The organism is Homoserinibacter gongjuensis (assembly GCF_030161875.1).
In the GTDB taxonomy this organism is placed as follows: Bacteria; Actinomycetota; Actinomycetes; order Actinomycetales; family Microbacteriaceae; genus Homoserinibacter; species Homoserinibacter gongjuensis.
On the sequence record NZ_BSVA01000001.1, the window covers coordinates 1 to 55662 of the forward strand.

The 55662-nt window shown below is 71.4% G+C and carries 55 protein-coding genes, 1 tRNA gene and 11 pseudogenes (1 of these 67 only partly in view); 37 read left to right on the plus strand and 30 right to left on the minus strand.

The window, feature by feature from the left end; all coding sequences use genetic code 11:
* The 3 genes and pseudogenes from QQK29_RS00005 to QQK29_RS00015 form a co-directional block, all read left to right on the plus strand.
* Positions 1 to 243, plus strand: a pseudogene (locus QQK29_RS00005) (hypothetical protein); the annotation flags it as partial.
* Positions 240 to 1070, plus strand: a complete 831-nt coding sequence (locus QQK29_RS00010) for an acyltransferase family protein (protein WP_284296727.1) — start codon at positions 240 to 242, stop codon at positions 1068 to 1070. The pseudogene QQK29_RS00005 and the gene QQK29_RS00010, both read left to right, overlap by 4 nt.
* 36 nt (positions 1071 to 1106) lie before the next feature.
* Positions 1107 to 1955, plus strand: coding sequence for a hypothetical protein (locus QQK29_RS00015; RefSeq protein ID WP_284296729.1), 849 nt, complete (start codon positions 1107 to 1109; stop codon positions 1953 to 1955).
* Positions 1956 to 1993: 38 nt separating this feature from the next.
* Here QQK29_RS00015 and QQK29_RS00020 read toward each other — a convergent pair whose 3' ends face one another.
* Together QQK29_RS00020 and QQK29_RS00025 are read right to left on the minus strand one after the other, a co-directional pair.
* Positions 1994 to 3313, minus strand: coding sequence for a uracil-xanthine permease family protein (locus tag QQK29_RS00020; protein ID WP_284296744.1), 1320 nt, complete (start codon positions 3311 to 3313; stop codon positions 1994 to 1996).
* Positions 3310 to 4068, minus strand: a complete 759-nt coding sequence (locus QQK29_RS00025) for a MarR family winged helix-turn-helix transcriptional regulator (protein WP_284296746.1) — start codon at positions 4066 to 4068, stop codon at positions 3310 to 3312. Before QQK29_RS00025 ends, QQK29_RS00020 begins: the two co-directional genes overlap by 4 nt.
* Positions 4069 to 4155: 87 nt before the next feature.
* Here QQK29_RS00025 and idi point away from each other — a divergent pair, with 87 nt between their 5' ends.
* The 11 genes and pseudogenes from idi to QQK29_RS00080 all read left to right on the plus strand — a co-directional run bounded on the left by idi (position 4156) and on the right by QQK29_RS00080 (position 12287).
* A complete protein-coding gene (idi, locus tag QQK29_RS00030) occupies positions 4156 to 4686 on the plus strand; it encodes an isopentenyl-diphosphate Delta-isomerase (protein ID WP_284296748.1) in 531 nt (176 codons plus the stop codon).
* On the plus strand, positions 4683 to 5744 hold the full coding sequence (locus QQK29_RS00035) for a polyprenyl synthetase family protein (RefSeq protein ID WP_284296750.1): 1062 nt from the start codon (positions 4683 to 4685) through the stop codon (positions 5742 to 5744). Before idi ends, QQK29_RS00035 begins: the two co-directional genes overlap by 4 nt.
* Positions 5745 to 5799: 55 nt before the next feature.
* Entirely contained in the window at positions 5800 to 6618 is an 819-nt protein-coding gene (locus QQK29_RS00040; protein WP_284296752.1) for a phytoene/squalene synthase family protein, read from the plus strand.
* Positions 6615 to 8175: pseudogene (gene crtI / locus QQK29_RS18275) on the plus strand (phytoene desaturase family protein). The gene QQK29_RS00040 and the pseudogene crtI overlap by 4 nt, the downstream one beginning before the upstream one ends.
* Positions 8172 to 8492, plus strand: coding sequence for a lycopene cyclase domain-containing protein (locus QQK29_RS00050; protein WP_284296754.1), 321 nt, complete (start codon positions 8172 to 8174; stop codon positions 8490 to 8492). The pseudogene crtI and the gene QQK29_RS00050 overlap by 4 nt, the downstream one beginning before the upstream one ends.
* Positions 8489 to 8812 carry a lycopene cyclase domain-containing protein gene (locus QQK29_RS00055; protein WP_284296755.1) on the plus strand — a complete coding sequence of 108 codons (324 nt, stop codon included), beginning with the start codon at positions 8489 to 8491 and terminating at the stop codon, positions 8810 to 8812. Before QQK29_RS00050 ends, QQK29_RS00055 begins: the two co-directional genes overlap by 4 nt.
* A gap of 4 nt (positions 8813 to 8816) precedes the next feature.
* Positions 8817 to 9676 (plus strand): annotated as a pseudogene (locus tag QQK29_RS00060) (prenyltransferase).
* A 26-nt stretch (positions 9677 to 9702) separates the two neighbouring features.
* A pseudogene (locus QQK29_RS00065) lies at positions 9703 to 10760 on the plus strand (MMPL family transporter); the annotation flags it as partial.
* Between the two features lie 468 nt (positions 10761 to 11228).
* A complete protein-coding gene (locus QQK29_RS00070; protein ID WP_284301857.1) occupies positions 11229 to 11564 on the plus strand; it encodes an MMPL family transporter in 336 nt (111 codons plus the stop codon).
* Positions 11528 to 11842, plus strand: coding sequence for an MMPL family transporter (locus tag QQK29_RS00075; RefSeq protein ID WP_284296757.1), 315 nt, complete (start codon positions 11528 to 11530; stop codon positions 11840 to 11842). The genes QQK29_RS00070 and QQK29_RS00075 overlap by 37 nt, the downstream gene beginning before the upstream one ends.
* Positions 11843 to 11852: 10 nt before the next feature.
* Positions 11853 to 12287 (plus strand): pyrimidine dimer DNA glycosylase/endonuclease V, encoded by a 435-nt coding sequence (locus QQK29_RS00080; protein ID WP_284296759.1) that lies wholly within the window; start codon positions 11853 to 11855, stop codon positions 12285 to 12287.
* Here the strand turns inward: QQK29_RS00080 and QQK29_RS00085 are convergent.
* From QQK29_RS00085 to QQK29_RS00155, 15 genes and pseudogenes are all read right to left on the minus strand, one after another.
* Positions 12284 to 12448 (minus strand): hypothetical protein, encoded by a 165-nt coding sequence (locus QQK29_RS00085; RefSeq protein WP_284296761.1) that lies wholly within the window; start codon positions 12446 to 12448, stop codon positions 12284 to 12286. The two genes, QQK29_RS00080 and QQK29_RS00085, sit on opposite strands and share 4 nt — an antisense overlap.
* A complete protein-coding gene (locus QQK29_RS00090) occupies positions 12445 to 12690 on the minus strand; it encodes a hypothetical protein (protein WP_284296763.1) in 246 nt (81 codons plus the stop codon). Before QQK29_RS00090 ends, QQK29_RS00085 begins: the two co-directional genes overlap by 4 nt.
* Before the next feature lie 53 nt (positions 12691 to 12743).
* On the minus strand, positions 12744 to 12893 hold the full coding sequence (locus tag QQK29_RS00095; protein ID WP_284296764.1) for a hypothetical protein: 150 nt from the start codon (positions 12891 to 12893) through the stop codon (positions 12744 to 12746).
* 102 nt (positions 12894 to 12995) lie between these two features.
* Positions 12996 to 13071, minus strand: a tRNA-Ala gene (locus tag QQK29_RS00100).
* Between the two features lie 39 nt (positions 13072 to 13110).
* Entirely contained in the window at positions 13111 to 13503 is a 393-nt protein-coding gene (rsfS, locus tag QQK29_RS00105) for a ribosome silencing factor (protein WP_284296766.1), read from the minus strand.
* A 57-nt stretch (positions 13504 to 13560) separates the two neighbouring features.
* A complete protein-coding gene (locus QQK29_RS00110; protein WP_284296768.1) occupies positions 13561 to 13866 on the minus strand; it encodes a hypothetical protein in 306 nt (101 codons plus the stop codon).
* 313 nt (positions 13867 to 14179) lie between these two features.
* Positions 14180 to 14995, minus strand: a complete 816-nt coding sequence (locus tag QQK29_RS00115) for a hypothetical protein (protein WP_284296770.1) — start codon at positions 14993 to 14995, stop codon at positions 14180 to 14182.
* Positions 14992 to 15522, minus strand: a complete 531-nt coding sequence (locus tag QQK29_RS00120) for a hypothetical protein (RefSeq protein WP_284296772.1) — start codon at positions 15520 to 15522, stop codon at positions 14992 to 14994. The genes QQK29_RS00115 and QQK29_RS00120 overlap by 4 nt, the downstream gene beginning before the upstream one ends.
* Positions 15519 to 16352 (minus strand): nicotinate-nucleotide adenylyltransferase, encoded by an 834-nt coding sequence (nadD, locus tag QQK29_RS00125; protein WP_284301859.1) that lies wholly within the window; start codon positions 16350 to 16352, stop codon positions 15519 to 15521. The genes QQK29_RS00120 and nadD overlap by 4 nt, the downstream gene beginning before the upstream one ends.
* A 33-nt stretch (positions 16353 to 16385) precedes the next feature.
* A pseudogene (locus QQK29_RS00130) lies at positions 16386 to 17654 on the minus strand (glutamate-5-semialdehyde dehydrogenase); the annotation flags it as partial.
* A 316-nt stretch (positions 17655 to 17970) separates the two neighbouring features.
* Positions 17971 to 18762 (minus strand): glutamate 5-kinase, encoded by a 792-nt coding sequence (gene proB, locus QQK29_RS00135; protein WP_284296774.1) that lies wholly within the window; start codon positions 18760 to 18762, stop codon positions 17971 to 17973.
* Entirely contained in the window at positions 18759 to 20306 is a 1548-nt protein-coding gene (gene obgE / locus QQK29_RS00140) for a GTPase ObgE (RefSeq protein WP_284296776.1), read from the minus strand. Before obgE ends, proB begins: the two co-directional genes overlap by 4 nt.
* A 105-nt stretch (positions 20307 to 20411) precedes the next feature.
* Positions 20412 to 20666: a 50S ribosomal protein L27 gene (rpmA, locus tag QQK29_RS00145; RefSeq protein WP_284296778.1), complete on the minus strand. Its 255-nt coding sequence runs from the start codon at positions 20664 to 20666 to the stop codon at positions 20412 to 20414.
* A 15-nt stretch (positions 20667 to 20681) separates the two neighbouring features.
* A pseudogene (gene rplU, locus QQK29_RS00150) lies at positions 20682 to 20989 on the minus strand (50S ribosomal protein L21).
* 155 nt (positions 20990 to 21144) lie between these two features.
* On the minus strand, positions 21145 to 21633 hold the full coding sequence (locus QQK29_RS00155; RefSeq protein WP_284296780.1) for a hypothetical protein: 489 nt from the start codon (positions 21631 to 21633) through the stop codon (positions 21145 to 21147).
* A 30-nt stretch (positions 21634 to 21663) separates the two neighbouring features.
* Between QQK29_RS00155 and QQK29_RS00160 the strand changes: the two genes are divergently transcribed.
* Entirely contained in the window at positions 21664 to 21960 is a 297-nt protein-coding gene (locus QQK29_RS00160; protein WP_284296782.1) for a DUF4031 domain-containing protein, read from the plus strand.
* A 167-nt stretch (positions 21961 to 22127) separates the two neighbouring features.
* Here the strand turns inward: QQK29_RS00160 and QQK29_RS00165 are convergent, their stop codons facing one another.
* Positions 22128 to 24389, minus strand: coding sequence for an Rne/Rng family ribonuclease (locus QQK29_RS00165; protein ID WP_284296784.1), 2262 nt, complete (start codon positions 24387 to 24389; stop codon positions 22128 to 22130).
* A 338-nt stretch (positions 24390 to 24727) separates the two neighbouring features.
* Between QQK29_RS00165 and QQK29_RS00170 the strand changes: the two genes are divergently transcribed.
* Together QQK29_RS00170 and QQK29_RS00175 are read left to right on the plus strand one after the other, a co-directional pair.
* Positions 24728 to 25393, plus strand: coding sequence for a vitamin K epoxide reductase family protein (locus tag QQK29_RS00170; RefSeq protein ID WP_284296786.1), 666 nt, complete (start codon positions 24728 to 24730; stop codon positions 25391 to 25393).
* Between the two features lie 64 nt (positions 25394 to 25457).
* Positions 25458 to 26321: a DsbA family protein gene (locus tag QQK29_RS00175; protein WP_284296788.1), complete on the plus strand. Its 864-nt coding sequence runs from the start codon at positions 25458 to 25460 to the stop codon at positions 26319 to 26321.
* Between the two features lie 140 nt (positions 26322 to 26461).
* On the opposite strand, the gene QQK29_RS00180 is transcribed toward QQK29_RS00175, so the two are convergent.
* From QQK29_RS00180 to QQK29_RS00210, 7 genes and pseudogenes are all read right to left on the minus strand, one after another.
* Positions 26462 to 27265, minus strand: coding sequence for a tyrosine-protein phosphatase (locus tag QQK29_RS00180; protein ID WP_284296790.1), 804 nt, complete (start codon positions 27263 to 27265; stop codon positions 26462 to 26464).
* Positions 27265 to 27690, minus strand: coding sequence for a nucleoside-diphosphate kinase (gene ndk, locus QQK29_RS00185; RefSeq protein ID WP_284296792.1), 426 nt, complete (start codon positions 27688 to 27690; stop codon positions 27265 to 27267). The genes QQK29_RS00180 and ndk overlap by 1 nt, the downstream gene beginning before the upstream one ends.
* Complete coding sequence (locus QQK29_RS00190) at positions 27687 to 28028, minus strand: DUF4233 domain-containing protein (protein ID WP_284301860.1); 342 nt, start codon at positions 28026 to 28028, stop codon at positions 27687 to 27689. The genes ndk and QQK29_RS00190 overlap by 4 nt, the downstream gene beginning before the upstream one ends.
* Positions 28029 to 28114: 86 nt before the next feature.
* Positions 28115 to 29502 (minus strand): annotated as a pseudogene (locus tag QQK29_RS00195) (bifunctional folylpolyglutamate synthase/dihydrofolate synthase).
* Positions 29499 to 32760: pseudogene (gene ileS, locus QQK29_RS00200) on the minus strand (isoleucine--tRNA ligase). Before ileS ends, QQK29_RS00195 begins: the two co-directional pseudogenes overlap by 4 nt.
* A gap of 272 nt (positions 32761 to 33032) precedes the next feature.
* Complete coding sequence (locus QQK29_RS00205) at positions 33033 to 34082, minus strand: DUF1648 domain-containing protein (RefSeq protein WP_284296794.1); 1050 nt, start codon at positions 34080 to 34082, stop codon at positions 33033 to 33035.
* Positions 34079 to 34432, minus strand: coding sequence for a GntR family transcriptional regulator (locus QQK29_RS00210; RefSeq protein ID WP_284296796.1), 354 nt, complete (start codon positions 34430 to 34432; stop codon positions 34079 to 34081). The genes QQK29_RS00205 and QQK29_RS00210 overlap by 4 nt, the downstream gene beginning before the upstream one ends.
* 136 nt (positions 34433 to 34568) lie before the next feature.
* Here QQK29_RS00210 and QQK29_RS00215 point away from each other — a divergent pair, with 136 nt between their 5' ends.
* The 4 genes and pseudogenes from QQK29_RS00215 (at position 34569) to QQK29_RS00230 (ending at position 38715) form a co-directional block, all read left to right on the plus strand.
* On the plus strand, positions 34569 to 35375 hold the full coding sequence (locus QQK29_RS00215) for a hypothetical protein (RefSeq protein WP_284296799.1): 807 nt from the start codon (positions 34569 to 34571) through the stop codon (positions 35373 to 35375).
* Between the two features lie 82 nt (positions 35376 to 35457).
* Positions 35458 to 38081, plus strand: a pseudogene (gene valS / locus QQK29_RS00220) (valine--tRNA ligase).
* A 2-nt stretch (positions 38082 to 38083) separates the two neighbouring features.
* On the plus strand, positions 38084 to 38524 hold the full coding sequence (locus QQK29_RS00225; protein ID WP_284296801.1) for a GNAT family N-acetyltransferase: 441 nt from the start codon (positions 38084 to 38086) through the stop codon (positions 38522 to 38524).
* Complete coding sequence (locus QQK29_RS00230) at positions 38524 to 38715, plus strand: hypothetical protein (RefSeq protein ID WP_284296803.1); 192 nt, start codon at positions 38524 to 38526, stop codon at positions 38713 to 38715. Before QQK29_RS00225 ends, QQK29_RS00230 begins: the two co-directional genes overlap by 1 nt.
* Before the next feature lie 60 nt (positions 38716 to 38775).
* On the opposite strand, the gene QQK29_RS00235 is transcribed toward QQK29_RS00230, so the two are convergent.
* Positions 38776 to 39573, minus strand: a complete 798-nt coding sequence (locus QQK29_RS00235; RefSeq protein WP_284296805.1) for a class I SAM-dependent methyltransferase — start codon at positions 39571 to 39573, stop codon at positions 38776 to 38778.
* Positions 39574 to 39595: 22 nt separating this feature from the next.
* On the opposite strand from QQK29_RS00235, the gene QQK29_RS00240 reads away from it, so the two are divergent.
* From QQK29_RS00240 to QQK29_RS00265, 6 genes and pseudogenes are all read left to right on the plus strand, one after another.
* On the plus strand, positions 39596 to 41611 hold the full coding sequence (locus QQK29_RS00240; RefSeq protein ID WP_284296807.1) for a M3 family metallopeptidase: 2016 nt from the start codon (positions 39596 to 39598) through the stop codon (positions 41609 to 41611).
* A 100-nt stretch (positions 41612 to 41711) separates the two neighbouring features.
* Positions 41712 to 42728, plus strand: coding sequence for an iron-siderophore ABC transporter substrate-binding protein (locus QQK29_RS00245; RefSeq protein ID WP_284296810.1), 1017 nt, complete (start codon positions 41712 to 41714; stop codon positions 42726 to 42728).
* Entirely contained in the window at positions 42725 to 43771 is a 1047-nt protein-coding gene (locus tag QQK29_RS00250) for a FecCD family ABC transporter permease (RefSeq protein WP_284296812.1), read from the plus strand. Before QQK29_RS00245 ends, QQK29_RS00250 begins: the two co-directional genes overlap by 4 nt.
* Positions 43768 to 44831 (plus strand): annotated as a pseudogene (locus QQK29_RS00255) (FecCD family ABC transporter permease). Before QQK29_RS00250 ends, QQK29_RS00255 begins: the two are co-directional and overlap by 4 nt.
* On the plus strand, positions 44828 to 45628 hold the full coding sequence (locus QQK29_RS00260; protein ID WP_284296814.1) for an ABC transporter ATP-binding protein: 801 nt from the start codon (positions 44828 to 44830) through the stop codon (positions 45626 to 45628). Before QQK29_RS00255 ends, QQK29_RS00260 begins: the two are co-directional and overlap by 4 nt.
* A complete protein-coding gene (locus QQK29_RS00265) occupies positions 45618 to 46574 on the plus strand; it encodes a siderophore-interacting protein (RefSeq protein ID WP_284296816.1) in 957 nt (318 codons plus the stop codon). Before QQK29_RS00260 ends, QQK29_RS00265 begins: the two co-directional genes overlap by 11 nt.
* 7 nt (positions 46575 to 46581) lie before the next feature.
* Here QQK29_RS00265 and QQK29_RS00270 read toward each other — a convergent pair whose 3' ends face one another.
* Positions 46582 to 47304, minus strand: coding sequence for an MFS transporter (locus QQK29_RS00270; RefSeq protein ID WP_284296818.1), 723 nt, complete (start codon positions 47302 to 47304; stop codon positions 46582 to 46584).
* Positions 47301 to 47825 (minus strand): MFS transporter, encoded by a 525-nt coding sequence (locus QQK29_RS00275; protein ID WP_284296820.1) that lies wholly within the window; start codon positions 47823 to 47825, stop codon positions 47301 to 47303. Before QQK29_RS00275 ends, QQK29_RS00270 begins: the two co-directional genes overlap by 4 nt.
* Before the next feature lie 117 nt (positions 47826 to 47942).
* Here QQK29_RS00275 and QQK29_RS00280 point away from each other — a divergent pair, with 117 nt between their 5' ends.
* The 10 genes and pseudogenes from QQK29_RS00280 (at position 47943) to QQK29_RS00325 (ending at position 54798) form a co-directional block, all read left to right on the plus strand.
* Entirely contained in the window at positions 47943 to 48911 is a 969-nt protein-coding gene (locus QQK29_RS00280; RefSeq protein WP_284296823.1) for a hypothetical protein, read from the plus strand.
* Between the two features lie 97 nt (positions 48912 to 49008).
* Positions 49009 to 49386, plus strand: coding sequence for a hypothetical protein (locus QQK29_RS00285; protein ID WP_284296825.1), 378 nt, complete (start codon positions 49009 to 49011; stop codon positions 49384 to 49386).
* Positions 49383 to 49724 (plus strand): hypothetical protein, encoded by a 342-nt coding sequence (locus QQK29_RS00290; RefSeq protein ID WP_284296827.1) that lies wholly within the window; start codon positions 49383 to 49385, stop codon positions 49722 to 49724. The genes QQK29_RS00285 and QQK29_RS00290 overlap by 4 nt, the downstream gene beginning before the upstream one ends.
* A complete protein-coding gene (locus QQK29_RS00295) occupies positions 49658 to 50143 on the plus strand; it encodes a hypothetical protein (RefSeq protein ID WP_284296829.1) in 486 nt (161 codons plus the stop codon). Before QQK29_RS00290 ends, QQK29_RS00295 begins: the two co-directional genes overlap by 67 nt.
* A complete protein-coding gene (locus QQK29_RS00300) occupies positions 50104 to 51066 on the plus strand; it encodes an FtsX-like permease family protein (RefSeq protein WP_284296831.1) in 963 nt (320 codons plus the stop codon). Before QQK29_RS00295 ends, QQK29_RS00300 begins: the two co-directional genes overlap by 40 nt.
* On the plus strand, positions 51063 to 51404 hold the full coding sequence (locus tag QQK29_RS00305; protein ID WP_284296833.1) for a hypothetical protein: 342 nt from the start codon (positions 51063 to 51065) through the stop codon (positions 51402 to 51404). The genes QQK29_RS00300 and QQK29_RS00305 overlap by 4 nt, the downstream gene beginning before the upstream one ends.
* Entirely contained in the window at positions 51374 to 52789 is a 1416-nt protein-coding gene (locus QQK29_RS00310) for a hypothetical protein (RefSeq protein ID WP_284296835.1), read from the plus strand. The genes QQK29_RS00305 and QQK29_RS00310 overlap by 31 nt, the downstream gene beginning before the upstream one ends.
* Positions 52672 to 53214, plus strand: a complete 543-nt coding sequence (locus QQK29_RS00315; RefSeq protein WP_284301861.1) for an FtsX-like permease family protein — start codon at positions 52672 to 52674, stop codon at positions 53212 to 53214. The genes QQK29_RS00310 and QQK29_RS00315 overlap by 118 nt, the downstream gene beginning before the upstream one ends.
* Positions 53211 to 54088, plus strand: a pseudogene (locus QQK29_RS00320) (ABC transporter ATP-binding protein). The gene QQK29_RS00315 and the pseudogene QQK29_RS00320 overlap by 4 nt, the downstream one beginning before the upstream one ends.
* Positions 54085 to 54798, plus strand: a complete 714-nt coding sequence (locus QQK29_RS00325) for an ABC transporter ATP-binding protein (RefSeq protein WP_284296837.1) — start codon at positions 54085 to 54087, stop codon at positions 54796 to 54798. Before QQK29_RS00320 ends, QQK29_RS00325 begins: the two are co-directional and overlap by 4 nt.
* 3 nt (positions 54799 to 54801) lie before the next feature.
* Here QQK29_RS00325 and QQK29_RS00330 read toward each other — a convergent pair whose 3' ends face one another.
* Both QQK29_RS00330 and QQK29_RS00335 read right to left on the minus strand, forming a co-directional pair.
* Positions 54802 to 55401, minus strand: a complete 600-nt coding sequence (locus QQK29_RS00330) for a benzoate/H(+) symporter BenE family transporter (protein WP_284296839.1) — start codon at positions 55399 to 55401, stop codon at positions 54802 to 54804.
* Positions 55389 to 55662 carry the 3' portion of a benzoate/H(+) symporter BenE family transporter gene (locus QQK29_RS00335; RefSeq protein WP_284296841.1) on the minus strand. It continues 326 nt past the right edge of the window, so the window shows 274 of its 600 coding nt (coding positions 327-600); the start codon falls outside the window, past its right edge — the gene reads right to left on this strand; it ends in the stop codon at positions 55389 to 55391. The genes QQK29_RS00330 and QQK29_RS00335 overlap by 13 nt, the downstream gene beginning before the upstream one ends.

Sequence of the window (55662 nt, forward strand, 5' to 3'; positions counted from 1 at the left end):
GCCGCGCTCACCTGGTTCGTGCAGATCATGCCGCTGTTCTTCGTGCTGGGCGGCTTCTCGAGCGTCACGCAGTGGAGTCGCCTGCGCACGCGCGGCGTGTCGGCCTCCGACTATCTGGCGTTGCGGATGCGACGGCTGCTGCCGCCCGCGCTCGGTGCGATGGGCGTCACCGCGGTGGTGCTGCTCGTGCTGAGCCTGAGCGGCGTGCCGCCGACATGGTGGCCGTCGCCGGTTTCCGCATGAGCCAGCCACTGTGGTTCCTCGGCGTCTACCTGCTGTGCACGGCGCTCGTGCCGCTCATGACCGCGGCGCACCGTGCCGCCCCGCGCGTCGCGGTGGCCGCCCTCGCCGCGCTCGTCGTCGCGGTCGATGCGACACGCATCACCACCGGCATCGAGGCGCTCGGCTTCGCCAACCTGCTGTTCGTGTGGCTGCTGCTGCAGCAGCTCGGCTTCCACCTCGCCGACGGCCGCGTGTCGACGAACCGCCGCACGCTGCTCGCGGTCGCGGCCGTCGCACTCGGAACACTCGCGGCGCTCTGCGTCAACGGCGTGTACTCCTTCGACCTGTTCGACAACCTCAACCCGCCGACCGCGGCCCTCGTGCTGCTCGGCGTCGCGCAGCTGTGCCTGTTCCAGCTCGCGCGTCCTGCCCTGCGGCGGCTGCACGGCATCCGCGGGGTCGCGACGGCGGTGTCCGCCATCGGCGCCCGCGCCATGACGATCTACTCCTGGCACATGCTCGTGCTCATCGGCCTCGCGGGTGTGCTGCTCGTGACGGTCGGCGACGAACTGCCTGCCCCGCTCACCGAGGCCTGGTGGCTCACGCGGCCGGTGTGGATCGCGAGCGTGCTCGTCGTCGTGGCCCTGCTCGTCGCGGTCGTGGGACGCCGCGAGGCCGCCGCCGACCCCGGGCGCCCCACGACGCCTGCGCACCCCGCCACTGCCGTCACCGCGGTGCTGCTCGCAGCCGTCGGCGTGGTGCTCGTCCTCGTGTTCGGCGCGAGCGCGGCGGCGTGGTTCGCCGGTGCGCTGCTGCTGGTCGGGGCGCTCCGGCTCGCCACCCCTTGACGTCGACGCGGTTGCCGGCGCCCCTAGGGTGAACACGTGACCACCGCGCTCGACCAGCTCGCCGCCACCCGTGACCTGCGCTCCTTCGCCGCCGCCAACGGCTGGCGCTATGACGAGACGGCCGCCCCGCCGGCATCCGTAGGCCTGTGGGAGCAGGTGTCGTCGGGAGTGGGACGCGATCGCGTGACGGGCGAAGGCTGGGAGGCCGGTCGTATCACGGGCGGCAACCGCTCGGCATCGAGGACCGAGCGGCGCGGCGGCTGGACGGTCACCACGACGATGAGCGTGTCGACCCCCGAGCGCAGTCTCGAACTCGGCTACCTCGCGATCACCCTGCCCCGCCGGGTCCCCCACATGGTGCTCGATGCCCGCAGCAACGACCGCGGGCCCTTCTCGAGCCTGCTGCGCCGCCCGGCGGCGAACCAGCATCTCTCGCTCGAGGGCGACTTCGACAGCCGGTTCCGCCTGTACGCGCCCTCCGGCTACGAACGCGACGCGCTCTACGTCTTCACGCCCGACCTGATGGCGCTGCTCATCGACGAGACGGGCGACCTCGACGTCGAGCTGCGCGACGATCGGCTCATCGTCTACAAGCCCGGCGGCTTCGACCTCACCGACCCTGCGGTCTGGCAGCGCTTCGCACACATCCGCGCCACGGTGGGGGCGAAGACCTGGGACCGCACGGATCTCTACGCCGACGAGCGCGCCGCCCCAGACCTGCAGTTCGACGCCGCGGGAACCGTCGCCCCCGACGGAGCCCGTCTGCGTGGGCGGATGCCGCGGATGGTGTGGGGGCTCATCGCGGGCGCTGTCGCCTTCGTCACGATCTTCGTGGGCATCTTCGTGATCGTGATCGTGAACGTCGCGAACGCCTTCTCGAGCTGATCGGGGGCGGGTCGCCCCGCCCCGATCAACTGCCGCGGCTACTGCGGGTCGCCGCCGAGCTGGCCGACCGCGGGAATGGGCCCGCCGTCGTCGGCGCCCGTCTTGCGCACCCGCGCGATGAGGTTGCCGAGGTGGTAGATCACGAGCGCGGCGGCCGTGGCGAGCACGATCGCGCCGAGGGTGAAGTCGCCCCAGCTCATCGAGAAGCCGGCGATCGCCATGACCAGGGCCACGGCGCCGGTGTACTGGTTGACGGGCCGCGAGAAGTCCACGCGGTTGTCGACCCAGATCTTGATGCCGATGATGCCGATGAGCCCGTAGAGGGCCGTGGTCACGCCGCCGAGCACGCCCGCAGGGATCGAGTTGAACAGCGCACCGATCTTGGGCGAGAGGCTCAGCAGGATCGCCGTGGCACCGGCCACCCAGTAGGCGGCCGTCGAGTACACACGGGTGGCCGCCATGACGCCGATGTTCTCGCCGTAGGTGGTGGTACCGGATCCGCCGAAGAAACCGGCGAGCGTCGTGGCGACACCGTCGGCGATGAGCGCCTTGCCCGTGGAGGCGTTGACCGACTTGTCGGTCATGGCCGCGACGGCGCGCACGTGGCCGACGTTCTCGGCGATGAGCACGAGCACGACCGGCAGGAACATCGCGATCGCCGACCAGGTGCCCGCGGATGCGAAGTCGGCCAGGTGGAAGGTCGGCAGCCCGATCCAGTCGGCCTTCTCGACGGCCGAGAGGTCGAGCTCACCCAGCAGCGCCGCCGCGATGTAGCCCACGACGACACCCAGGAAGATCGAGATCCGCCCGAGGAAGCCGCGGAACAGCACGCTGAACAGCACGACCGCGGTGAGGGTGATGGCGGCCACGAGCGGGCCCTGCTCGAAGTTCGACCACGCGACGGGCGCGAGGTTGAACCCGATGAGCGCGACGATCGCCCCGGCCACGACGGGCGGCATGAGCTTGTCGATCCAGCCGGTGCCCGTGACGTTCGCGATGACGCCGACGATCGCCAGCAGGATGCCGACCGCCACGATGCCCGCGAGCGCCGACCCCATGCCCGCGCTCGCCGTCGCGGCCGTGACCGGCGCGATGAAGGCGAACGACGATCCGAGGTAGCTCGGCAGCTTGTTGCGCGTGATGATCAGGAACAGCAGGGTTCCGACGCCCGAGAACAAGAGGGTGGTGGGCACCGGGAAGCCGGTGAGCACCGGCACCAGGAATGTGGCTCCGAACATGGCGACGACGTGCTGCACGCCGATCGCGATCGTCGCCGGCCAGTTCAACCGCTCCGAGGGAGCGACGACCTCACCGGGGGCGACCGACTTGCCGTCGCCGTGGAGGGACCAGATCTTCATAGGATTCTCTCACCGGCCCGCGCGTGTCGGGTACGGGGCCGGATGGTGGTTGAGACGCGTGGCCCGCGTCGGCATGCCGCCGCGCCGTTGCGGTGACATGCCCAGATGCTAGCGGGCGGCGGCGCCCTCGGGGTCGTCCGACTCTCCGGGGCGGCGTCCGCCACCTCGATCGCGTCGGGGCCGTCGGCGTGGGCGAAGGGCGCGTCGCTCCATTCACCCTCGGTCGTGATGCTGAGCTGATCGAGGAAGCGGATGACGATCTCACGCTCCTCGGGAGCGAGGGCCGCCGCGACGCGGAAGCGGCGGGCGTGCTCGCGCCCGACGGTGGCCTCGGCGGCCGCCCGCGTCTCGGGGTCGACCACGACGGCGAGCGCCCGGCGGTCGGTGGGATGCGGCGTGCGCCGGATGTGGCCTCCGGCTTCGAGCCGGTCGAGCAGCTTGGTCGTCGACGCGCTCGAGATGTTCAGGTGACGGGCGATGTCGCGCGCCGTGACGTGCTCGTTCTTGTCGGACATCACGATCGCGAAGCGCAGGGCCTTCATGTCGTTGTCGCCGAGCCGCATGTAGCGGCGCGACGCGGCGCTCACCCGCTGCTCCGCCTCGCGCCACCGGAACATGGCATCCATCACGCGCACGATCTGGCCGAGCTCGTTCTCGTCGATGCCCTGGAGCTGCAGCAGTCGACCCGCACGGTCGATGACGCGGGGATCGTGCAGACGCATCGCGACCTCGGGCGGGGTCTCTTGCGTGCTCATGAACAGTACGCTAGCCTTTCGCGAAGTATTTAGCTACGCTGAATACTTACTTGGCTAGCTAACCTGGGAAAACGCTTGGAGGACGAGATGGACGACGTGGTACTGCTCTCCCCCGAGGGGGCCGAGATCGGCCGGGTGGCCAAAGACGCCGTACACGGCGCCGACACTCCGCTCCACCTCGCGTTCTCCTGCTATCTGCTCGACGGCGCGGGCCGTCTGCTCGTCACGCGCCGCGCGCTTTCGAAGCGCAGCTGGCCGGGGGTCTGGACGAACTCGTTCTGCGGCCACCCGCTGCCCGGCGAACCGGTGGCCGACGCCGTGCGGCGCCACGGCATACGCGAACTGGGGGTGCAACTGACCGAGCTGAGGCTCGAACTGCCCCTGTTCCGCTACCGCGCCACCGACCCCGCCGGCGTCGTCGAGCACGAGGTATGCCCCGTCTACACGGCCCGCATCGCCTCCGAACTGCAGCCGTCCCCCGCGGAGGTCATGGACCACGTGTGGGTGCACCCCGACGAACTCGCCGCGTCGGCCCGCGCCACGCCGTGGGCGTTCAGCCCCTGGATGGTGCTGCAGGTCGAGCTGCTCGAGCTCTTCACGAAGGCGCGCGCCGCGTGACCCCCGAGGAACGCACGGTCGCCGCCCTCGGCGAGGTCGAGGTGCGGCTGCACGATTTCGTGAACCGCGGAGCGGCCCGTGCGACACGACACTCGCCGCACTACGCGGAGCTGTGGCGCACCATGCGCACGGCCGTCTCGGGCGGCAAGCGCGTGCGCCCCCAGCTGCTGCTGTCGAGCTACACGCAGCTCACCAACGCGCACGACGAACCCGCCATCCAGCTCGCCGTCGCGATCGAGCTGCTGCACACGGCTCTGCTCGTGCACGACGACATCATCGACGGCGACGACGAGCGCCGGGGCGCCCCGAACCTCGTCGGCGCCTTCCGCAACGGCGGCCTAGCGGCGGGGCTCGGGCCCGTCGCCGCCGAGCGGTGGGGCGAGACCGCCGGCATCCTCGCGGGCGACCTGCTGCTCATGTCGGCGCTGCGCATGGGCGTGCTCCCCGACCTCGACCGTCGACGCGCCGACCGCATCGCCGAGCTGCTCGACGAGAGCATCTTCCGGGCCGCCGCGGGCGAGCTCGCCGACGTGGCCTACGCGGTCGGACTCACGACCCCGAGTGTGGGCGACATCCGCGACATGATGGCCGACAAGACCGCCCACTACTCGCTCGAGCTGCCGCTGCGCGCGGCGGCGGTGCTCGCGGATGCCGGGGTCGAGATCGAGGAGCGCCTCGGCGCGGTCGGGCGCTCACTCGGCATCCTGTTCCAGATGCAAGACGACCTGCTAGGCGTCTTCGGCGACCCCGAGCGCACCGGCAAGAGCGCGAGCGGTGACCTGCGCGAGGGCAAGCAGACCCTGCTCGTCGCGTTCGCGCGCGACACCGAACCGTGGCGCTCGGCGGCCGCCGGCTTCGGGGATCCGGGGCTCGACGAGCGCGGCGCGGACGCCCTGCGGCACGCGCTCGAGACCTCGGGAGCCCGCGCGAGTTTCGAGGCCGAGATCCGCCGCGAGCGCGACCACGCGGTGCGTCTCATCCACACCGCAGGGCTGCCCGCCCAGCTCGAGCACGCGCTGTGCCGCGCCGCCGATCAGGCGATGGAGCGGCACGCATGAAGCGACGGAGCCCGCTCGAGCTCTACACCGACACGGCACGCCGCGCGGCGGCCCGGTGATCCGCAGCTACTCGACCTCGTTCGGCCTGGCGACCCGCATGTTCCCGGCCCGCTGCCGCACCGACATCGGCACGATCTACGCGCTCGTGCGGGTGGCCGACGAGATCGTGGACGGCACCGCGGGCGAGGCGGGCCTCGACGCGTCCACCCAGCGCCGGGCCCTCGACGAGCTCGAGGCCGAGACCGAGCGCGCGGTCGCGAGCGGCTTCAGCGCCAACCTCGTCGTTCACGCCTTCGCCGAGGTGGCCCGGCGGGCGCGGATCGAGCCCGAGCTCACGCGGGACTTCTTCGCCTCGATGCGGCGCGACCTCGACGAGGTGGCCTTCGACGAGGAGGAGTACCGTCGCTACGTGCACGGATCGGCGGAGGTCGTCGGCCTCATGTGCCTGCGGGTGTTCCTCGCCGGTCGCGCCCCCACCCCGGATGCCGAGGCCGTGCTCGAGGAGGGCGCCGCGCGCCTGGGGGCGGCGTTCCAGAAGGTGAACTTCCTGCGGGACCTCGGTCACGATCGCGCCGAGCTCTCGCGGTCGTACCTGCCCGAGCTGCGCGAGCACGGACTCACCGAGGCGAGCAAGGCGGCCGTCGTGGCCGACATCCGCTCCGACCTCGACGCCGCGCGTGCCGCCGTACGCGTGCTGCCCGGCGACTGCCGGCGCCCGGTGCTGCTCGCCACCGCATTCTTCGCCGAGCTGCTGCGGCGCATCGAACGCACCCCCGCCGAGCAACTCGCCGCGCGGCGCATCTCGGTGCCGAACGCCGTCAAGCTCGCGCTCGCGGCGCGGTGGCGACTGCTGCCGGTGGGCGGACGCCGATGACCGCGCGCGACGCGATCGTGGTGGGCGGCGGCATCTCGGGGCTCGCGAGCGCCGCCCTGCTGGCCGCCGACGGACACCGCGTGACGCTGTTCGAGGCGCGCGACGCGCTCGGCGGTCGTGCCGGGTCGTGGGAGCGCGACGGTTTCCGCTTCGACACCGGGCCCTCATGGTTCCTCATGCCCGAGGTCTTCGAGCACTTCTATCGGCTGCTCGGCACCTCGATGGCCGAGCAGCTCGAGCTGCGCACACTCGACCCCGGCTACCGGGCGTACTTCGAGGGCGACGCCACCCCCTTCGATCTGCCCGCGGGGTCCGTGCCCGCGCGCGCCGCCCTCATGGCGCTCGATCCGGCATCCGAGCGCGACCTCGCGCGGTATCTCGACTCCGCGGGCGCCACCTACGACCTCGCGTTGCGGCGCTTCCTCTACAGCTCCTTCGACTCGATGCGCCCCTTCCTCGCCCGTGAGGTGCTCGGCGGCCTGCCACGGCTGGCACGCATGCTGCTGCGCTCGCTCGACGGTGAGATCCGCGCCCACACGCGGGAGTCCCGCCTCCGCCGGCTGCTCGGCTACCCGGCCGTGTTCCTCGGCGGCCCCTGCGGGTGCCGGGCATGTACCACCTCATGAGCCACCTCGACGTCGACGAGGGCGTGCTGTATCCGATGGGCGGCTTCGCGGCCGTCGTGCAGAGCTTCGTGCGTCTGGCCGAGGCCGCGGGTGCCGAGCTGCACACCGGGGCGCGCGTCGAGAGCATCATGACGGTCGACGGGCGCGCCCGCGGGGTGCGCTATCGGGATGCGGACGGCGCGCTGCGCACCCAGCTCGCCGACCTCGTCGTGACGACGGCCGATCTGCACCACGTCGACACGCAGCTGCTCGACGCACGCCACCGAGAGCGCGACGAGCGCTGGTGGGCGCGGCGGGATCCCGGTCCCGGTGCCGTGCTCGCGATGCTCGGTGTGCGCGGGCGGCTGCCGCAGCTCGCACACCACACGCTGCTGCTCGCCGACGACTGGGAGGAGCGTTCGTCTCGGTGGCCTCGACCGCCACCGGGTTCCCGACGAACCCGTCGCTCTACATCGGCAAGCCGAGCGAGACGGATCCGGATGTCGCTCCGCCCGATCACGAGAACCTGTTCGTGCTCGTGCCGGTCGCCGCCGACACCACGACGGGCCACGGCGGGATCGACGGAGCGGGCGACCCCCGCGTCGAGCGCTTCGTCGACGGCGTCATCGCCCAGATCGCCTCCTGGACGGGAGCGAACGACCTCGCCGACCGCATCGTGGTGCGCCGCACGGTCACACCCGCCGACTTCGCGGGCGAGCTGAGCTCCTGGCGTGGCAGCGCACTGGGACCCGCCCATACTCTGCGGCAGAGCGCGTTCTTCCGCGCCCCCAACGCATCCCGGCGCACCGCAGGTCTGCTGCACGCCGGCGGCAGCACGATCCCCGGCATCGGCGTTCCGATGTGCCTCATCAGCGCCGAGCTCGTGCTCAAGCGCGTGCGCGGTGACCGCAGTGCCTCCCCCGTCGCCGAGCCGGTCGGGGCGCGCGCATGAGCCCGATCTATCTGCTGTGCCTGCTGGCCGCGAGCGCGTGCATGGTGCTCGTGGATCGACGCTGGAGGCTGTTCTTCTGGCGGGACGCGCGCCGTGCGGCGTGGGTGCTCGTGATCGGCGTCGCCCTGCTGCTCGTGGCCGACGTGGTGGGCATCGCGCTCGGGGTGTTCTCGCGCGCGCCGACCTGGGCCATGACGGGCATCTTGCTGGGGCCGGAGCTCCCGCTCGAGGAGCTGTTCCTCGCGTTCCTGACGTACCTCACGATGAACCTCGTGGCGATCTTCGAACGCCTGCCGCGACGGGAGCGCGCGCGATGAGCTACCTGCTGCTCGTGGCCGGGTTGCTCGCGATCGCGATCGTGCTGCGCGTCGCGGGAGCCGCCGCTGCCCGCCGGCGCGGGGAAGGCATCCCAACTCTCCCGACTGTGCTCGCGGGGGTCGTGCTCGTCGCCCTGACCCTCGTGTTCGACAACATCATGATCGCCGCCGGGTTGTTCGCCTACGCAGACGCGCACATCTCCGGGCTGCGCATCGGGCTCGTGCCGATCGAAGACCTCTCCTACCCGCTCGCCCTCGCCATCGCCCTCCCGGGCGTCTGGCAGCTCATCCCCCGCGGGAGGCGCCGTGACGAGGCGTGACCGGATGCTGCCGCGCTTGCTGCTCGCCTCGCGGCCGCTCAGCTGGGTCAACACCGCCTACCCCTTCGGGGCCGCCTACCTGCTGGCGGGCGGCGGTGTCGATGCGCTGTTCGTGGTGGGGGCGATCTTCTTCCTCGTGCCGTACAACCTCGCGATGTACGGCATCAACGACGTGTTCGACTACGCCTCCGACGCCGTCAACCCGCGCAAAGGCGGCAGCGAAGGGCCCTGCTGCCGCCGCGCACGCATCGTCGGGTGCTGCTCGCCGCGATCCTCGGCTGCGTTCCGTTCGTGGTGGCGCTCGTGGTGCTCGGCCCGCCCGCATCGTGGGCCGTGCTCGCCGTGTCGCTCTTCGCCGTCGCCGCCTACTCGATGCCGGGGCTCCGGTTCAAAGAGGTGCCGGTGCTCGACTCGCTCACCTCGAGCACCCACTTCACGAGCCCCGCCGTCTACGGTCTCGTCGCCGCGGACGCGGCGTGGGATGCCCGCACGGTGATCGTGCTCGTGGCGTTCTTCCTGTGGGGCATGGCGAGCCACGCGTTCGGTGCCGTGCAAGACATCGTGCCGGATCGCGCGGGGGGCATCGCCTCGATCGCGACGGTGCTGGGGGCCGCGTCGACCGTGCGCCTCGCGATCGGCCTGTGGACCGCCGCGGGGCTCCTCATGCTGCTCACCCCGTTCCCCGCGACGCTCTCGGCGATCCTCGCCGCCCCGTACATCGCGCTCGCCTGGCCGTTCCGCTCGGTGCCGGATGCCGCATCCGCGTCCGCGAACCGCGGCTGGCGTCGCTTCCTGCTCGTCAACTACCTCGCCGGCTTCGCCGCGACCCTCATCATCATCGCGATCATGCTCGGCGTCCGCTGACCTCGCCCCACCTGAAACGGAGAACCATGTCTCACGCCGCCCCGTCCCGCACTCGACGCACGCTGCGCATCCTCATCCCCGCGCTGCTCGTGCTGGTGTGGCTCACCGTCGCGGCGATCGGCGGACCGTACTTCGGCAAGGTGAGCGAGGTCTCCTCCAACGACCCGACCGCCTACCTGCCGACAACCGCGGAGGCGACCCAGGTGCAGGAGCGCCTGTCGGACTTCCTCGGCACGGATGCGATTCCCGCCGTCGTGCTCGTGCTCGGCAATGGCACGCTCAGCGACGCCCAGCTCCAGGAGCTGGAGGCGTGGCCAGACGAACTCGCCGAGCTCGACGGGGTCGTCGGCGAGGTGAGTCCCGCGATCCCCTCCGAGGATGGCGTGGCCGTGCAGCTCTTCGTACCGATCGACTCGACGGCGAACGTCGGGGAGACGATCGACGGACTGCGCGCCGACCTCGCCGAGCTCGCGCCGGCGGGCACCGAGGTGTATGTGACGGGACCCGCCGGGTTCACGGGCGACCTCGTCTCGGCGTTCGCGGGCATCGACGGGATCCTGCTGCTCGTGGCGCTGCTCGCGGTCTTCGTGATCCTCGTGATCGTCTACCGCTCACCCCTGCTCCCCCTCATCGTGCTCTCGACGAGCCTCTTCGCGTTGTGCGCGGCGCTCCTGACGGTGTGGTGGATCGCCAAGGCGGGCGTCTTCCCACTCAGCGGGCAGACGCAGGGCATCCTGTTCATCCTCGTGATCGGCGCGGCGACCGACTACTCGCTGCTCTACATCGCGCGGTATCGAGAAGCGCTGCGCCATCACGAGACGCGGGCGCAGGCGACGCGCGCCGCGGTCCGGGGATCCTCGAGCCGATCCTCGCCTCGGGGGGCACCGTGATCGCGGGCCTGCTCATGCTGCTCCTGAGCGAGCTCGAGTCGAACCGGGCACTCGGTCCGATCGCCTCGATCGGCATCGTGTTCGCCATCCTCGCGGCGCTCACGCTGCTTCCGGCCCTGCTCGCCCTCGTCGGCCGTGTGGCGTTCTGGCCGCTCATGCCGCGCTACGACACCGCCGACGTGAACGCCGACCCCACCCCCACCAGGGGCATCTGGGCGCGGGTGCCGCGCTTCGTCGAGCGCCGCGCGCGCCCCATCTGGATCATCTCGGTGCTCGCCCTGCTGCTCGCGAGCCTCGGCGTGCTGCAGCTCAAGGCCGACGGCGTGCCGCAGAGCGAGCTCGTGCTCGGCGGCTCGGAGGCGCGCACCGGTCAGCAGCTGCTGAGCGAGCACTTCCCGGGCGGCTCGGGCAGCCCCGTGTACGTGATCACCGACGAGAGTCGGCTGCAGGAGGTGGCCGACCTCATCCTCGCCGACTCCCGTATCGAGTCGGTCGCCGTCTCGAGCGAGGACTCCCCCAGCGGCAGCGTGCCGGTGACGGATGACGGGGTGCAGCCGCTCTTCCCGGGTGCCCCGGCATCCGATCCGACGGTGAGCGACGGTGAGGTGCTGTTGCAGGGAACCCTCGCGGTGGCACCCGACTCGGCCGAGGCCGAAGACACGGTGCGGGAGCTGCGCACGGCCGTCGGCGACGAGGCGCTCGTCGGCGGCACGACGGCCACCGCGGTCGACACCGAGGCGGCCTCGATCCGGGATCGCACGCTCATCATCCCGCTCGTGCTGCTCGTGATCCTCGTGATCCTCATGCTGCTGCTGCGGGCGATCGTCGCCCCGCTGCTGCTCGTCGGCACCGTCGTGCTGTCGTTCGCGGCGACGATGGGCGTCGCGGCGCTCGTGTTCAACCACGTGTTCCAGATGCCGGGAGCGGACCCCGCGGTGCCCTCTTCGGATTCGTGTTCCTCGTGGCGCTCGGCATCGACTACAACATCTTCCTCATGACGCGCGTGCGCGAGGAGGCCCTCAAGGTCGGCGCGCGCGCCGGCATGTCGCGCGGTCTCGGCATCACCGGCGGTGTCATCACCTCGGCGGGCGTCGTGCTCGCGACGACCTTCGCGGCGCTCTCGGTGATCCCGATCCTGTTCCTGCTGCAGCTCGCCTTCATCGTGGCGTTCGGGGTGCTGCTCGACACGATCCTCGTGCGTTCGCTGCTCGTGCCGGCGCTCGGCCATGAGCTCGGCCGCGCGATGTGGTGGCCCGCACGCAAGATCCGCTCCTAGGGGGTCGCACATGAGGCTCTGGTCGCTGCACCCGCGGTTCCTCGATCGGCAGGGCCTCACGGCGTGCTGGCGCGAGGCCCTGCTCGCCCAAGCCGTGCTCGCGGGCACGACGCGCGGCTACACGCGGCATCCGCAGCTCGAGCGGTTCCGCGAGCACCCCGATGCGCTCGGGCTGGTGGGTGCGTACCTCTCAGGCGTCGCGGATGAGGCGACCGCGCGCGGCTACCGCTTCGACCGCGACCGCATCCGGATGCCCGCGGATGCTGTGGGGCGCCTCGAGGTGACCGACGGGCAGCTGGCCCTCGAATGGCGCCATCTGCTCGCCAAGCTCGAGATGCGCAGCCCCGGACTCGCGGAACGGGTGCAGCACGCGGAGCCCGCACCGCATCCGCTCTTCCGCGTCGTGCCGGGTCCCGTCGCTGCCTGGGAACGGGCCGGAGACTAGGGCGCCAGGAGGCGGCACAGGGAGTCGACGACCCCCGCCGGAACCGCTCCGTACAGGCGATGGTGCAACTCGACGCCCTCCACATGGGAGAACACGATGCCGGCGAGCTCGTCGACGCTGAGATCGCGGCGCACCATGCCGCGCGCATCGAGCGCGTTCACGAAACTGCGCAGTTCGGCGAGCCACGCGGGGTAGAGCGCGGCGAGTTGCGCGGGGTAGTCCCCTTGCCGTTGAGCGACTGCACGAATTCGACGATGAGCGCGAGCCAGAGCGCGGTGCCCCCGTCGGCGCGCATCGCGAGTACGCGCAGCGCCGCGCCGATGACCTCGGCGAGCGTCACGTGCGCCGGATCCTCGGCGACGGTCCACCAGTCGTCGCGGGCCTCTCGGCGGTGGCGCAGCACGGCGAGGAAGAAGTCCTCCTTGCCGGAGAAATGGAAATAGAACGCGCCGCGCGTCAGCTGTCGCGGACGATGTCTTCGACGGTCGTGGCCGCGTAGCCCTTGATCGGGAAGCGCTCCACCCCGAGCCGCAGCAGCTCCCGACGTGTCGCCTCCCGACGGAGGTCGAACTTGGTGGGAGCGTCACGGCCCCGCGCTGCGGTCATGCCTCCACTGTAGGCGCGAGCCGCGAGCTTTCGACGGACCCGATACTCGGCAGCCGGATGGGCGTGCGCACCTCTTCGGCGGTGATGCCTCGACTCACGAAATGGTGGATCTGAGGGGACTCGAACCCCTGACCCCCTGCATGCCATGCAGGTGCGCTACCAGCTGCGCCACAGACCCGCGCTGACCTCCGTCGCCGGAGACAACTCGACAAGATTACTACACTTCCGACGGCTCCACAGACGGCTGCGCGGGCGTCAGATCGATCGGGATGACCGGCGCGTCCTTCCAGAGTCGCTCGAGCGAGTAGTACTGACGGTCTTCCTGGTGGAAGACGTGCACGACGAGATCGCCGAAGTCGAGCAGCACCCAGCGGCCCTCGCTGCGCCCCTCGCGACGCAGCGGCTTCGCGCCCGCCTCGAGGAGCGCATCCTCGATGCCGCCCGCGATCGCGAGCACGTTGCGCTCGTTGTCGCCCGTCGCGAGCAGGAATGCGTCGGTCAGCGGCAGCGGCCCGGACACGTCGAGCGCGACGAGATCCTCGGCCTTCTTGTCGTCGGCAGCGCGCGCAGCGATGGCGACGAGTTCACGGGCACGGTCGGATGCGGTCACAGGCTCTTCCGGGTCAGGTTCAGGGGGTCGGCGTCTGGGGTGTCACGGTCACGAGTGTCAGTTCAGCACGCCCTGCGTGAGCGCCACCACGAGCAACGTCACGACGACGACAGCCATTCCGGCGGCCGACACGATGAGCACGGTCAGCGCGCGGTTGCTGCGCTTGGGCTTGATGTTGCCGATGATCTCGCGCGAGGAGGTGTGCGTGCTGACGGCGCGCATCGCTCGGACGGGCTGCGAGTCGGTCGACACGACCTGCTGGTCGCCCGGGTCGAGCAGGTTGTCGAGATCCGACTCGTCCAGCTGGGCGGGCAGCGCACCGGTGGATGCGAGGCTCGCGGGCAGCGAGATCGTTCCGGTCACGATGACCTCGCCGTGCTGCGCACGGTGCCCATGATGAGGTCCGAGTTGGGCACCTCGGGCAGCACGAGCGCGTTGGCGGTGGCCGAGCCCACACCCACGTCGCGCGTGAGCGACCCCGTGGGGGCTGCGCCTCGTCGTCGAGCTCCGCCTGCCGCGACCAGTGGTTGCGCGGGCGCTCACCGACGGGGGCTGCGACGTGCTCGCGGCCGCCTCGGGTTGCTGCGGGCGGGCGGCGCCCAGGACGGGTCGGGCGGAAGCGGAACCGAGGCGGGCGCGTCGGTGGCGGTCGGCGGCGCAGCGACGGGCGGAGGGCTCACCGGCTCGGGCGCGATGGGCTCGGGCGCGACGGGCTCGGAGGCGATCGGCTGGGCCGCGATGGGCTCGGCCGCGATCGGCTCAGGCGCGATCGGCTCGGCCGCGATGGGCCACTGCGGTGCCGGAGCATCCTGCGGGGCGTCCACGGGGGCGCCGAGAGCAGCGATGTGAAGTCGGTGGGGGCCGCGGGCTCCGGCGTCGCCACCTCGGGCGCGGGAACGGGTGCGGCCGAGCCGGTCGCCTGTCCGCCGGGGGTCAGGCCGCCCCACGGCGGAAGCACGGGCTCGGACGGCTCGGGCGCCGCCGTGCCCCAGGCGGGCGGCGGGGGCGTCGCGGGAGCGGGAGGCGCGGTATGCGCCGCGTCGTCGGGCGGGGCGGCGGGAGCCGGACGCTCGAACACCGGCGGCTCGGGAGTCGGATCGGAGACGACCGGCACGGCACCGCTCTGCGCACGGAAGAACGCTTCGAGGCTCGCCACGGCATCCGTCTCGGGCGCCTCCGGCTCGACGAGCGGTGGCGGCGTTGCGGGCGTCGCCTGGGCGGCGGGCGGCGCGGATGCGACGGGCGGAGCGGACGCGGCCTGCTGCGGCACGAACGGTGCGAGCCACGAGGGGGCCGCCTCGGGTGCCTGCTCGGCGAGAGGGGGCGCGGCGGCAGGGGGTGCGCCCGTCGGAGGCGCGGCAACTGGAGGTGCGGATGCTTGCGGGGGCACGGGTGTCACGGGAGCCTGCGATGCCTGCTGCTCGCGCTCCTGCTGCTCGCGCAAGGCGCGCAGTTCGCGACGGCTCATCGTGCCCTCGGGGTGCGCCGTCACGGGCGGCGCCGACGCAACGGGCGGCGCCGACGCAACAGGCGGCGCGGACGCAGGGGCCGCGTACGCCGGCGACGCGGAGCCGAGCGGAGGCGAGACCACGGGCGGACGGTACTCGGGAGGCGCCGAGGCAGCGGGCTCGGGGACGGGAGCCGAGGACGGCGTCTGGTCGGGCCTGTTCTGCGTGCGGTAGTCGAGATCGGCCGGCTCTGCGGCGGGGGCCACGGGTGACGCGCGGCGCGCCGACCCTCGGGGCTGAAGTCGCGGTAGCGGAAGCCCGCCTCGGCCTCCTGCGCGGTGGCGGGCGGCGTCGTCGGCTGTGCAACCGGCGTGTCGTAGTGCGGAAGCGGGGCGCGGCCCTGCGTGACGTAGTTCAGCGGCTCGGGGGCGGCATCCGGGGCCACGGGGGCGTTCGAGTCGCCGCTCGCCTGCTGATCGTGCGACGCGGCGGCCTCCGCGGCGCGCGCAGCCTCGGCTTCGCGCTCCCGGATCTCACGCCGGGAAAGCGGCTGATCCTGGTAGGTCGTCATGTCGTAGAACTCCGATAGAGGTGGTGCTTGGAGATGTACTGCACAACACCGTCGGGGACCAAGTACCACACCGGGTAACCCCGGCCGACTCGCTCACGGCATTCCGTGGAGGAGATCGCCAGGGCGGGCACTTCGAGCGAGCTTACGCCAGCCTCCGGCAATCCGCGAACGTCCAGGGCATGTCCTGGGCGAGATACCGCCACAAAATGTGCCAATTCCCAGAGTTCTCCCACGTCCTTCCACTGCACGATCTGCGCCACGGCATCCGCGCCCGTGATGAAGAACAACTCGGCGTCGGGACGTTGAGCCCGCAGGTCGCGCAGCGTGTCGATCGTGTAGGTGGGGCCGTCGCGGTCGATGTCGACCCGGCTGACGGTGAATCGCGGGTTGGATGCGGTGGCCACGACCGTCATCAGGTACCGGTGCTCGGCCTCGGTGACGTCGGCCTTCATCCACGGCTCACCGGTCGGCACGAAGACGACCTCGTCGAGGTCGAAGGTCTGCTGCACCTCGCTCGCGGCCACGAGGTGGCCGTTGTGCACGGGGTCGAAGGTGCCACCCATCACCCCGATACGCGGTCGGCGGGCGGCTCCTTCGCTCACAGGCGTGAGCCTGTGGGCCGCGCCGCTCGGTCCGTGGCTGACGTGGCCGTGGTCGTTCGGGTCCTGGTTGATGGTCTTGTCGCCGTGGCGGTTGGTGACGTCGCGGTAGCTGTAGGTCACGAAGGCGAGCACGAGGAAGATCGCAGCGGCGATCGCGGCGAACACCCACGGCGGCGCGACGAGGGGCGCGAGTTCTTCGTGGGTCTCAGCGAGGAGCGTGCTCAGCATGCCACCGAGTCTAGCCGGATACGGGGCCTCAGCCCTCACCTGGCCCTCGCCGCGCACGATCCATTTGGTGCTCGTGAGCTCGGGCAGTCCCATGGGGCCGCGCGCATGCAGCTTCTGCGTCGAGATGCCCACCTCGGCGCCGAAGCCGAACTCGCCGCCGTCGGTGAATCGGGTCGACGCGTTCACCATCACGACCGCCGAATCCACCTCGGCGAGGAACCGGTTGGCGGTCGCCATGTCGTTCGTGACGATCGACTCGGTGTGGTGCGTCGAGTAGCGGCGAATGTGGTCGAGCGCGTCGTCGAGGTCGTCGACGACCTTGACGTTCAGATCGAGGCTCATGTGCTCGAGCGCCCAGTCCTCGTCGCTCGTCGGCAGCGCCTCGGGGTAGAGCTCGCGCGTGCGCTCGTCGCCGTGGATCGTGACGCCGTTCTCGGTGAGCGCCTTCAGCACGGGCGGCAGCAGCCGCTCGGCGGCATCCGTGTCGACCAGGAGCGTCTCGAGGGCGTTGCACACGCTCGGCCGCTGCACCTTCGAGTTGACGGCGATCTCGGCCGCCATCTCGGCATCCGCGGTCCTGTCGAGGAAGACGTGCACGACGCCCGCGCCCGTCTCGATCACCGGCACCTTCGACTCGCGCACGACCGTGTCGATCAGCTGCGCGGAGCCGCGCGGGATGAGCACGTCGACGAAGCCACGCGCCTGCATGAGCTGCGTCGCACCCTCGCGACCGAACTCGTCGATCGTCTGCACGGCATCCGCGGGCAGCCCCACCGAGGCCAGCGCCTCCTGGATGAGCGCCACGAGCACGCGGTTGGTGTTCTCGGCCGCCGACCCGCCGCGCAGCACGACGGCGTTGCCCGACTTGAGGGCGAGCGCGGCGATGTCGATCGTCACGTTGGGGCGGGCCTCGTAGATGGCGCCGACGACACCGAAGGGCACGCGCACCTGGGTGAGCTGCAGACCGTTCGGCAGTGTCGACCCGCGCAGCACGGTGCCCACGGGGTCGGGGAGCGCGATGACCTCGCGCGTCGCGGCTGCGAGTCCGGCGAGCCGGTCGGGGTCGAGACGCAGGCGGTCCTGCAGACCCTGCGACATGCCGCTCTCGCGTCCGTTCGCGAGGTCGAGCTCGTTCGCGGGGAGGATGCGGTCGGCGGCGGTTCCGACCGCCTGGGCGATGGCTTCGAGTCCGGCGTTCTTCTGCGAGGTGGAGGCCTGCGCGAGCGCGATGGATGCCGTGCGCGCGGCGACGAGTTTGTCGTCGAGGCTGAGCTTCTCCGAGGGAGCGGTCGTGGCGGGCATGCGCCGAGTCTACCGAGGTCCCCGACGGGCGTCCGGGACGAGCCCGCCCTCCTCATCTGGGCCAAACGCTGTAGCGTCTGCCGGGGTGCGTCAGCAATAGCTGTCGCCGGGGGCCAAAGGGTGGCGCTCGACGGAACGGGCGCCGACCGCGGCTGCAGCATCCACATCCACCCGCTGCCGCGCACGGCGCCGCCCTGCCAGGCACACGCGCTACACCTTTTGGTCAGGCGCGACCGTAATCACCGGCGCTCGGGGCCAAGCGCTACAGCGTTTGGCACAGGACGCCGAGGCGAGAGGGCGCGCGGCCGACTGGCGGTCAGACCCGCGGGGTCGGCTCGAACCAGGTGCCTGTCGGCTGGCCCGTGAGAGCCGCCGCCACGTTCGACGTCGAGGCGAGCAGCACGGCGGTTCCGGATGCGGCGGCGAGCTTCGCGGCCGCGATCTTGGTGCCCGCTCCCCCGGTGCCGACGCCCGCCGCACCGATGTCGCCGAGTTCGACGCCCGCGAGGTCGTCATCCGCCGCGACGTAGCCGATGGGCTCGGCGCCGGGCTCCTGCGGCGGCTTGGTGTAGAGGGCATCCACATCCGAGAGCAGCACGAGCAGGTCGGCGCCGATGAGTTCCGACACGAGAGCGGCGAGGCGGTCGTTGTCGCCGAAGCGGATCTCGTGCGTCGCCACGGTGTCGTTCTCGTTGACGATCGGCATGATGCGCAGCTTCAGCAGCCGCTCCATGGCGCGCTGCGCGTTGGAGCGATGCGTGGGGTTCTCGAGGTCACCCGCGGTCAGCAGCACCTGCCCCGCGACGATCGCATATCGGCGCAGCGACTCCTGATAGCGGTAGATGAGGATGTTCTGCCCCACCGCCGCGGCCGCCTGCTGCGTCGCGAGGTCGGTGGGCCGGGCGTCGAGCAGCAGGTACGGGATGCCCGTCGCGATGGCCCCCGACGACACGAGCACGACCTCGGTGCCGCGCTCGTGCGCCGCCGCGAGGGCGTCGACGAGCGGCTCGATCTGCCCGACGTTGGGGCCCGAGATGGAACTCGACCCGACCTTCACGACGACGCGTCGCGCATCCGCCACCGCGGCCCGCAGCGACTCAGGACTCACCGCCCCTCCCCCGGGTTGATCACATCGACGTCGCCGTCCTCCGGCGCGCCCTCTTCCTCACCGTCGGCCCACAGGCCGGCCTCGCGCTCGGCGTCGAGCTCGGCACGCGCTGCCGCCTTGGCATCCATGCGGGCGTGGTACTCCTCGCGGCGCTGGTTGCGGGTGGCGCGACGGTTCTCATCGAGACGCGCATCCGTGCCACGCGGCGAGGTGATGAGCTCGGCGGTCGAGGTGAGCGTGGGCTCCCAGTCGAAGACCATCTCGCCGATCTCGACGGTCGAGCCGGGCACCGCACCCTTCTGGAAGAGCTGCTCCTCCACCCCGAGCTTCGCGAGACGGTCGGCGAGGAAGCCGACGGCCTCGTCGTTGGTGAAGTCGGTCTGCTCGACCCACCGCTCGGGCTTGGCACCGACGACCCGGTAGACCGGCTCCGTTCCGCCGAGCACCTGCACCTCGAAGTCCGCCTCGTCGACGGCGCGCGGACGGATGACGATGCGCGCGGGCGGCGGCGTCTCGGCCTTGGCCTTGCGGTCGGCCTCCACGAGCTCGGCGAGGGCGAACGACAACTGACGCAGCCCCTCGTGGCTCACGGCCGACACCTCGAACACGCGGTACCCGCGCTGCTCGAGCTCGGGTCGCACGAAGTCGGCGAGCTCCTTGCCGTCGGGCACGTCGACCTTGTTGAGCGCCACGAGCTGCGGTCGATCGAGCAGGGGCGTCTGACCCTCCGGAACGGGGTAGGCGGCGAGCTCGGTCAGGATGATGTCGAGGTCGGAGAGCGGATCGCGCCCCGGTTCGAGCGTGGCGCAGTCGAGCACGTGCAGCAGCGCCGAGCACCGCTCGACGTGTCGCAGGAACTCGAGACCGAGACCCTTGCCCTCGCTCGCACCCTCGATGAGGCCGGGAACGTCGGCGATCGTGTAGCGGGTCTCGCCCGCCTCGACGACCCCGAGGTTCGGGTGCAGCGTCGTGAAGGGGTAGTCGGCGATCTTCGGCTTGGCCGCCGAGAGCGCGGCGATGAGGCTCGACTTGCCCGCGCTCGGGTAGCCGACGAGGGCGACATCCGCGACCGTTTTGAGCTCGAGCACGACGTCGCCCTCGAAGCCCTGGGTGCCGAGCAGCGCGAAGCCCGGCGCCTTGCGCTTGGTGGTGGCGAGCGCCGCGTTGCCGAGGCCGCCCTGGCCGCCGCCCGCCGCGACGAACCGCATGCCGGGTTCGACGAGGTCGACGAGCTGCTCGCCGTCGGGCGTCGAGACGACCGTGCCGACGGGTACGGGCAGCACGAGCTCCTCGCCCTGGTAGCCCGAGCGGTGATCGCCCATGCCCGGTCCGCCGTTGCCGCTCGAGCGGTGCGGGGCGCGGTGGTAGTTCAGCAGGGTCGTGACCTGCGGGTCGGCGACGAGCACGATGTCGCCCCCGTGCCCGCCGTTGCCGCCGTCGGGGCCCGCGAGCGGCTTGAACTTCTCGCGCCGCACCGACACGCAGCCGTTGCCGCCGTGGCCCGCGCGCAGGTGCAGCGTCACCTGGTCGACGAAGGACGCCATCCGGTGCTCCTCTCCTGCTCCTGCGGACCGGTATATCCCTGAACAAACAGCGAAGGGCGAGCCTCAGCCCGCCCTTCGCAGATGAAAATCTCTGTCGCGCGGCGCCTACGCCGGGACGACGATGTTGACGACCTTACGGCCGCCCTTGGTGCCGAACTCCACGGCGCCCGCCTCGAGGGCGAACAGCGTGTCGTCGCCACCGCGCCCGACGTTGGCGCCGGGGTGGAAGTGGGTGCCGCGCTGGCGGACGATGATCTCGCCGGCCTTGACGACCTGGCCGCCGAAGCGCTTGACGCCGAGGCGCTGCGCGTTCGAGTCGCGACCGTTACGGGTGGACGATGCGCCCTTCTTGTGTGCCATGTCTTCAGCCCCTGCTTACTTGATGCCGGTGATCTTGACGCGGGTGAGCTCGGAGCGGTGGCCCTGACGCTTCTTGTACCCGGTCTTGTTCTTGAACTTCTGGATGACGATCTTCTTGCCCCGCTCGTGGCCGATGACCTCGGCGGTCACCTTGACCTTGGCCAGCGCCTTCTCGTCGTGCGTGATCGTGTCACCGTCGACGTAGAGAACGGGGTGAGCTCGATCTTGCCGCCCTGCTCGGCCTGGACGCGGTCGAGCACGACGACCGTGCCCACCTCGACCTTCTCCTGCCGACCACCGGCGCGCACAACTGCGTAAACCACGGGATGTCCTTACGTTGGAATGAAGTCTGCCGCTTCATCGGAGCCGCGAAGGCCCGGGAAGCGTGGGGTATCGAATGCGGGCGGGAAACCCACAGACACCAAGGATCAAGAATAGCCGACGCGGAGGCATCCGGCAAACACGGTGAGGGGTGTGCTCACAGGCGCGCGCCGCGGCGGATCACCCACTGCGCGAGCACCACGAGCATCACGAGCGGGGCGAGCATGACCACCGACGACACGATGCCCGCGAAGGGGGTGTACGGAAGCGCGCCAGCATCCGAGAAACGCACTCCGTAGACGACCACGGTGTAGACGAACCCGACGAGGGCGGCCAGCACGCACGCCGCTGCCGCTGCCACGAGGGCCTTCACGAGCACCATGACCACCCGATCCTCCACGCGCGCCGGCCACAGCCAGAGCACGACGAGGATGCCGACCGCCTTGGGCACGATATCCACGAGCAACTGCGGTAGGGCGATCCCGAGCAAGAAGTCGCGGGACCCGGACCCGAACGCGAAGGACTCGAGGAAGCTGACGAGCAGGTCGAGCACGAGAACGGCGGCGACGATGAGGGCGACCAGCAGAGCCGACCGGGCATCGCGGTCGACGCTCGTGCTGTGGGTTACCGGGGCGGTCTCAGTCATGCGGGCTCCTATGATCGCGAGAGCGTCTTCATGCGAGCCTACGCCGGAACGGAGGGAATCTCGATGATCCTCATCGACGAGGCGATCTGGCCGAACCACGGCACGGTGTGGGGGCACCTCGTCTCGGATGTCTCACTCGATGAGCTGCACGCCTTCGCGCGCCGCGCCGGAATGCCGGAGCGCGGCTTCGACCACGACCACTACGACTACCCGCTCGAGCGTCGCGAGCAGCTCATCGCGCTCGGTGCCGAGCCCGTGACCGGGCGCGAGCTGCTGCGGCGGCTACAGGCCTCGGGACTGCGCGTGCGTCAGCGCGACAAGCACTAACGGCAGGTCGAGGTGGCTGAGGAGCGCCCGCGCAGCGGACGCGTCTCGAAGCCGCCGTCGGTGACGCAGGTTTCGAGACGCGTCGCGCCTTCGGCGCGGCGCTCCTCAACCAGCTGAGTCGTCAGGCAGCGGCGGCGCGGCGCTCCTCAACCAGCTGAGCTCCCGCGTCAGCCCGCGTCGGGGGAACCCGCGGCCGAGGAGGCGCGGCGCGAGCGACGGCCGCGGCCCTGACCGGGCTTCTTCGGTTCGGGCAGGGCGTCCAGCACCGAGCCGAGCACCGCATCCGGATCGACCACGGGGCGCGCCTTCTCGACCCGAACGGGCTCGATCGGAATGTCGAGGATCTCCACGGGCGCCGCGGCGACCGCATCCGCGATCTGCTCGGGCGCGGCCTCCGACGGGGCGTCAGACGACACCTCCTGGTGAACCGTCTTCGCCGCGATCTTGGCGAGCGCATTGCGCACGTCGTCGGTGATCTCGTGCGTCGTGGTCTTCGGAGCGGATGCGGCCTGGTTGCCACCGCCGTTGCCGCCACCGCCACCGCCGTTGCCCCCGCGCCCGCGACGTCCGCGCGATGAACTCTGCTGGGGCTCGGCCTGCTGGCCGCGGTGCTTGAACACCGGGTCGTGGTGCACGATGAGCCCGCGGCCCGCGCACACGTCGCACGTCTCGCTGAACGACTCGAGAAGCCCCAAGCCGAGCTTCTTACGCGTCATCTGCACGAGGCCGAGCGAGGTGACCTCGGCCACCTGGTGCTTCGTGCGGTCGCGCGAGAGGCACTCGACGAGGCGGCGCAGCACGAGGTCGCGGTTGGACTCGAGCACCATGTCGATGAAGTCCACGACGATGATGCCGCCGATGTCGCGCAGCCGCAGCTGGCGCACGATCTCTTCGGCCGCCTCGAGGTTGTTCTTGGTGACGGTCTCTTCGAGGTTGCCGCCCGAGCCGACGAACTTGCCGGTGTTGACGTCGACGACCGTCATCGCCTCGGTGCGGTCGATGATGAGCGAGCCGCCCGACGGCAGCCACACCTTGCGGTCGAGAGCCTTCTCGATCTGCTCGGTGATGCGGAACTTGTCGAAGCTGTCGACCTCGTCGGCGTAGATCTCGACGCGGTCGAGCAGGTCGGGCGCGACGGCCGTCAGGTACTTCTCGATCGTGGCGCGCGCGTCGTCGCCGGCGATCACGAGCTTCTGGAAGTCCTCGTTGAACACGTCGCGCACGATCTTGAGCAGCAGATCGGGCTCCGAGTGCAGCAGCGCCGGGGCCTGCTGCGTCTCGACAGCGCGCTCGATCTCGGCCCACTGCGCGGTGAGCCGCTGCACGTCGAGCGTCAACTGCTCCTCGGTGGCGCCCTCGGCGGCGGTGCGCACGATGACGCCCGCGTCATCCGGCAGCACCTCCTTGAGGATCTTCTTGAGGCGCGCGCGCTCGGTGTCGGGGAGCTTGCGGCTGATGCCGTTCATCGAGCCGCCGGGCACGTACACGAGGTAGCGGCCGGGCAGGCTGATCTGGCTCGTCAGGCGGGCACCCTTGTGGCCCACCGGGTCCTTGGTGACCTGCACGAGCACGCGGTCGCCCGGCTTGAGCGCGAGCTCGATCTTGCGAGCCTGATTCTTTTCGCGGCCCGCCTCTTCGGCGGCAGCGGCGGCGGCCTCCCAGTCGACCTCGCCCGAGTAGAGCACCGCGTTGCGGCCGCGACCGATGTCGACGAAGGCCGCCTCCATGCTCGGCAGCACGTTCTGCACGCGCCCCAGGTAGACGTTGCCGATGAGGCTCGCGTCCTGCGCACGCGCGACGTAGTGCTCGACGAGCACGCCGTCTTCGAGAACGCCGATCTGGATGCGGCCGAACTTCGAGCGCACGATCATCTGCCGGTCGACGCTCTCGCGGCGGGCCAGGAACTCGGCCTCGGTGATGACCGGGCGGCGGCGACCGGCGTCCCGCCCGTCGCGGCGGCGCTGCTTCTTGGCCTCGAGGCGCGTGGAGCCCTTGACCTTCTGCGGCTCGGTGATGGGTTCCGGCTGCTTGCGCGGCTGGCGAACCTTGACGGTCGTGCCGGGCGCGTCGTCGCCGTCGCGCGGCGCCTCACCCGAACGGCGGCGGCTGCGGCGACGGGACGAGCCGCTGGACTCGGCCTCGTCGTCGTCGGGAAGCGCCGGCGTGCCCGACCCGGGTGGCGGCGGCGGGGGTGCCTGGAACAGCAGCGAGAAGGGCGAGGCGGGCGCGGATGCGATGCTCGCCTCGGCGGTCTCGCTCGCGGGCGGCTGGCCCGGCTCCGCTGAATCGGCCGCTGTCGCTTCGACCGATGCGGCTTCGTTCGCTGCGGCTTCGTTGGCCGCGGCTCCGTCGGATGACCCCGGTGTCTCGACTGATCCCGACGGAGTGTCGGCCGGATCGCTGGAAAGGTCCTGCTTCTTCTTCACCATCGCTGGTGTGCTCCTTGGCGGGGCGGCCGCGCCGGCCTCCGGGTACTCTCGTGCGATCCCGCGGAGCGGGACGCCAATCCTTCATCTGGGTTCGCGGTCTCACCTCGCTCTGCGGCGGTGATCCGCTCGCGCCCTCTCACGGCGCCCGTGCCCTCTCACGGCACGGAACGGAACTGGCTATCCGTCTGGGTGCGGTCCCGACGCGGCGGGAGCATCCACTGGCCCGGTATGCCCGGTCAAGCTTTTGTCGTATCGCCCATCGGGGGCGACTGCCTCGATTATCGCATGAGATACCGTTTGCGGCATTTCCTCATCCGCGGCGTGGCAAGATCGAGCCCATGACCGAGGTCGCCGACGACACCGCCACCGAGCTCGAACCCGGCGACGAGTTCGACGAAACCGCTGACGCACCGGCACGCACCGCATCCCGCCCGTGGGTCTTCGGCATCTGGCTCATCGTCGCGGGCATCCTCGGTGAGATCGCGGCGTTCGCGCTCACGATGGAGAAGTTCCACGTGCTGCAGAACCCGGATGCCGTGCTCAGTTGCGACTTCAGCGTGTTCGTGCAGTGCGGCAAGAACCTCGACTCGTGGCAGGGAGCCGTGTTCGGCTTCCCGAACCCGATCATCGGCCTCATCGGCTGGATGGCGCCCATCATCGTGGGCGTCTCGGTGCTCGCGGGTGCGCGCTTCCCGCGCTGGTATTGGGCGGTCTTCAACGTCGGCGTCGCCGGTGCCATGGTGTTCGTGCTGTGGCTCGCGAGCCAGTCGATCTTCGACCCCTTCATCCGCACGCTGTGCCCCTACTGCGTGCTGACCTGGGCCGTCACCTACCCCGTCTTCTTCGCCGTCACCTTCCGCAACATGGCCGAAGGCGTCTTCGGGGCGGGGGCGCGCGCCGGCCGCGCACTGCTGCCGTGGGTCGCCCCCATCAGCATCGTGCTGCTGCTCATCGTGTTCGGCATCGCGCAGAGCCAGTTCCCGGTGATCCAGAGCCTGTTCTGAAACCCCTCTAGACTGACTCCGAGCTTTTCAGCATCCTCTTATCCCGACCCGTCAGGATCCACCCGTGACCAATGCGCCCCGGCCCACCAAGAACCAGCGCCGTGAGGAGGCCCGCGAGGCCGCCCGCGTCGCCCGTGAGAAGGCCCTGAAGCGTCAGAAGCTGCTCAAGTGGCTCATCCCGACCATCGCATCCGTCGCGATCCTCGCGATCGTCGGTGGCGTGGTGTGGGCCGTCGTCGCGTTCCAGCCGCCGCCCAAGAAGGAGGCCGGCCCCGCGAACATGATCAGCGACGGCATCGTCTTCGAAGCGGATGGCGACGGCGGCGTGCAGTACGTGCCGACCGCCGCGATCAAGAAGGGCGGCGACCCGGTCCCGACCGAGCAGCGCGAGGGCCTGCTGAACATCGTCACCTACGTCGACTTCTCCTGCCCCGCCTGCAAGCAGTTCGAGGAGGCGTACTCGGCTTCGATCCAGTCGATGGTCGCGCAGGGCGCCGCCACGCTCGAGGTGAAGCCCATCGCGATCCTCGACTACCGCGGGTACACGACCGATTACTCGACGCGCTCCAACAACGTCGGCGCGTGCGTCGCCAACTACGCGCCCGAGAGCTTCCTCGACGTCATGGCGGCCATGTACGCCCAGCAGCCGTCGGAAGGCGGCCCGGGTCTCGGCAACAACGCCCTCGTCGACGTGGTGAAGAGCGCGGGGCTCGACAACGACGATGTGAACGAGTGCATCACGGGCGAGAGCTTCCAGCCCTGGGTGAGCGCGGCCACCGCTCGCTCCTCGCAGGCCGGCGTTCGCAGCACACCGACGATCATCATCAACGGCACCCCGTGGGACCGCAACGCCTTCGGCAACTTCGAGGACTTCGTGAACGCCGAGCTCGCGAAGCTGCCGGTCGGCGACAGCGCGCAGAGCGAGTAGTCGCCCGCGGCTGACGCGGGTTTCGAGACGCGTCGGGCCTCCGGCCCGGCGCTCCTCAACCAGCTGAGTTGGCCGGGCTCAGGTGGCTGAGGAGCGCCGCGCAGCGACGCGTCTCGAAGACTCCTCCGTCGTGGCGGCCGCTACTCGAGGAGCCGCTCGCGGAGGTGATCCTGCTCGGCGTGCGAGATGCCGAGCGCGACCGTGAAGTACTGCTCGATCGTGCCGTACTCGGCGCGCATGGTGGCGAACGAGGTGTCGAGGTAGCTGCGGTCGACGCCGAGCACGGGCACGAGCAGCTCGCGCGGGGCCCCGTGCGCCTCGAAGCGCCGGAAGAGCGGCTCGAGCGCCGGCAGCAGTTGCTCGTTCGTGAGCAGGTACTCGCGGTAGACGTCGTCCTCCGACACCCCGAGCAGCGTCAACAGCGCCGCGGTCGCCCAGCCCGTGCGGTCCTTGCCCGTCGTGCAGTGGTAGAGCACCGGCAGGTCGTCGTCGTGAAGCAGCAGGCGGTAGAAGGTCGCCAGTCCCCGACGCGCGCTCGGCAGCGAGATGAACTCGCGGTAGGCCGCGCGCATCGCGTCGTCGCCACGACCGCTTTCGAGGAAGGCGAGCGCCTTCGCCGGCTCCCGGAAGAACGCCGCCATCTGCGCGGGAACCGCGATCTCGGAGTCGGCGAGCACATCCTCGAGCAGGCGACGCACGCCCTCGAGCACGCGATCGGGCTGGCTCTCGCGTTCGAGCGAGGTGCGGAAGTCGACGACGCTGCGGATGCCGAGCGCGACGACGGCATCCGCATCCGCTTCATCCAGCCGATCGAGCGCCGTCGAGCGGAACAGCACCCCGGTGCGCACGCGGCGCCCGTCGGTGGTCGGCCAGCCGCCCGCGTCGCGCAGGTTCGGCAGGGTCGCGAGAACGATGGCCTCGCCCGGCCCCGACAGCTCGGGCATCAGCCGCGCGGGAACCAGAGGCCGAGCTCGCGAGCCGCCGACTCGGGCGAGTCGGAGCCGTGCACGAGGTTCTGCTGCACCTTGAGACCCCAGTCGCGCCCCAGGTCGCCGCGGATGGTGCCGGGCGCCGCGCTTGTCGGATCGGTCGTGCCGGCGAGGGCGCGGAAGCCCTCGATGACCCGGTTGCCCGCGACGCGCATCGCCACGACGGGCCCCGACTGCATGAACTCGACGAGCGGCTCATAGAACGGCTTGCCCTCGTGCTCCTCGTAGTGCGCGGCGAGCAGCTCGCGGTCGGCCTGCAGCAGGCGGATGTCGACGAGCTGGTAGCCCTTCGCCTCGATGCGGCGCAGGATCTCGCCCGTGAGGCCGCGGGCGACACCATCCGGCTTCACGATCACGAGGGTCTCTTCGATGTCGGTCACGGGGTGTCTCCTTCTGGCGAGGTTGCGGGTGAGGGGGTTCCGGATGCCTGAGCGGCCAGCCAGGCCGCCTTCTGGCGGTCGATCTGGCGGCCGCGCACGAAGCAGTACACCCAGAGGGCGAGGAAGGCGGCGCCGACCAGGAACATCATCGGCTCGAGCAGGCCGGTCGCGATGATCGCGAGCTGCAGCACCGCGCCGAACCAGACGCCCCAGGTGTAGCGCTGGAGGGCCGCCGCGATCACGAGCACGACGATGAACATCGCGCCGTAGACGAGCGCGAGCCAGTCGGGATCGAGGCGGTCAAGGCCGAACACCACGAGCGACGCGAAGAACATCATGGCCGCTTCGAGACCGAGGGTGATCGAGAGGAGCGTCTCGGTGAGACTGCGCTCGCGCCGCACGCGGCCGGGTCGTCGGGCGTCGGTCATGGCTTCCACCCCTCGGCGGCGGCGAGCGTGAGCGCCTCCCCACGAGCGTGATCGAACCCGTCACGACGACCGCGCGGCGCGGCGACTCGGCTGCCCAGGCGCGTGCGGCGTCCATGGCATCCGCGAACTCCTCGTGCACGAGCACGGCGTCGGGCTCGACGTCGTCGCGCACGAGCTCGGCGAGTTCCTCGGCCGGGATCGCGCGCTCCGAGCTCGACCGGGTTACGTCGACACGGGCGGCCACCGAGGCGAGTTCGCGCACGATGCCGTGGGCGTCCTTGTCGGCGAGCACGCCGAGCACGATCACGTACTCGTCGAAGTCGAAGTACTCGCGCAGCGCGGCCGCGAGTGCGGCTGCTCCGTGCGGATTGTGGGCGGCGTCGACGAGCACCGTCGGCTCGATGCCCACGAGCTGCAGGCGACCGGGGGACGTGACCTGCCCGAGTCCCTCGGCCACGACATCCTGATCGAGCGCCACCGTGCCGTCGCCCAGGAACGACTCCACAGCGGCGATCGCGACGGCGGCGTTCTGCGCCTGGTGGTCGCCGTAGAGCGGCAGGAAGACGTCGCGGTAGCGCCCCACCCGCCCGCGGATGTCGACGAGCTGCCCGCCGACGGCGACGGTCGTCGATTCGAGGGCGAAGTCGACGCGCTCGATCGCGAGGCTCGCCTCGTCCATGCGGGCGGCCTCGCGCAGTTCGTCGAGCGCCTCGATCGGCTGGATCGCCGTGACGACCGACGCCGAGGGCTTGATGATGCCGGCCTTGGTGCGCGCGATCTCGGTGATCGTCGACCCGAGTCGTTGCGTGTGATCGAGCGCGATGGGCGTGAACACGGCCACCTGCCCGTCGGCGACGTTCGTGGAATCCCACTCGCCGCCCATGCCCACCTCGAGCACGATGACGTCGACGGGTGCGTCGGCGAAGCACGCGAAGGCGAGCACGGTGAGGGCCTCGAAGAAGGTGAGGGTCTCCTCGCCGTCGGCGGCGAGCTCGGCGTCGACGATGAGCAGGAACGGACGGATGTCGTCCCAGTTGCGCGCGAACGCCTCGTCGCTGATCGGCTCGCCGTCGATCATGATGCGCTCCGTCACGCGCTCGAGGTGCGGGCTCGTGAGCAGTCCCGTGCGCAGCCCGGTGGCACGCAGGAGCGACTCGATCATGCGGCTCGTGGAGGTCTTGCCGTTGGTGCCCGTGATGTGCACGACGGGCGCGGCCCGGTGCACATCGCCCAGCAGCTCGACGGCGCGTCGGGTCGGCTCGAGGCGCGGCTGCGGTGCCGACTCCCCCACGCGCCCGAGCAGCTCCTCGTAGGCGGCATCGGCCGCGCGACGGAACTCCGCCGCCTCGGCCTCCTCGTAGGGGTCCGGCTCGTCGGCACTCATGCGCGCTCCAGCTCGATCGTCACGGTGGAGGCATCGCCGACCGGCGTCGCTCCCCACCAGCCTCACCCGACACCAGGCTGGTGGCAAGCGTCTCGGCCGCGATCAGCTCGCGGTGCGCCTCGATCGCGGCCACGGCATCCGCGTCGCCCGTGAGCGTGAGCCGGATGCGGTCGCTCACCTCGAGCCCGGCGTCCTTGCGGGCCTGCTGCACGGCGCGCACGACGTCGCGCGCGAGCCCCTCGGCGGCGAGCTCCGGCGTGACCACGGTGTCGAGCACGACGTAACCATCGCCACTCAGGAAATGGATCGCGAGGTTCGCATCGCTCGACGTAAGTTCAAGTTCGTATTCACCGGGCTCGAGAGCAAAGCCCGCCACCACGGGACTCCCGTCACCGGTGATTTCCCAGTCCCCCGCCTTCGAAGCTCGGATGACCGTCTGAACGTCCTTCCCGAGTCGCGGCCCCAAGGCACGGGCGTTCACTACCAGGCGCCGAGAGACGATGTTGTCCTGGTCCTCATCCTCGCCGCGCGCGCTGTCATTGAAGATAACTCGCCTGACATTGAGCTCTTCGCAGAGAACATCCGAGAACGGACGAATGTCGGGCCCGTGCACCCCCGTTAGTGTGATCGAGTCAAGTGGCAGACGTACGCGCAAACCATGCGCCTTGCGCAACGCGAGTCCCGCCGAGGCGACCTCGCGCACGCGATCCATCGTGCGCACGAGCTCGGTGTCGATCGGGAACTCGGCGGGGTCGGGCCAGTCGGTCAGGTGCACGCTCCGCCCGCCGGTGAGGCCGCGCCAGATCTCCTCGGTCACGAGCGGCAGCAGGGGCGCCGCGAGCCGCGTGTAGGTCTCGAGCACCGTGAAGAGGGTGTCGAAGGCGTCGCGGTCGTCTCCCACCCAGAACCGGTCGCGGCTGCGCCGCACGTACCAGTTGGTGAGCACCTCGGCGAAGTCGCGCAGCGCCGCGGCGGCGAGCGGTGTGTCGAAGTCGTCGAGGTGCCGCGTGACCTCCTGGATGAGCTCGCGCGTCTTCGCGAGCAGGTAGCGGTCGAGCGGATGCGAGGAGTCGGTGCGGCGGGCGGCCTCGTAGTCGGCGCTGTTGGCGTAGAGCGTGAAGAAGTAGTAGCTCGACCACAGCGGCAGCATGACCTCGCGCACGCCCTGGCGGATGCCCTCCTCCGTCACGATGAGGTTGCCGCCGCGGATCACCGAGCCCGACAGCAGGAACCAGCGCATGGCATCCGCGCCGTCGCGATCGAAGACCTCCGAGACATCCGGGTAATTGCGCAGCGACTTCGACATCTTCTGCCCGTCGGAGCCGAGCACGATGCCGTGGCTCAGCACGTTCTTGTAGGCCGGGCGGTCGAAGAGCGCTGTCGCGAGCACGTGCATCACGTAGAACCAGCCGCGCGTCTGCCCGATGTACTCGACGATGAAGTCGGCCGGGTTGTGCCCCGGTTCTCCGTCGACACCGTCGAACCACTCGCGGTTCTCGAACGGGTAGTGCACCTGCGCGAACGGCATCGACCCCGAGTCGAACCACACGTCGAGCACGTCCTCGATGCGGCGCATCCTCGAGCGGCCGGTCGGGTCGTCGGGGTTGGGGCGCGTCAGCTCGTCGATGTAGGGGCGGTGCAGGTTCGGCTCGCCCTTCTCGTCGCGCGGCAGCATGCCGAAGTCGCGCTCGAGCTCCGCGAGCGAGCCGTACACGTCGATGCGCGGGTAGGCGTCGTCATCCGACTTCCACACCGGGATGGGGCTGCCCCAGTAGCGGTTGCGGCTGATCGACCAGTCGCGCGCGTTCGCCACCCACTTGCCGAACTGGCCGTCCTTGACGTTCTCGGGAACCCAGTTGATCTGCTGGTTGAGCTCGCCCATCCGCTCCTTGATGTCGGGCACGCGCACGAACCAGCTCGAGACCGCCTTGTAGATGAGCGGGTTGCGGCAACGCCAGCAGTGCGGATAGCTGTGCTCGTAGCTCTTGACCTGCAACAGCCGCTTCTCGGCGCGCAGCTTCTGCACGAGCGGCTTGTTCGCCTCGTCCCAGCGCAGTCCGGCGACATCCGGCACCTGCGGCAGGAAGCGTCCGCCGTCGTCGAGGGAGAGCACCACCGGGATGCCGGCGGCGGCACTCGTGACCTGGTCGTCTTCACCGTAGGCGGGCGCCTGGTGCACGATGCCCGTGCCCTCGCCCGTGGCGACGTAGTCGGCCACGAGCAGCTGGAAGGCCTCCGGGCCGTAAGCGTCGAGATAGTAGTCCCAGAGCTGGTCGTAGCGGATGCCGCCGAGCTCGGCCCCGGTGAAGCGGCGCGGCTCGATCGCGGCGAGCGCGGCAGCGGCATCCGGGTAACCGAGGTCCTTGGCGTAGGAGGCGACCGTGTCGGCCGCGAGCAGGAACCGGGCGGAGTCGCCCTCCAGACCGTTCGCGGCGCCGGCCGGGCCCGCGGGAACCACGACGTACTCGATCGCGGGGCCCACGGCGAGCGCGGCGTTCGTCGGCAGGGTCCACGGGGTCGTCGTCCAGGCGAGCGCGTTCACGGCCGTGAGCCCGAGCGCCTCCGCCTTCTCCCCCACGAGCGGGAAGGTAACGGTGACCGACTGGTCCTGTCGCATCCGGTACACGTCGTCGTCCATGCGCAGCTCGTGGTTCGAGAGCGGGGTCTCGTCGTTCCAGCAGTACGGCAGCACCCGGAAGCCCTCGTAGGCGAGGCCCTTCTTGTACAGCTCGGAGAAGGCCCAGATGACCGACTCCATGAAGGTCACATCGAGCGTCTTGTAGTCGTTCTCGAAGTCGACCCAGCGCGCCTGGCGGGTGACGTAGTCCTGCCACTCCTGCGTGTAGTGCAGCACCGACTCGCGCGCCTTCGCGTTGAAGGCGCCGATGCCCATCGCCTCGATCTGGCCCTTGGTCGTGATGCCGAGCTGGCGCATGGCCTCGAGCTCGGCGGGCAGGCCGTGGGTGTCCCAGCCGAAGCGGCGATGCACCTGCTTGCCGCGCATCGTCTGGTAGCGCGGGAAGACGTCCTTGGCGTAGCCGGTGAGCAGGTGGCCGTAGTGCGGCAGGCCGTTGGCGAACGGCGGGCCGTCGTAGAAGACCCACTCGGGCGCTCCTCGCGCGCCTCGACGGACGCCGCGAAGGTGTCGTCGGTCTTCCAGTGCTCGAGGATGCGCTTCTCGATCTCGGGGAAGCGTGGGGATGCGGGCACGCCCTCTCCGGCGTTCTCACCGGGGGCCGCGTTGCGGGGGTAGCTCATCCGATCCGTCCGTGTCGTGCGTGGAAATGTCACACGAGGACGACGGATGCCGCGGTACCACCTCGCTTGCCGCATCCGCTCTCCGAGGAGGCGTGTGCGACCGCTCATTCACGCGGTGACGGGCGCACCCGCTCGGGTCTACTGCCTCGCTCCTGGGTTTCGAGACGGCGCTGCGCGCCTCCTCAACCAGCGGAGAGGGGTTTCTTCCGAGGACTCCCCGGTGATGGCCGGATCGATGTCGGTTCGTCGATTCTAGCGGTGAATCGCGAGCGCTACCCGTTTCCGCGAGCGCTACCGGTCTGCGGGCCGCGCTCGCGGATTTCGGTAGCGCTCGCGGTGTACGCCGCGAGCAGGGCGGCGCCCGTCTCGGCGTCGTCGACGGTGACCACGAAGCGCCGTCCGTCGCGGCGTCGCACCTCGATCGCCTCGCCGCCACGCGTCACCACGCCGAAGCCGTTGCCGGGCGCCCAGCGCCACCCCCAGCCGCCGAAATCGGCGAGCGGCTCGATATGGGCCGTCTGCACGCGGTCGATGTCGGCGGAGCGGATGCGCACCCGCGGCCAGCCGAAGGGAAGGGAGCGTACGAGCAGTCCCGTGGCATCCACGCGCACCCGCCACACGGTGGCGATCGAGGCGAGGGCGAGCAGCAGCAGGGGCGCGATCGCGATGGGCCACAGCGCTCCGTCGCTGATGGCGATCGCGAATACGGCAGCGGCGAGCACGACGCCGAGGCCGCCGAGGATCGCGGCGAGCGCACCGGTGGGCACCCGCGTCGTCGCGATCCAGACGCTGCGCTCGCCGGGCACGAGCGTCAACGGCCGGGCGGGGGTCGCATCCGTTCCCGGGCGCACGGCCTTCGGCAGCACGAACCAGGCGGCCACCCCGACCAGCACGGAGCCGATGAGGGCGAGGCCGAGCCAGCCGTCGATGCCGGGGGCGTCACGGGCGTCGTCGAGTCCGCGCTGTACGGCGACGGATGCGGTGACGGTGCCGCCGACGAAGAGCGCGGTCACGAACGAGAGCACCGCGAGCAGCTTGTGGGTGACGGTCGGAGCCGCGCCGCGTGCCGTCGCCAGGAACGCCGCGAACATCGCCGTGAGACCCCCGGCGAGGCCGGCGGTGAGCGCGAGGGACGACCACGGGGCGCCGAATCCGTCGGGGCCGTCCGGCCCCCAGTGGATGGCGATCGGATCGGGCAGCTGCGGCAGCCAGGCGAGCTGGAGCGCGACGGCGACCGCTCCCGCGATGAGCGGAAGTCCGACGGCCACCACCCAGTACGAGAGGGGCAGGCGGGCGCGAGGCGGGCGGTCGGAGGCGGTCATGCGGGGTACTCCTCGCGGATCAGGGTGAGCAGGGTCTGGGGCGGAACCCCGGTGCGTCGTGCGTCGGCCACGAGGGCGCGCACGGCATCCAGCAGTTCCGAGCCGCGAGCGGCGGCGTCGGTGACGACGGCACCGCGGCCACGGCGCAGGTCGATGAGCCCTTCGTCGCGCAGCTGCTGGTAGGCCCGCAGCACGGTGTGCACGTTGACCTCGAGCGCCTCGGCGAGTTCGCGGGCGGCGGGAAGTCGGTCGCCCGGCCGCAGCGTGCCGCGGCTCGCGTCGGCACGCACGGATGCCGCGATCTGGTCGAAGATCGCCACCCCCGAGCCCGGGTCGATACGGATGAGCACGAGGCGATTCTATAGTTCTAGTTCATCTATAACAAGTCGGCTGCCCCGGGCTACCGTTCTCTCAGTGAATCGGCAGCGACGAGGCGAGGCCGCCGCTCTAGGCTGACCTGCAGAACACCGAGCGGGCGGAGCATCCATGAGCGACGACACCCCCACCCAGCGTTACCCCGACGGCTTCCCGCCGCCCGGGGGTCGGCCTCCGGGCGAGTCGGGTCAGCCGGACGCGGCACCCACCGGGCCGACGCAGCCGCTCGTGCCAGCGGAGTCCGGGCCGGAGTCGCTGCCGCCCGAACCGGCGCCGCCCGCCGCGTCACCCCTCGCCGATGCACCCACCGAGCGCTTCGCCTCGCCGGATGCGTTCGCCGCCGCGTCCGTGCCACCCGCCGTCGTGCCTCCCGCGGGCACGCCGCCGCCCGGCGGACGCACGAGCGACGACGAGCGCCGGAGCCGCGGCCTCATCATCGGGCTCGCGATCGCGGGCGGCGTGCTGCTGCTCGCGCTCATCGCGCTGCTCATCTGGCTCGCGACGTCGCAAGCGCCCACCGCCGAACCGACCGAATCGCCGACGCCCTCCGCGAGCTCCTCCGAGACTCCCACCCCGACCCCGACGCCGACCGAGACAGAGGAGCCACCCCCGCCTCCGCCGCCGGCCGACGCGATCGCGACCTTCACCGCATCCGCCGAGCAGGTCGACTGCACGGCCGCGGGAGGCACCTCCGTGCCGGTCACCTTCAGTTGGGCGGCAACGGGCAACCTTCTGTGGTTCGGCATCGGTACCGACGACGCAAGTGTGAATCCGTACGAGAGTGATCTGCCCCTCAATTACACGATGGACGTCGACTACCAGTGCGGCCAGCCCGGCCAACAGCAGCGCTACACGATCACCGTCGAACGCACCGACGGCACCCACGAGTCGAAGACGCTCATCATCCGCGAGATCTGATCCGCGCCGGTAGGATCACAGGGATTGCCACACTCAGGCACCCCGTGACGCGGTGCCGCATATATCGAACCGGAGTACCGCGATGACCGACGTGTCAGCCATCCCTGAGAAGCCCGCACTCGAAGGGCTCGAAGCGAAGTGGCGGGACGTGTGGGACGCGGAGGGCACCTTCCGATTCGATCGGGATGCCGCGCTCGCCGCCGGCAAGACCGCGGTCTTCAGCGTCGACACCCCGCCGCCCACGGCATCCGGCAGCCTGCACATCGGGCACGTGTTCAGCTACACGCACATGGACCTCATGGCCCGGTTCCAGCGCATGCGCGGCAAGCACCTGTTCTTCCCGATGGGCTGGGACGACAACGGCCTGCCCACCGAGCGCCGCGTGCAGAACTACTACGGCGTGCGCTGCGACCCCTCCCTCCCCTACGTGCACGATTTCGTGCCGCCGCAGGAAGGCGGCGAGGGCAGCTCCGGCAAGGCTGCCGATCAGCTGCCCATCTCGCGCCGCAACTTCGTGGAGCTGTGCGAGCGCCTCACCGCCGAAGACGAGGTGCAGTTCGAGGAGCTCTGGCGCACCCTCGGCCTCTCGGTCGACTGGTCGCTCACCTACCGCACGATCGGCGACGAGGCGCAGCGCGCCGCCCAGCGCGCGTTCCTGCGCAACCTCGCGCGCGGCGAGGCGTACCAGGCGGATGCGCCGACGCTGTGGGATGTGACGTTCCGCACCGCGGTGGCCCAGGCCGAACTCGAAGACAAGGAGCAGCCGGCCGCCTACCACCGGGTGTCGTTCCACAAGGCAGACGGCGGCACGATCGAGATCGAGACGACCCGCCCCGAGCTGCTGCCGGCCTGTGTGGCTCTCGTGGCGCATCCGGACGACGAGCGCTACCAGCCGCTCTTCGGCACGACCGTCACGACCCCCATCTTCGGCGTCGAGGTGCCCGTGGTCGCCCACCACCTCGCCCAGCAGGACAAGGAAGCGGCATCGCCATGATCTGCACCTTCGGCGACGTGACCGACGTCGTGTGGTGGCGCGAACTCGGGCTGCCGAACCGCACCATCCTGGGCTTCGACGGCCGCATCCTGGCCGAGGCGCCCGCCGAGGAGCTGTTCACGGATGCCGGGCGCGCCGCCTACGCGGAGCTCGCGGGCAAGACCGTGTTCAGTGCCAAGGCCCGCATGGTGGAGCTGCTCGCCGAGTCGGGCGACCTCATCGGCGAACCGCGCAAGATCACCCACCCCGTGAAGTTCTTCGAGAAGGGCGACAAGCCGCTCGAGATCGTCTCGACCCGCCAGTGGTACATCACCAACGGCGCGCGCGACGAGAAGCTGCGCGACGAACTGCTCGCGGCCGGGCAGGAGCTGGCGTTCCACCCCGACTTCATGCGGGTGCGCTACGAGAACTGGGTGGGCGGCTTGACCGGCGACTGGCTCATCTCGCGCCAGCGCTTCTTCGGCGTGCCGATCCCCGTGTGGTACCCGCTCGATGCCGACGGCGAGCCGGTTCGCTCGCAGCCGATCGTGCCGTCCGAGGATCAGCTGCCCGTCGACCCCTCGTCGGATGCCGCCCCCGGCTACGACGAGAGCCGGCGCGGCGTGCCCGGCGGCTTCGTGGGCGAGCACGACATCATGGACACCTGGGCCACCTCGAGCCTCACCCCGCAGATCGCGGGCGGCTGGGAGACCGACCCGGAGCTCTTCGACCTCGTGTTCCCCTACGCACTGCGCTCGCAGGGGCAGGACATCATCCGCACCTGGCTCTTCTCGACCGTGCTGCGCGCCCGTCTCGAGCACGGCCAGACCCCGTGGCGGCACGCGGGTATCTCGGGCTTCATCGTCGACCCCGACCGCAAGAAGATGTCGAAGTCGAAGGGCAACGTCGTGACCCCGCAGGGCCTGCTCGACGAGCACGGTTCGGATGCGGTGCGCTACTGGGCGGCGTCGTCGAAGCTCGGAACGGATGCGGCCTTCGATCCGCAGAACCCGAAGCAGATCAAGATCGGCCGCCGCCTCGCCATCAAGGTGCTCAACGCGGCGAAGTTCGTGTACTCGTTCCCCGGTGCGACGCCCGCCCCGGTGGTTGAGGAGCGTCGCGAAGCGACGCGTCTCGAAACCACCGCCATCACGAACCCTCTCGACCTCGACATGCTCGCCGAGCTCGCGCGTGTCGTTACGGAGTCGACGCGCGCCTACGAGGCCTTCGACCACGCTCGCGCGCTCGAAGTGACCGAGCAGTTCTTCTGGACCTTCTGCGACGACTACCTCGAACTCGTCAAGGAGCGCGCCTACACGGGCGAGGGAGCCGCTCAGGCCTCGGCCGTCGCGGCGCTGCGTCTTGCGATCGACGTCATGCTGCGACTGCTTGCGCCCGTGATCCCCTTCGCCACGGAGGAGGTGTGGAGCTGGACGCACGACGGTTCCGTGCACACCGCCGCCTGGCCGACCGTCGAGGAGCTGCCCGCCACCGAGCCCCGCGGCCTGCTCGCGGCCACGAGCGCGGCGCTCATCGGCATCCGCCGCGCCAAGACGGATGCCAAGGCCTCGCAGAAGACGCCCGTCACGTCGGCTGTGCTGGCGGGGCCCGCGATCCTCGCCGAGGCGGCCGACGACCTCCGGGCCGTGGGACGCATCGCGCGCCTGGACCTGACCGAAGCGGACGAGGTCGCGGTGAGCGACGTCGTGCTCGCCGAGCTGCCGGAGGGATGACCATGCCCACGACCGTCCGTCCGCTCGCCGAGGGCGACGCCGCGCGCTGGCGCGAGCTGTTCCACGCCTACGGCGTCTTCTACGAGACCGAGTTCTCGAACGAACTGCTCGAGCGGGTCTGGGCGCTCATGATCGAGCCGGGCTCGGGCATCGACGCGCTCGTGGCCGAGCATGACGGGCAGGTCGTGGGCATCGCGCACTACCGCTCGCATCCCGACACCTTCTCGGGCGGCCGCGACTGGTACCTCGACGACCTCTTCGTCGACCCCGCCGCGCGCGGTGCCGGCGCCGGGCGCGCGCTCATCGAGCACATCGCCGAGCTGTCGGCGGGCACCGGTGGTTCGTTGCGCTGGATCACGGCCGACACCAACGAGACGGCTCAAGCCCTGTACGACAAGGTCGCGACCCGCACGCGCTGGGTCACCTACGAGATGAGGCGCTGATGCAGCTCGGAACCCGCTGGCCGGTGGGAGGCGCGGTGCCGCCCCGCCTGCCCGAGGAGCTCGTGGCCCGCATCCGCGAGGTCGAGGCGCGTCTCGATCCCGCGGATGCTGCCCGCATGCGCTGGACCCTCACCTGGCTCGAGGGCCGCCCCGTCGCCGAGCTCGACGACGGCACGATCCTGCGCGGCTGAGCTCCCGACGGCGGTTTTCGAGACGCCGCTGCGCGGCTCCTCAACCGCCTCGACACCGCACTACCCCCGCGCGAGGATCTCGCCGTGCGGGAACACCATCCAGGCGTTCGGGTCCTCGGCCCAGTGGGCCCAGGCCGTGCTGATGGCCTGCAGGTCGGCACGCGTCGCGAAGCCCTTGCCGATCGCGTCGTCGGCGAAGGCCGAGGCGAGCACGCGGTCGCGCCACATGCCGCCCCACCAGGTGCGCTCGCCGTCGTCGGAGAAGCACCACACGGATGCCGTCGAGGTCACCTCGGTGAACCCCGCCGCGCGCGCCCACTGCTTGAGCCGCCGCCCCGCATCCGGCTCGCCCCCGTTGCTGCGGTGCACGCGCTGATAGAGCCGCTCCCACGACTCGAGGCCGAGGGTGAGCGGATGCAGCACCACGCCCGCGTAGTCGCACTCGCGCACGGCGACGAGCCCGTCGGGGCCCACCACCCGGCGCCACTCGGCGAGCGCCGCGACGGGGCGCGCCACGTGCTGCAGCACCTGATGCGCGTGCACCACGTCGAACTCGCCGTCGGCATACGGGAGCGCATAGGCGTCGGCCACCACGAACTCGACGTTCGTCACCCCGCGCTCGGCGGCGTGGGCGCGCGCCTGCTCCACGACCTCGGGTGAGGCGTCGACCCCCACCACGCGGCCGGGCGCGACGAGCTCGGCGAGGTCGACCGTGATCGTTCCGGGGCCCGCGCCGACGTCGAGGATCGACATGCCGGGTCGCAGCTGCGGCAGCAGGTAGGCGGCGGAGTTGAGTGCGGTGCGCCAGATGTGCGACCGCAGAACGCTCTCGTGGTGCCCGTGCGTGTAGTGCTCCATGGTGCCAATCTAGGCTGGCGAGGTGACCAATCCCTTCCTCGCCGAGAGCACCCTCCCGTTCCAGTTGCCGGATTTCGCCGCCGTGCGCGAGGAGCACTTCCGGGAGGCGTTCGAGCTCGGCATGACCGAGCAACTCGCCGAGGTCGCCGCGATCACCGCGGATGCGGCATCCCCCGACTTCACCAACACGATCGAAGCGCTCGAGCGCTCGGGCCGCGTGCTCGACCGGGTGGCGACCGTGTTCTTCACGCTCGCGTCCTCCGACACGACCGACGGCATCCAGGCACTCGAGGAGGAGCTCGCGCCCCGGCTCGCCGCGCACCACGATGCGATCGTGCTCGACCCCGCGCTCTTCGCACGCGTCGACGCCGTGCACGCCGCTCGCGAGAGCCTCGATGCCGAGCAGCGCTACCTCGTCGAGCGCCGGCACATCGAGATGGTGCTCGCGGGCGCGGCCCTCGACGACGCCGCGAAGGAGCGCCTGCGCGAGCTCAACCAGCAGATCTCGACCCTCATGACGCGCTTCGAGAAGAACCTGCTGAACGACACGAACGAACTCGCGGTGCACGTGACGGATGCGGCCGAACTCGCGGGCCTCGCGCCGTCCGAACTCTCGGCCGCCCTCGAGGCGGCCGCCGCGCGCGGGCTCGAGGGCTGGCTCGTGACCCTCGTGCTGCCGACCGGCCACCCCTGGCTCGCCTCGATCGAGGTGCCCGCGACGCGCGCCCGCATCATGCAGGCGTCGCGCTCTCGCGGTACCCGCGGGGGCGACTTCGACAATCGCGAACTCGTGCTCGAGCTCGTGCGGGCACGGGCCGAGCGGGCCCGGCTGCTGGGCTTCCGCGATCACGCCTCGGCAGTCACCGCGGATGAGACGGCCGGCTCCCCCGCCGCCGTCGCCGAACTGCTCGGTCGCCTGGCGCCCGCCGCCGCCCGCAATGCCACAGCGGAGCGCGAGGAGCTGTCGGCGAGTCTCGGCTCGCCCGTCACCGCATCCGATTGGGCCTTCGCCGCGGATGCCGTGCGCCGTGAGCGCTACGACCTCGACACCGCGGCCCTGCGCGCGTGGTTCGAGGCCGAACGGGTGCTGCACGATGGCGTGTTCTTCGCGGCCGAGCGCCTCTACGGTCTGCGCTTCGTCGAGCGACCCGAGCTGCGCGGGTGGAACGACGAGGTGCGCGTGTTCGAGGTGAGCGACGACGACGGCCCTGTGGGGCTCTACCTGCTCGACCTGTACACGCGCGACTCCAAGCGCGGGGGCGCGTGGATGAACTCGCTCGTGTCGCGCAACGAGCTGCTCGACCAGCCCGCGGTCGTCACCAACAACCTCAACGTGCCGCGTCCCGCCGCGGGCGAGCCGACGCTGCTCACGCTCGACGAGGTCGAGACCTTCTTCCACGAGTTCGGGCACGCGCTGCACGGGCTGTTCGCGCACGCGCGCTATCCGAGCCTGGCCGGCACCAACGTGTTCCGCGATTTCGTCGAGTTCCCGAGCCAGGTGAACGAGATGTGGGCCATGTGGCCCGAGGTGCTCGCGAATTACGCACGGCACCACGAGACCGGCGAGCCGCTGGATCCGGCCATCGCCGAGCGGCTGCGCGAGGCCGAACGGTTCGGCCAGGGCTTCGGCACGAGCGAGTACCTTCAGGCAGCGCTGCTCGATCAGGCGTGGCACACGCTCGACGTCGAGGCGGCGGAGGCCCTGACGGATGCCGCCACCTTCGAGCGGAACGCGCTTGCGGCGGCGGGGCTCGCGGATGACGCCGTGCCGCCGCGCTACGCGACCACGTACTTCGCGCACGTGTTCTCGGGCGGCTACGACGCGGGCTACTACTCCTACATCTGGAGCGAGGTGCTCGACGCCGACACCGTCGAGTGGTTCCGCGAGAACGGCGGTCTCACCCGGGAGAACGGCGAGCGGTTCCGTCGACTGCTGCTGCAGGCCGCGGGCACGCGCGATCCGCTCGAGGCCTTCCGCGACTTCCGCGGGCGCGACGCCGCGCTCGAGCCGCTGCTCGTGCGGCGCGGTCTCGGGTAGCGGTCTCGAATCACCGCCCCACGTTGACAGCGCGGCACCGCACGTGGTTAGGATTGCCTAACCTCACTTCGAGGTCTCCTCCCACTCGAAAGGACCCTCGTTGCGCGCGCTCCGCTGCCTTCCCCTCGTTCTCGCCGCTGCGGTCGCCTTGACGGCATGCGCCGGCCCGACCGCCGACACCGCGGCCGAGGGGCCCCGCGACGACGCGGCGTTTCCGGTGACGATCGAGCACGCCTTCGGCGAGACGACGATCTCGCAGAAGCCCGTGCGGGTCGCGACCGTGTCGTGGTCGAACCAGGAGGTGCCGCTCGCACTCGGAGTCGTGCCTGTCGGCATGGCCGCGGTCAGCTGGGGCGACGACGACGGAGACGGCGTGCTGCCGTGGGTCGAGGACAGGCTCGCCGAGCTCGGCGCCGACACCCCGGTGCTCTTCGACGAGACCGACGGCATCGACTTCGAGGCGGTCAACGACACACGACCGGATGTGATCCTCGCCGGCTACTCCGGTCTCACCCAGGAGGAGTACGACACGCTCTCGAAGATCGCGCCGGTCGTCGCCTATCCCCAGGTCGCCTGGGGCACCTCGCTCGAGGACATGATCCGCATCGACGCGAAGGCGCTCGGGCTGGATGCCGAGGCCGACGCGTTCATCGACGAGCTCCACGGTGAGATCGACGCCGCCCTCGAGGCCAACGCGGTCATCCGTGACAAGAAGATCCTGTTCTCCTTCATCGACCCCTCGGACTTCAGCCAGATCGGCTTCTACACCTCCCTCGACACCCGCCCCGGCTTCCTCGCGGGTCTCGGCCTTCCCGAGCCGAGCATCGTCCAAGAGGAGTCGGCCGGAAGCGACGCCTTCTACACCTCGGTGAGCGCCGAGCAGGCCGAGCGCTTCGCCGACGTCGACATCTTCGTCACCTACGGAGATCCCGACGGCGACCTCGTCGAGCGGATGCAGGCCGACCCGTTGCTCTCGAAGATCCCCGCGATCGCGGCCGGGCACGTCGTGATCCTGCCGGACTCGACCCCGCTCGCCGCCGCCGCGAACCCCTCGCCGCTCTCGATCGGTTACAACATCGGCGACTACCTGGCGCTGTTCGCCGCCCAGGTCGGGTGAGCGTCTTCACCGCGCCCCTCACGCCGCCGGATGTCGCGATCCTGCGGCGCCCGGCGGCGATCCGTGTCACCTGGCTCATCGTCGCGCTCGTCGCGCTGCTCGCCCTCAGCATCGCCTCGCTCGCGATCGGCACCCGCACCGTCTCGGTCGAGGAGGTGCTCGCCGCCCTCACCGGCGACAGCTCGAGCATCGGCGCCGCGGCGGTGACCGCACGCATCCCGCGCACCGTGCTCGCCCTGCTCGTCGGCGCCGCACTCGCGCTCTCGGGAGCGACCCTGCAGGCCGTCACCCGCAATCCGCTCGCCGACCCCGGCATCCTGGGTCTCTCGATGGGCGCCTCGCTCGCGGTCGTGTGCGGCATCGCGTTCTTCGGCATGGCCGACCCGGTGGCGACGCTCGTGGTGGCGATCGTCGGATCGAGCGCCACCGGAGTGCTCGTCTACGCGATCGGCTCGCTCGGCCGCGACGGCGCGACTCCGCTCAAGCTCGCGCTCGCCGGTGCCGCCACCGCGGCAGCGCTCGGCTCGCTCGTGAGCGCCATCATGCTGCCCCGCGCGCAGTCGCTCACGAGCTTCCGGTTCTGGCAGATCGGGGGCGTCGGCGGTGCGGTCTGGGATCGCATCCTGCTCGTGCTGCCCGCGCTCGTGCTCGGCGCCATCCTCGTGCACGTGTGCGCGCGCGGCATGAACTCGCTCGCCCTCGGCGACGACATCGCCGTCGGCCTCGGCGAGAACGTCGCGCGCACCCGCATCGTCTCGGCGGCGGGTGCCCTCATCCTGTGCGGTGCGGCCACCGCGATCGCAGGCCCCATCGGCTTCGTCGGCCTCATCGTGCCGCACCTCTGCCGGCTGCTGGTCGGCACCGACCACCGCTGGCTGCTGCCCGTCACCGCCGTCGTCGGTGCGGGGCTGCTGACCGCAGCGGATGTCGTGGGGCGCGTCATCGCGCGCCCGGACGAGGTCGAGGTGGGGATCGTCACGGCCCTCATCGGCGCACCGGTCTTCATCGCGCTCGTGCGCCGCCGGAAGATGCGTGAGCTGTGAGCACCGCGACCCTGGCTACGGCATCCCTCGCCCCGCACACCCCGGGCGAGCTCGCCGCCGGCCGTCGACGCCGTGCCCGGCGCCGCGCCGTGCGGGTCGCAGCCCTCGCGGTGCTCGTCGCGGCGGCCTTCGCCGTCACGCTCATGATCGGCAAGACCTTCTACGGGCCCGAGGACGTGATCCGGGTGATCCTCGGCCAGCAGGTGCCCGGAGCCTCGTTCACGGTGGGCGAGCTGCGTCTGCCGCGTGCCTCGCTCGGGATCCTCGCCGGCTTCGCCTTCGGGGTCGCGGGGGTGACCTTCCAGACCATGCTGCGCAACCCGCTCGCCTCGCCCGACATCATCGGCATCACCTGGGGCGCGAGCGCCGCGGCCGTCGTCGGCATCGTCGTGCTGTCGCTCGGCGATACGGCCGTTTCGGCCCTCGCCCTCGCGGGCGGGCTCGTCACGGCGCTCGCGATCTATCTGCTCGCGTTCCGCCGTGGCTTCTCGGGTGCCCGACTCATCCTGATCGGCATCGGCGTGGCGGCGATGCTGCAGAGCGTCGTGGCGTGGGTGCTCTCGCGCGCCTCCGACTGGGATGTGCCTGCCGCGATGCAGTGGCTCGCGGGCAGCCTCAACGGGGCGGCGTGGGAGCGGGTGGCCCCGCTCGCGCTCGCGAGCCTCGTGCTGCTGCCCGTCATGTTCGGCCTCTCGCGCGACCTCGGTGTGCTCCGCCTCGGCGACGACGCGGCGGCCGCGCTCGGCGTGCGAGTTCCCCTGGCGCGGCTCGTGCTCATCCTGGGTGCCGTCGCCCTGCTCGCGATGGCCACCGCCGCCACCGGCCCCATCGCCTTCGTGGCCTTCATGGCGGGCCCCATCGCGGGGCGCCTGCTCGGGCCGGGTGCGTCGCTGCTGCTGCCCGCGGGTCTCGTGGGCGCGCTGCTCGTGCTCGTCGCGGATGCCGTGGGCCAGTTCGCCTTCGACACCCGCTTTCCGGTGGGGTCGTCACGGGCGCCCTCGGCGCCCCGTTCCTCATCTCCCTGCTCGCCCGCACCGCCCGCCACGGAGGCACGCTGTGACGCTCGACCACCGCCTCGAGGCACGCGAGGTGACGCTCTCCTACGGCGACCGCACCGTCGTCGAGAACCTCGACCTCGACATCTCGCCCGGCCGCATCACCGCGATCGTCGGGGCCAATGGATGCGGCAAGTCGACGCTGCTGCGCGCACTCGCCCGGCTCATGGCGCCCGCGCAGGGTCGCATCCTGCTCGACGGCGAGCCGATCCGCTCGCGCGCCTCGAAGGAGGTCGCGCGGGTCGTCGGCCTGCTGCCGCAGAGCCCGCTTGCGCCCGACGGCATCACGGTGGCCGACCTCGTGGGCCGCGGGCGGCATCCGCACCAGCGCCTGCTCGCGCGCTGGAACGCCCAGGACTACGAGGCGGTCGCCGACGCACTCACGGCCACCCACGCCACCGACCTGGCCGAGCGCAGCGTCGACGAGCTCTCCGGCGGGCAACGTCAGCGCGTGTGGGTCGCGATGGCGCTCGCGCAGCAGACCGACATCCTGCTGCTCGACGAGCCCACGACCTTCCTCGACGTCGCCCACCAGATCGAGGTGCTCGATCTGCTCGCCGAGCTCGGACGCACGCGCGGCACGACGATCGTCATGGTGCTGCACGACCTCAACCTCGCCGCGCGCTACGCCGACGAGCTCGTCGCCATGTGCGAGGGACGCGTCGTCGCGTGCGGAGCGCCCTCGGAGGTGCTCGACGCCGAGCTCGTGCAGCAGGTGTTCGGCATCCGCAGCCACGTCATCGACGACCCGGTGTCGGGCAGTCCCCTCGTCGTCCCGATCGGAAGGCATCATGTCGCCTGAGTCCCTGACCGCAGCGGTGCTGACCGGCCCCGTGGTGACCCCGCGCCGCCTCGCGAGCGAGCCCTGGGTCTTCGCCCGCGTGGCCGTCGAGCGCATCGTGGATGTCTCCCCCACCTTCCGGCGGTTCGTGTTGCGCCCCGACGAGCCGGGCGTGCTCGCCGACCCGGGCTTCGATCAGCGCATCAAGCTCGTGCCGCCGAGCCCACAGGGCATCGAGCGCATGCCGACGGATCCCGACTGGTATGCCGCGTGGCGCGCGCTCCCGCAGCACGAACGGCCGCCGTTCCGCACCTACACCGTGCGCGGCGTCGACGACGGGGCCCTGCTCGTGGACTTCGCTCTGCACGGCCCGGACGGCCCGGCCGCGCGCTGGGCCACGGACGCGGCCCTCGGTGACGAGCTGCTCGTGCTCGGGCCGCACGCCGCGCACCCGGGTCCGCACGGCGGCGTCGACTTCGTGCCCCCGGCGCGCACGGCTCACCACCTGCTCGCGGGCGACGAGACCGCGGCCCCGGCGATCGCGCGGATCCTCGAGCAGCTGCCGGCGGATGCGCGTGGCACCGCCGTCGTGGAGCTGCCGCGCGCGGGCGACGCCGACTACCTGCCCCGGCATCCGGGCTTCACCGTGCACGCGCTCACCCGCGAGGGAACCGGGCACGGCGAGCTGCTCGTGGAGCACGTCGCGCGCATCGCGACCGAGCTCGTCGAGGCGCATCCGGGGGTCGAGCCCGAGCCGATCGACATCGATCACGAGCTGCTCTGGGAGGTGCCGCGCAGCGCCCGCGGCGGGGCGGCGCTCGCGAGTGCGCCGCTGTATGCGTGGCTCGCGGGTGAGGCGGGGGCGATCACCCGCATCCGCCGTCACCTCGTGAAGGAGCTCGGCGTGGATCGGCGAGCCGTCGCCTTCATGGGCTACTGGCGGCACGGACGCGCCGAGAACTCCTGACGCCGGTTCAGCCGGCGCGCGCCGCGCGGTGGGCGATGATCGTCACCCCGGCGGCGGCGAGCAGGAACATCGCGGCGAGCAGGAACCAGCCGAGGAGCCCGAGGCTGATCGCGGTCCACGTGATGATGAGCGGGCCCACCATCGAGGCCAGCGCGAACGCCATCGAGTACATGCCCTGGTAGGCGCCCGGGCGTCGCGCGTCGGCGAGCTCGTAGCTGAGCCCCCACGCCCCGGCCTGCGAGAGCACCTCGGAGAGCGCGTGCAGCACGGAGGCCGCGATGAGCAGCACCACGGCACCCAGCACCGGGATGCCGGCCGAGGCCCCGTAGAGCACGCAGCCGAGGGCCATGAGCACGCCCGCGACCGCCGTCACGTTGCCCGCGCGCCGCAGGTCGTGGGTGCCCCGCGAGAGCGGCACCTGCAGGGCGATCACGAGCACGGTGTTGACGATGAACATGATCGAGACGAGGTACTCGGGTGCCGTGGTGTCGTGGGCGACCCACAGGGGGATGCCGATGTTGAGCACCACGAACTGGATGGCGAAGACCGCCGCGAAGATCGAGAAGGCCAGGTAGCGCGGGTCGCGCCACGGGCTGCGGCCGACCTCGGGGGCGGCCTCGGCATCCGCGTCGTCCCCGCGCGCCCGGCGGGGTGCGTCGACGCTCGACGGCAGGCGCAGCAGCAGCACCGCGCTGCTCGCGTAGGCGAGGCCACCCACCACGAGGATCACGCGATACGCCTCGGGGTTCCGAGGGCGAGCGCGATCGCTCCCACGCCGGTGCCGACGGAGATGCCGATGTTGGTGACGGTGCGCAGCACCGCGCGATTGGTCACGCGGCTCTCGGGGTCGAAGGCGCGCGCGATGATCGCCGAGCGCACCGAGCCGTTGGTGCCGAGGGCGATGGAGATGAGCGCCTCGGCGACGATCGCCGCCCAGAACTCGGTGACGAAGGCGTAGGAGGCCAGCGCGAGCCCGGCGAGCACGACACCGCCCACGAGCAGCGCACGCGCCGAGATCGTGTCGGCCAGGTGCCCGCCGAAGTACGACGCCGCGACACCGACGCCCGAGCCGACGGCGAACACGAGCGCAACCTGCTCGGCCGGCAGCCGCGCGATGAGCGAGAGGTAGAGCACGACGAGCGTGAGCGCGACCCCGCGGCCGACGGTGCTGATGAGCGTCGCGATCGTGAGCGAGCGCAGCACGGGGTCGGCGAAGGTGCCCCGCAGGCGCGCGCCGACCGGCACGCGCATGCGGGGGCGTCGGTCATCGCTCGTCCTCCCGAGGTCAACGTGCGCCGAACCGGCACCGTCGTCCAGGCTAACCCGCACGTGGGACGCCGATGACCGGTCATCGATCGACACATTGCGGTGTCGCGTCGCGCCGCGACCGCGCATGGCGCTACTCTGACGCGAACGCCCCACCGCATCCCGAACCCGGAGGCCGATCTGTTCTCTCTCACCCGGATGCGGCAGCACGCGGGCGTGTTCGGCTCCCTGCTCGTGGTCGCGGCGATCGTCAGCGGTCTTGCGCTCGGTGTGCTCGCCCTCATCGACCGCGCCGCGGCCGCGGGCGTGCGCGGCGAGCTGGCGACGCACACGGGCGAGGACGCGGCACTGCGCCTGTCGCTGCTGCTCACGACCGAGGAGACGGCCGCGGATGCCGCGGTGCGCGGGCTGCTCGCCGACGCGTTCCAGCGCGACGGCGCGCCGATCCCGGTGAGCGTGCAGCACGAGGTGCGCACGACGCTCGGGGTGCCCGTGGAGCGCCTCGACACGACGGGGCTCGAGGAGAGGATGCGACGGCGAGCATCGTCGCGGCGACCATCCCCGATCTCGCATCCGCGGCGACGCTCGTCGCGGGCGCCTGGGGCGACGGCGCGGACGAGGCCACGCTGCAGGCCGACGCCGCGGCCGCTCTGGGACTCGCGGTCGGCGACCGCCTCGAGCTGGCCGGACGCGAGCTCACGCTCGTGGGCATCTGGCGCGTCACCGACGGCCTCGCGGCGCGCTGGGTCGGCGATGCGCTCACCATCCGCGGCACCGACGACGCACGCCTGCCGTCGTTCGGGCTGCTCATCGTCGACGACGCCGTCTGGCCGAGTCTCGCCGAGGAACGCCGCGACGTCTGGACGATCGTGCCGGGCACCGACCTCGAGGCCGCCGACCTCGCGCCCGTCGTGGTGGCCTGGGAGGGCATCGAGGCCGGCGTCAAGGGGCTCGGAGTCGGTCGGAGCTTCGAGAAGAGCGGCCACTTCGCCCTCACGGCGCGCGAACTCGACCGGAACGTGCGCGCGCTCGACGCGATCGGTCCGGCGTCGCTGCTGCTCGTCGCGATGATCGCACTCGTGACGTTCATCGAGCTCGGCCGCCTGCTCACCGAGGTGCGCACCCGCGAACTCGGTCTGCTGTGGGCCCGGGGGCGACGCCGCGCGAAGTGGCCGTCGCGACTGCCGCCGAGACGGCGTTCACCGCGCTGCTCGGCGTCGGCATCGGGGCCGGCGCCGCGGCGGCCCTGGTGGCTCTCGGCGATCCGAACGGGTTCGCACGGCTGGGTGCGAGTTGGTGGGCGATCCCGGCAGGAGTCGCGGCGGCCGCCGTGCTCGCGGTCGCGGTGCAGTCCTTCCTCGGCACCCGCCGCGCCTCCCGCCCCGACGATCCGGCACGCGCCGGGCGGGGTCAACGGATCGCGGGCGCGGGCGTCGCGGTGCTCGTGGTGCTCGGCGCGGTGCTCGCCACCTGGCAGTTGCGGCTCTACGGCTCTCCCGTCACCCCCGACGCGGCGGGGGCAGCTCAGTCGACGCGATCGCCGTGAGCGCCCCGGCCCTCGTCGTCGTCTCGCTCGTGCTGGGCGCACTGCTGCTGTTCCCGCGCATCGCGTCGCTCGCCGAGCGTGGGGTCGCCCGCCGTCCGCAGACGGGCGTGCTCGCGGCCCGCAGCGTGGCGCGCCGCCTCGCGCTCGCGGCGACCCCCATCGCGCTCGTCGCCCTCGCGGCATCGCAGCTCATCATCGCGGCCGGCTTCGCCGGGTCGTGGAGCGCTCCCAAGCCCAGTCTCATGCGCTCCGCTCGGGAAGCGAGCTGCGCGTGGACGCTGGCCCCTCGGGCTTCAGCGAGAGCCAGCTCACCGCGCTCTCGGGGGTCGTGGGCGTGACGCGGCTCGCCGCGGTGGCCTCCGACACGCTCGACATGGGAGATGCCGACGTGCGCCTCCTCGGGGTATCCGCCGAGGCGGTGGGCGACCTCACGCTGGCCGGAGACGGCACGATCGATCCCGCGGCGCTCGCCGACGGCATCCGCGTCGACCCGCTCGGCGCACTGCTGCCCAGCGGCGGGCACGCCCTCACCCTTCGGCTCGTGCCGGACCAGCCGCTCGTGCTGGACGACGTGGCGGTCTGGGTGCAGACCGACGACGGTGTGCTGCGCCGATCCGCGGCCACGGCCGATGCCGGCGACAGCTACACGGCGCCCCTGCCTGCGGCCCCTCAGGCGCCGCCTGGCGGATCGTCGCCATCGACCTCACCGTGCCGTTCGTGCCCGACAAGGACGACGAGCCCGACGGCATCCAGGTGAGCCTCGCCACGGCAGCGGTCGACGGCACGCCCGTCGAGCTCGTCGGCTGGCGCGGCGTCGAGATCGCCGAGCGCGTGCCGCTCATCGCGGTCGGCACGAGCGGCGCGGTCGTCGACCCCGGCACCTCCGCACGGCTCCTGACGCCGACGGGAGTGGCCGCAGCTCGCGTCGTGGTCTCGCGGGTGCTCGCCGAGACGATGAGCGCCGGGATCGGCTCCGAGCTGAGCCTGCCGCTGCGGAACGTGAACCTGCGCGTGACGATCTCGGCGATCGTCGACGGCATCCCGGGGTCCGACCGCAGCGACGCGGTGCTGATCGATGCCCGCGCTCTCGAACTCGAGCTGTTGCGCAGCGAGGTGCAGCCGGCACCCGCCGAGCTCGCCTGGATCGGGGCGCAGGACCCCGCGGCTGCGGGACGCGCGATCGTCGCGGCCCTCGACGGCTCCGTGCGCGCCGAGGTGGCCTCGCACGATCCGCTGGGCGAGATGCTCGCGACCTCGTCGCTCGTGCTGTGGGTGACGGCGATCGGCTCGGTCGTGCTCGCGCTCGCCGCGCTCGGCGCCGTGGTCGGCGCCCAATTGCGCTCGCGTCGTGACGAGACGGCCGTGCTGCGCGCGCTCGGGTTCTCGGCCCGCCAGCAGGGTGCCCTGCGGCGGCGCGAGCTGCTCGCGGTCGTGGGATTCGGCGCGCTCGCAGGCCTCGTGGCGGGCGCCCTCGTGGTGATCGTCGTGATCGCCGTCTTCGTGCGCGCCGCCGTGCCGGGCTCCTATCTGGGCATCCCCACCGAGGTCGCCCTCGACATCCCGCTGCTCGGGGGCGCCCTCGTCTGCTTCGCGGCCCTCGTGCTCGCCTTCGTCGCCGGCTACGGGGCGCTCGTGACACGGCAGGGCCGCATCGCCCGCGTTCCGGAGGATGCCAGATGAGCGCGCTCTCCACCGCCGGGCTGCTGCGCGCGCACCTCCGTTCCGGACTCGGGGCCGCGGCGCTCACGGCAACGCTCGTCGCCGTCACGGTGTTCGTCGCGGCGGCCGTGCCGAGCGCCCTCGCGGCCCTCACGACGGCGCAGTTGCAGCATGCGGCATCCGAGCTCTCGACGGCGCGCCGTGACCTCACGGCATCGGGGCCCTCGGGCCCCGCTTCGCCGAGCTGGTCACCGCGACCAACACGATCGCCGACATCACCGACCAGGTCGAGATCTTCCCGCGCCAATACGGCGAGCCGCTCGAGAGCGTGCTCGGTGCGGGCGAGTGGGTGGGGGTGACGCGCCTGTTCACCGCGAACCCGGAGGACCCCGCCCCGGGGGCGCCGTCGATCTCGGTGAACCTCGCGATCGACCCTGCGTGGCAGCAGCGCGTGCGCATCGTCGAGGGAAGCGCCCCGGAGGCGTGGAGCGGCACGCTCGGCTCCCGCGACGAACCGCGCCCGCCGGTGCCTGTCGCCGTCTCCGCCGGCTTCGTGAAGAACGCGGGAGTCGCCCTGGGCGACCTGCTCGACTACAACGGCGAACGACTCGAGATCGCGGCGGTCTACGAGCCACTCGACGCCGACGCAGGCTACTGGGCCCACGCTCCGCTGCTGGGCGCGCCCATCGTGACGCCCCCACCGGGCTATTCCGTCACGGCGTCGCTGTATGTCGACCCGGGCACCGTGCAGGGTCTCTCCACATGGTTCAACTCGGCGAGCGTCACTGCCTGGTGGCCATCGCGGGTCGGCACCGTGACGGCCGCCAACGCGAGCGAGATCGTCCGGGCATTCCACGACACCCCGTCCTACGGGCGCGTCGTCATCTCCCAGACCGAGCTCACGCTCACGAGCGATCTGCCGCATGCCCTCGAGGTGGCATCCGCACGGATGCAGTTCGTGCTCGCGCTGCTCGCCCTCGTGGCAGCCGGGCCGCTGGGTGTCGTCTTCGCCGTCGACGCGCAGGCGGCGCAAGCGGTGCTCACCCGGCGACGGCCCGCCCTCGCGCTCGCGTCGGCGCGCGGCGCCTCCGGTCGGCAGCTGCGCACGGCGATGGCGATCGAGGGGCTGCTCATCGGCCTGCCCGCCGCCGGGATCGCCTACCTCGCCACGAGGCTGCTCTTCCCGGGGGACTTCACCGCGGCGGGGCTCGCACTCGCGATCGTGTTCGGGCTCGCTCCCGCCGTGCTGCTCGCCGCTCTCACCCCCACGCGCCTGGGCCGCGGCGAGCGCACGGATGTCTCCCTGCGGTCCCGCAGCGGCGTGCGCTGGGTCGTCGAGGTCGCGGCGGTGGGCCTCGCGGCCCTCGCCGTCTTCCTGCTGTTCCGACGCGGGTTCGCCGAGGCATCCGCCGAGGTGGGCATCGACCCGCTGCTGGCCGCCGTGCCCCTGCTGCTGGCGATCGCCGGATGCGTCATCGCGTTGCGCATCTACCCCGCGCTCCTGCTGCTCGTGCACCGCATCGCGCGCACGACCGCGCACGCCGTTCCCCTGCTCGGGGCCGCGCGCGCGGTGCGCACTCCCGCGCTGGGGTTCGCCACCGGCTTCTCCTCCTCGTGGGGGTGTCGATCTCGGTGTTCTCGACGGGCATCGCCACGACGATCCGTGCGGCGATCGCGCAGGCACTGCTGCTGCCCTCCGCCGACAACGAGACGTTCCTCTCGCTCACCCAGCAGCCCGTCATGACGGGACTCACCGTCATGCTGCTGCTCGCCGCGATCGTCGCCACCCTGCTCGGCGCGCTCGCCGTCGTGCTCGGCTCGATCGCGGCATCCGAACCCCGCAACCGCCTGCTGGGAGTCGCGCGCGTGCTCGGCTTCTCGCCGCGTCAGCTCGGGGCGCTCGTCGGATGGGAGCTCGCCCCTCTCGCGATCGTCGCGATCGCGGTGGGCGCGGTCGTCGGCGCCGCCGAGTTGCAGCTCGTTCTCGGTGCGCTCGACCTGCGGCCGTTCCTCGGCACGACCGATGCCGTCGCCCCCGTTCTCGACCCGCTGTGGGTCGCCGGCGTGATCGCCGTCTTCACCGTCGTCGTGCTCGTGGCGGGTTTCGTCACGGCCGCGATCGCTCGCCGGATGAGCCCCGTGAGCAGCATCAAGATGGGAGCCGAATGACCGCGCAGATCCGATGCGCCGACCTGGTGCGCATCTACACCGCCGTCGGCGTCGAGGTGCAGGCCCTTCAGGGCCTCACGCTCGACGTTGAGAAGGGTGAGCTGACCGCCATCGTCGGGGCCTCCGGCTCCGGCAAGTCGACGCTGCTCGGCATCCTCTCGGGGCTCGACACGCCCACCGCAGGCCGCGCCCAGGTGGCCGACCACGACCTGCTCACCATGACGGGTCGCGAGCGCACGCGCTACCGCCGCGAGACCGTCGGCTTCGTGTTCCAGCAGACGGCCCGCAACCTGCTGCCGTACTACACGGCGGCGCAGAACATCGCCCTCGCGCTCGCGCTCGCCCACCGTCCGCGCCGCGGTCGCGCCGAGCGGGTCGACGAACTGCTCGGGCTGCTCGGCATCGCCGAGGTGCGCGACCGCCGGCCCGCCGAGATGTCGGGGGCCAGCAGCAGCGCGTGGCGATCGCCGTCGCGCTCGCCAACGAGCCCGAGGTGCTGCTGGCCGACGAGCCGACGGGCGAGCTCGACGAGGCCAACTCGGTGCTCGTGCTCGAAACCCTGCGCGACATCAACGAGCGCCTCGGCGTGACAGTGCTGATCGTCACCCACGACGACACCGTGTCGCAGCATGTGCGGCGCACGGTGCAGATCCGCGACGGGCGCACCTCGACCGAGGTGCTGCGCCACACCCGCACCGACGAGAGCGGCACCGAGCACCAGATCGAACGCGAGTACGCCGTGCTCGACCGCGTCGGACGGCTGCAGCTGCCGCACGACTACCTCGAACGGCTCGACATGCGCGACCGCGTGCGGCTCGAGCTCGAACACGACCACGTGCAGGTGCACCCGACGACCGAGGAGGATGCGCGATGACCGACCCGACACAGCCCGCGTTGCGCGCCGAGGGGCTGACGCGCACCTACGGGGCGGGCGAGACGGCCGTGCACGCGCTCGTCGACGCCTCGCTCGAGCTGCACTCCGGTGAACTCGTCGTCGTGCGCGGGGCGTCAGGGTCGGGCAAGACGACCCTGCTCAACCTGCTCGGTGGTCTCGACACCCCCACCGCCGGCCGGGTGCAGCTCGGCGAGATCGACCTGACCACCGCATCCGAGGCGCAGCTCGTCGATGTGCGGCGACGCCGCGTCTCGTACGTCTTCCAGTCGTTCGCCCTGCTGCCTGCCCTCTCCGCCGCCGAGAACGTCGAGCTGCCGCTGCGGCTGCTCGCGACGCCGCCCGAGCAGCGTGACGCGCGCGTGGCGGAGCTGCTCGAGCTCGTCGGCCTCGAGGCCCATGCCAACCAACGCCCGGCGGAGCTCTCCGGCGGGCAGCAACAGCGCGTCGCGCTCGCCCGCGCCCTCGCCAACCGCCCCGATGTGCTCATCGCCGACGAGCCGACCGGTCAGCTCGATTCCCGCACGGCCGACGCCATGATGATGCTCATCGCCGAGCTCGTCCACGATCAGAAGGTCGCCGCGATCATGACGACGCACGATCCGAAGATGGTGGCCGCGGCCGACCGCGTGCTCGAGATGCACGACGGGCGGCTCACCCAGACCCTCGCCCGCGGGCGGCACCGGGCCTGAGCGCTACGGCGTGGCGAGCTCGCGGCGCCGTCGGGGTCGCCAGCCGAGCCAGAGCATCGCGATCCCACCCACGACGAGACCCCAGAACGCCGAGCCGATGCCGGCCACCGACACCTGCGAGGCGACCACGAGGAAGGTCACGACCGCGACGACCCGTGTCGCCGGCTCCTCGAGTGCGCCCGTGGTGGCCGTCGCCAACGCGCCGAAGAGGGCGAGCCCGGCGACAGCCGTGATGAGCAGCGGCGGGGTGACGGTGACGAGCGCGGTGGCGGCGCCGGATCCGAGACCGAGCACGAGGTAGCAGACACCGCCCGCGACGCTCGCAACCCAGCGGCGATCGCGATCCGGATGCGCATCCGGCCCCGCCATCATCGCCGCCGTGATCGCCGCGAGATTGAGGGTGTAGGCGCCGAGCACCGACCCGACGACGGTCGCGGCACCGGTGCTCGCGAGGACCACGCGCGCGGGCGGATGCGGATAGCCGAAGGTCTTCAGCACCTCGAAGCCCGGCACGTTCTGCCCCGCCATCGTCACGACGTAGAGCGGCAGCCCGAGGCTCACGAGCACGAGCGGGTCGAACACGGGCCAGGTCACGCTGAGCACGGGCGCGAGCGGGGTCGCCGCGAGCTCAGCCCCTCACCGGACGCCAGCACCACGACGACCGTCGCGAGCACGGCGGCGGGCACCGCCCAGCGCGGCGCGATCCGGGCGAACAGCAACCACACGATCACGACCGGCAGCCCGAGCGCGGGCAACTGCACGGCGGCGAGAACGGGCGCGATGCAGATCGGGAACAGGATGCCCGCGAGCATCGCGCTCGCGATGGGCTTCGGGATGCGGGTCACGGCACGCGCGAGCGCGGGC

Bases quoted from the DNA above. Each gene is read 5' to 3' on its own strand.
- QQK29_RS00010 (WP_284296727.1), top strand. From the start codon at position 240: ATGAGCCAGCCACTGTGGTTCCTCGGCGTCTACCTGCTGTGCACGGCG.
- QQK29_RS00020 (WP_284296744.1), bottom strand. From the start codon at position 3,313: ATGAAGATCTGGTCCCTCCACGGCGACGGCAAGTCGGTCGCCCCCGGT.
- QQK29_RS00025 (WP_284296746.1), bottom strand. From the start codon at position 4,068: ATGAGCACGCAAGAGACCCCGCCCGAGGTCGCGATGCGTCTGCACGAT.
- idi (WP_284296748.1), top strand. From the start codon at position 4,156: ATGGACGACGTGGTACTGCTCTCCCCCGAGGGGGCCGAGATCGGCCGG.
- QQK29_RS00050 (WP_284296754.1), top strand. From the start codon at position 8,172: ATGAGCCCGATCTATCTGCTGTGCCTGCTGGCCGCGAGCGCGTGCATG.
- QQK29_RS00055 (WP_284296755.1), top strand. From the start codon at position 8,489: ATGAGCTACCTGCTGCTCGTGGCCGGGTTGCTCGCGATCGCGATCGTG.
- QQK29_RS00080 (WP_284296759.1), top strand. From the start codon at position 11,853: ATGAGGCTCTGGTCGCTGCACCCGCGGTTCCTCGATCGGCAGGGCCTC.
- QQK29_RS00095 (WP_284296764.1), bottom strand. From the start codon at position 12,893: ATGACCGCAGCGCGGGGCCGTGACGCTCCCACCAAGTTCGACCTCCGT.
- QQK29_RS00120 (WP_284296772.1), bottom strand. From the start codon at position 15,522: ATGACGACCTACCAGGATCAGCCGCTTTCCCGGCGTGAGATCCGGGAG.
- nadD (WP_284301859.1), bottom strand. From the start codon at position 16,352: ATGCTGAGCACGCTCCTCGCTGAGACCCACGAAGAACTCGCGCCCCTC.
- obgE (WP_284296776.1), bottom strand. From the start codon at position 20,306: ATGGCGTCCTTCGTCGACCAGGTGACGCTGCACCTGCGCGCGGGCCAC.
- rpmA (WP_284296778.1), bottom strand. From the start codon at position 20,666: ATGGCACACAAGAAGGGCGCATCGTCCACCCGTAACGGTCGCGACTCG.
- QQK29_RS00155 (WP_284296780.1), bottom strand. From the start codon at position 21,633: ATGACTGAGACCGCCCCGGTAACCCACAGCACGAGCGTCGACCGCGAT.
- QQK29_RS00160 (WP_284296782.1), top strand. From the start codon at position 21,664: ATGCGAGCCTACGCCGGAACGGAGGGAATCTCGATGATCCTCATCGAC.
- QQK29_RS00165 (WP_284296784.1), bottom strand. From the start codon at position 24,389: ATGGTGAAGAAGAAGCAGGACCTTTCCAGCGATCCGGCCGACACTCCG.
- QQK29_RS00170 (WP_284296786.1), top strand. From the start codon at position 24,728: ATGACCGAGGTCGCCGACGACACCGCCACCGAGCTCGAACCCGGCGAC.
- QQK29_RS00180 (WP_284296790.1), bottom strand. From the start codon at position 27,265: ATGCCCGAGCTGTCGGGGCCGGGCGAGGCCATCGTTCTCGCGACCCTG.
- QQK29_RS00190 (WP_284301860.1), bottom strand. From the start codon at position 28,028: ATGATGTTCTTCGCGTCGCTCGTGGTGTTCGGCCTTGACCGCCTCGAT.
- QQK29_RS00205 (WP_284296794.1), bottom strand. From the start codon at position 34,082: ATGACCGCCTCCGACCGCCCGCCTCGCGCCCGCCTGCCCCTCTCGTAC.
- QQK29_RS00215 (WP_284296799.1), top strand. From the start codon at position 34,569: ATGAGCGACGACACCCCCACCCAGCGTTACCCCGACGGCTTCCCGCCG.
- QQK29_RS00225 (WP_284296801.1), top strand. From the start codon at position 38,084: ATGCCCACGACCGTCCGTCCGCTCGCCGAGGGCGACGCCGCGCGCTGG.
- QQK29_RS00230 (WP_284296803.1), top strand. From the start codon at position 38,524: ATGCAGCTCGGAACCCGCTGGCCGGTGGGAGGCGCGGTGCCGCCCCGC.
- QQK29_RS00235 (WP_284296805.1), bottom strand. From the start codon at position 39,573: ATGGAGCACTACACGCACGGGCACCACGAGAGCGTTCTGCGGTCGCAC.
- QQK29_RS00265 (WP_284296816.1), top strand. From the start codon at position 45,618: ATGTCGCCTGAGTCCCTGACCGCAGCGGTGCTGACCGGCCCCGTGGTG.
- QQK29_RS00275 (WP_284296820.1), bottom strand. From the start codon at position 47,825: ATGCGCGTGCCGGTCGGCGCGCGCCTGCGGGGCACCTTCGCCGACCCC.
- QQK29_RS00305 (WP_284296833.1), top strand. From the start codon at position 51,063: ATGAGCGCGCTCTCCACCGCCGGGCTGCTGCGCGCGCACCTCCGTTCC.
- QQK29_RS00325 (WP_284296837.1), top strand. From the start codon at position 54,085: ATGACCGACCCGACACAGCCCGCGTTGCGCGCCGAGGGGCTGACGCGC.